Source organism: Lentzea alba (assembly GCF_047445655.1).
In the GTDB taxonomy this organism is placed as follows: Bacteria; Actinomycetota; Actinomycetes; order Mycobacteriales; family Pseudonocardiaceae; genus Lentzea; species Lentzea alba_A.
This window is the reverse complement of sequence record NZ_JAJAEG010000008.1, coordinates 201,109-258,779: the sequence shown is the minus strand read 5'-3', so window position 1 is coordinate 258,779 and position 57,671 is coordinate 201,109. Positions and strand designations below refer to the sequence as shown.

At 68.1% G+C, this 57,671-nt stretch carries 45 protein-coding genes (1 of these 45 running past the window's edge); 20 read left to right on the top strand and 25 right to left on the bottom strand.

Annotation, left to right across the window (positions count from 1 at the left end):
• Positions 1-811: the 5' portion of a maleylacetate reductase gene (locus LFM09_RS15690; RefSeq protein ID WP_414097166.1), read on the bottom strand. The gene continues 128 nt to the left of window position 1, outside the view; the window shows 811 of its 939 coding nt (coding positions 1-811); it begins with the start codon at positions 809-811; the stop codon falls past the left edge of the window.
• A 101-nt stretch (positions 812-912) separates the two neighbouring features.
• Between LFM09_RS15690 and LFM09_RS15685 the strand changes: the two genes are divergently transcribed.
• Both LFM09_RS15685 and recQ read left to right on the top strand, forming a co-directional pair.
• On the top strand, positions 913-2,763 hold the full coding sequence (locus LFM09_RS15685; protein ID WP_414097165.1) for a Xaa-Pro dipeptidyl-peptidase: 1,851 nt from the start codon (positions 913-915) through the stop codon (positions 2,761-2,763).
• A gap of 39 nt (positions 2,764-2,802) precedes the next feature.
• Positions 2,803-4,770, top strand: a complete 1,968-nt coding sequence (recQ, locus tag LFM09_RS15680) for a DNA helicase RecQ (RefSeq protein ID WP_414097164.1) — start codon at positions 2,803-2,805, stop codon at positions 4,768-4,770.
• A 4-nt stretch (positions 4,771-4,774) separates the two neighbouring features.
• Here recQ and LFM09_RS15675 read toward each other — a convergent pair whose 3' ends face one another.
• From LFM09_RS15675 to LFM09_RS15645, 7 genes are all read right to left on the bottom strand, one after another.
• A complete protein-coding gene (locus LFM09_RS15675) occupies positions 4,775-5,464 on the bottom strand; it encodes a hypothetical protein (RefSeq protein ID WP_414097163.1) in 690 nt (229 codons plus the stop codon).
• A 38-nt stretch (positions 5,465-5,502) separates the two neighbouring features.
• Positions 5,503-6,204 carry a hypothetical protein gene (locus tag LFM09_RS15670; protein ID WP_414097162.1) on the bottom strand — a complete coding sequence of 234 codons (702 nt, stop codon included), beginning with the start codon at positions 6,202-6,204 and terminating at the stop codon, positions 5,503-5,505.
• Positions 6,205-6,257: 53 nt separating this feature from the next.
• The gene (locus LFM09_RS15665) at positions 6,258-8,273 is read right to left on the bottom strand and encodes an NACHT domain-containing protein (RefSeq protein WP_414097161.1); all 2,016 of its coding nucleotides are present in this window, start codon (positions 8,271-8,273) and stop codon (positions 6,258-6,260) included.
• A 75-nt stretch (positions 8,274-8,348) separates the two neighbouring features.
• Positions 8,349-9,851, bottom strand: a complete 1,503-nt coding sequence (locus tag LFM09_RS15660) for a discoidin domain-containing protein (protein ID WP_414097160.1) — start codon at positions 9,849-9,851, stop codon at positions 8,349-8,351.
• Between the two features lie 183 nt (positions 9,852-10,034).
• Positions 10,035-10,226 (bottom strand): antitoxin, encoded by a 192-nt coding sequence (locus LFM09_RS15655; RefSeq protein WP_414097159.1) that lies wholly within the window; start codon positions 10,224-10,226, stop codon positions 10,035-10,037.
• A gap of 54 nt (positions 10,227-10,280) precedes the next feature.
• Complete coding sequence (locus tag LFM09_RS15650; RefSeq protein ID WP_414097158.1) at positions 10,281-12,056, bottom strand: FtsX-like permease family protein; 1,776 nt, start codon at positions 12,054-12,056, stop codon at positions 10,281-10,283.
• Positions 12,053-12,736: an ABC transporter ATP-binding protein gene (locus tag LFM09_RS15645; protein WP_414097157.1), complete on the bottom strand. Its 684-nt coding sequence runs from the start codon at positions 12,734-12,736 to the stop codon at positions 12,053-12,055. The genes LFM09_RS15650 and LFM09_RS15645 overlap by 4 nt, the downstream gene beginning before the upstream one ends.
• 109 nt (positions 12,737-12,845) lie before the next feature.
• Here LFM09_RS15645 and LFM09_RS15640 point away from each other — a divergent pair, with 109 nt between their 5' ends.
• Genes LFM09_RS15640 through LFM09_RS15625 form a run of 4 tightly spaced genes read left to right on the top strand, consistent with a single transcriptional unit; the run spans position 12,846 to position 15,694 of the window.
• Positions 12,846-13,922, top strand: a complete 1,077-nt coding sequence (locus tag LFM09_RS15640) for a sensor histidine kinase (RefSeq protein WP_414097156.1) — start codon at positions 12,846-12,848, stop codon at positions 13,920-13,922.
• The gene (locus LFM09_RS15635) at positions 13,919-14,545 is read left to right on the top strand and encodes a response regulator (protein ID WP_414097155.1); all 627 of its coding nucleotides are present in this window, start codon (positions 13,919-13,921) and stop codon (positions 14,543-14,545) included. Before LFM09_RS15640 ends, LFM09_RS15635 begins: the two co-directional genes overlap by 4 nt.
• A gap of 60 nt (positions 14,546-14,605) precedes the next feature.
• Positions 14,606-14,935: a hypothetical protein gene (locus LFM09_RS15630; RefSeq protein ID WP_414097154.1), complete on the top strand. Its 330-nt coding sequence runs from the start codon at positions 14,606-14,608 to the stop codon at positions 14,933-14,935.
• A 51-nt stretch (positions 14,936-14,986) separates the two neighbouring features.
• A complete protein-coding gene (locus LFM09_RS15625; protein WP_414097153.1) occupies positions 14,987-15,694 on the top strand; it encodes a peptidylprolyl isomerase in 708 nt (235 codons plus the stop codon).
• Here the strand turns inward: LFM09_RS15625 and LFM09_RS15620 are convergent.
• Genes LFM09_RS15620 through LFM09_RS15595 form a run of 6 tightly spaced genes read right to left on the bottom strand, consistent with a single transcriptional unit; the run spans position 15,681 to position 22,443 of the window.
• Positions 15,681-16,289, bottom strand: coding sequence for a TetR/AcrR family transcriptional regulator (locus LFM09_RS15620; protein WP_414097152.1), 609 nt, complete (start codon positions 16,287-16,289; stop codon positions 15,681-15,683). The genes LFM09_RS15625 and LFM09_RS15620 overlap by 14 nt on opposite strands.
• A gap of 37 nt (positions 16,290-16,326) precedes the next feature.
• Positions 16,327-17,487: an acyl-CoA dehydrogenase family protein gene (locus LFM09_RS15615; RefSeq protein ID WP_414097151.1), complete on the bottom strand. Its 1,161-nt coding sequence runs from the start codon at positions 17,485-17,487 to the stop codon at positions 16,327-16,329.
• 1 nt (position 17,488) lies between these two features.
• The gene (locus LFM09_RS15610) at positions 17,489-18,694 is read right to left on the bottom strand and encodes a CaiB/BaiF CoA transferase family protein (protein ID WP_414097150.1); all 1,206 of its coding nucleotides are present in this window, start codon (positions 18,692-18,694) and stop codon (positions 17,489-17,491) included.
• Positions 18,691-19,809, bottom strand: coding sequence for a Glu/Leu/Phe/Val family dehydrogenase (locus LFM09_RS15605; protein WP_414097149.1), 1,119 nt, complete (start codon positions 19,807-19,809; stop codon positions 18,691-18,693). The genes LFM09_RS15610 and LFM09_RS15605 overlap by 4 nt, the downstream gene beginning before the upstream one ends.
• Before the next feature lie 8 nt (positions 19,810-19,817).
• Positions 19,818-20,915, bottom strand: coding sequence for an NAD(P)/FAD-dependent oxidoreductase (locus tag LFM09_RS15600; protein WP_414097228.1), 1,098 nt, complete (start codon positions 20,913-20,915; stop codon positions 19,818-19,820).
• A 43-nt stretch (positions 20,916-20,958) separates the two neighbouring features.
• Entirely contained in the window at positions 20,959-22,443 is a 1,485-nt protein-coding gene (locus tag LFM09_RS15595) for an aldehyde dehydrogenase family protein (protein WP_414097148.1), read from the bottom strand.
• 82 nt (positions 22,444-22,525) lie between these two features.
• On the opposite strand from LFM09_RS15595, the gene LFM09_RS15590 reads away from it, so the two are divergent.
• The 3 genes from LFM09_RS15590 to LFM09_RS15580 are packed head-to-tail and all read left to right on the top strand — an operon-like array spanning position 22,526 to position 25,017.
• Positions 22,526-23,443, top strand: coding sequence for a LysR family transcriptional regulator (locus tag LFM09_RS15590; RefSeq protein WP_414097147.1), 918 nt, complete (start codon positions 22,526-22,528; stop codon positions 23,441-23,443).
• A gap of 7 nt (positions 23,444-23,450) precedes the next feature.
• Positions 23,451-24,179: a HEAT repeat domain-containing protein gene (locus LFM09_RS15585; RefSeq protein WP_414097146.1), complete on the top strand. Its 729-nt coding sequence runs from the start codon at positions 23,451-23,453 to the stop codon at positions 24,177-24,179.
• A 43-nt stretch (positions 24,180-24,222) separates the two neighbouring features.
• Positions 24,223-25,017 (top strand): HEAT repeat domain-containing protein, encoded by a 795-nt coding sequence (locus LFM09_RS15580; RefSeq protein ID WP_414097145.1) that lies wholly within the window; start codon positions 24,223-24,225, stop codon positions 25,015-25,017.
• Here the strand turns inward: LFM09_RS15580 and LFM09_RS15575 are convergent, their stop codons facing one another.
• The 7 genes from LFM09_RS15575 to LFM09_RS15545 all read right to left on the bottom strand — a co-directional run bounded on the left by LFM09_RS15575 (position 25,018) and on the right by LFM09_RS15545 (position 40,749).
• The gene (locus LFM09_RS15575; protein ID WP_414097144.1) at positions 25,018-25,506 is read right to left on the bottom strand and encodes a DinB family protein; all 489 of its coding nucleotides are present in this window, start codon (positions 25,504-25,506) and stop codon (positions 25,018-25,020) included.
• 60 nt (positions 25,507-25,566) lie between these two features.
• The gene (locus LFM09_RS15570; protein ID WP_414097143.1) at positions 25,567-26,946 is read right to left on the bottom strand and encodes an ArnT family glycosyltransferase; all 1,380 of its coding nucleotides are present in this window, start codon (positions 26,944-26,946) and stop codon (positions 25,567-25,569) included.
• A 29-nt stretch (positions 26,947-26,975) separates the two neighbouring features.
• Entirely contained in the window at positions 26,976-28,562 is a 1,587-nt protein-coding gene (locus LFM09_RS15565; RefSeq protein ID WP_414097142.1) for a thiamine pyrophosphate-binding protein, read from the bottom strand.
• A gap of 568 nt (positions 28,563-29,130) precedes the next feature.
• A complete protein-coding gene (locus LFM09_RS15560) occupies positions 29,131-29,940 on the bottom strand; it encodes an alpha/beta fold hydrolase (protein WP_414097141.1) in 810 nt (269 codons plus the stop codon).
• On the bottom strand, positions 29,940-30,236 hold the full coding sequence (locus LFM09_RS15555; RefSeq protein WP_414097140.1) for an acyl carrier protein: 297 nt from the start codon (positions 30,234-30,236) through the stop codon (positions 29,940-29,942). The genes LFM09_RS15560 and LFM09_RS15555 overlap by 1 nt, the downstream gene beginning before the upstream one ends.
• On the bottom strand, positions 30,223-34,125 hold the full coding sequence (locus LFM09_RS15550) for a beta-ketoacyl synthase N-terminal-like domain-containing protein (RefSeq protein WP_414097139.1): 3,903 nt from the start codon (positions 34,123-34,125) through the stop codon (positions 30,223-30,225). Before LFM09_RS15550 ends, LFM09_RS15555 begins: the two co-directional genes overlap by 14 nt.
• A 3-nt stretch (positions 34,126-34,128) precedes the next feature.
• The gene (locus LFM09_RS15545) at positions 34,129-40,749 is read right to left on the bottom strand and encodes an SDR family oxidoreductase (RefSeq protein WP_414097138.1); all 6,621 of its coding nucleotides are present in this window, start codon (positions 40,747-40,749) and stop codon (positions 34,129-34,131) included.
• 448 nt (positions 40,750-41,197) lie between these two features.
• Here LFM09_RS15545 and LFM09_RS15540 point away from each other — a divergent pair, with 448 nt between their 5' ends.
• The 4 genes from LFM09_RS15540 to LFM09_RS15525 all read left to right on the top strand — a co-directional run bounded on the left by LFM09_RS15540 (position 41,198) and on the right by LFM09_RS15525 (position 43,806).
• Positions 41,198-41,551, top strand: a complete 354-nt coding sequence (locus LFM09_RS15540; RefSeq protein ID WP_414097227.1) for a PLDc N-terminal domain-containing protein — start codon at positions 41,198-41,200, stop codon at positions 41,549-41,551.
• Positions 41,548-42,150 (top strand): hypothetical protein, encoded by a 603-nt coding sequence (locus tag LFM09_RS15535; protein WP_414097137.1) that lies wholly within the window; start codon positions 41,548-41,550, stop codon positions 42,148-42,150. Before LFM09_RS15540 ends, LFM09_RS15535 begins: the two co-directional genes overlap by 4 nt.
• A gap of 183 nt (positions 42,151-42,333) precedes the next feature.
• Positions 42,334-43,152 (top strand): hypothetical protein, encoded by an 819-nt coding sequence (locus LFM09_RS15530; protein ID WP_414097136.1) that lies wholly within the window; start codon positions 42,334-42,336, stop codon positions 43,150-43,152.
• 42 nt (positions 43,153-43,194) lie between these two features.
• Entirely contained in the window at positions 43,195-43,806 is a 612-nt protein-coding gene (locus LFM09_RS15525) for an ANTAR domain-containing response regulator (protein WP_414097135.1), read from the top strand.
• Here LFM09_RS15525 and LFM09_RS15520 read toward each other — a convergent pair.
• Positions 43,787-45,199, bottom strand: coding sequence for a hypothetical protein (locus LFM09_RS15520; RefSeq protein WP_414097134.1), 1,413 nt, complete (start codon positions 45,197-45,199; stop codon positions 43,787-43,789). The two genes, LFM09_RS15525 and LFM09_RS15520, sit on opposite strands and share 20 nt — an antisense overlap.
• 451 nt (positions 45,200-45,650) lie before the next feature.
• On the opposite strand from LFM09_RS15520, the gene LFM09_RS15515 reads away from it, so the two are divergent.
• The 5 genes from LFM09_RS15515 to LFM09_RS15495 all read left to right on the top strand — a co-directional run bounded on the left by LFM09_RS15515 (position 45,651) and on the right by LFM09_RS15495 (position 51,091).
• Positions 45,651-46,874, top strand: a complete 1,224-nt coding sequence (locus LFM09_RS15515) for a branched-chain amino acid ABC transporter substrate-binding protein (protein WP_414097133.1) — start codon at positions 45,651-45,653, stop codon at positions 46,872-46,874.
• Between the two features lie 74 nt (positions 46,875-46,948).
• Positions 46,949-47,863 carry a branched-chain amino acid ABC transporter permease gene (locus LFM09_RS15510; RefSeq protein WP_414097132.1) on the top strand — a complete coding sequence of 305 codons (915 nt, stop codon included), beginning with the start codon at positions 46,949-46,951 and terminating at the stop codon, positions 47,861-47,863.
• Positions 47,860-49,572, top strand: a complete 1,713-nt coding sequence (locus tag LFM09_RS15505; RefSeq protein WP_414097131.1) for a branched-chain amino acid ABC transporter permease — start codon at positions 47,860-47,862, stop codon at positions 49,570-49,572. The genes LFM09_RS15510 and LFM09_RS15505 overlap by 4 nt, the downstream gene beginning before the upstream one ends.
• The gene (locus tag LFM09_RS15500) at positions 49,569-50,378 is read left to right on the top strand and encodes an ABC transporter ATP-binding protein (RefSeq protein ID WP_414097130.1); all 810 of its coding nucleotides are present in this window, start codon (positions 49,569-49,571) and stop codon (positions 50,376-50,378) included. The genes LFM09_RS15505 and LFM09_RS15500 overlap by 4 nt, the downstream gene beginning before the upstream one ends.
• Entirely contained in the window at positions 50,375-51,091 is a 717-nt protein-coding gene (locus tag LFM09_RS15495; protein WP_414097129.1) for an ABC transporter ATP-binding protein, read from the top strand. The genes LFM09_RS15500 and LFM09_RS15495 overlap by 4 nt, the downstream gene beginning before the upstream one ends.
• A 55-nt stretch (positions 51,092-51,146) precedes the next feature.
• Here the strand turns inward: LFM09_RS15495 and LFM09_RS15490 are convergent, their stop codons facing one another.
• Entirely contained in the window at positions 51,147-52,319 is a 1,173-nt protein-coding gene (locus LFM09_RS15490) for an alpha/beta hydrolase family protein (RefSeq protein ID WP_414097128.1), read from the bottom strand.
• Between the two features lie 78 nt (positions 52,320-52,397).
• Positions 52,398-52,757 carry a hotdog fold thioesterase gene (locus LFM09_RS15485; protein WP_414097127.1) on the bottom strand — a complete coding sequence of 120 codons (360 nt, stop codon included), beginning with the start codon at positions 52,755-52,757 and terminating at the stop codon, positions 52,398-52,400.
• On the opposite strand from LFM09_RS15485, the gene polA reads away from it, so the two are divergent.
• On the top strand, positions 52,756-55,536 hold the full coding sequence (gene polA / locus LFM09_RS15480; RefSeq protein WP_414097226.1) for a DNA polymerase I: 2,781 nt from the start codon (positions 52,756-52,758) through the stop codon (positions 55,534-55,536). The genes LFM09_RS15485 and polA overlap by 2 nt on opposite strands.
• A gap of 193 nt (positions 55,537-55,729) precedes the next feature.
• Here the strand turns inward: polA and LFM09_RS15475 are convergent, their stop codons facing one another.
• Positions 55,730-56,593: a 4a-hydroxytetrahydrobiopterin dehydratase gene (locus tag LFM09_RS15475; RefSeq protein WP_414097126.1), complete on the bottom strand. Its 864-nt coding sequence runs from the start codon at positions 56,591-56,593 to the stop codon at positions 55,730-55,732.
• 145 nt (positions 56,594-56,738) lie between these two features.
• On the opposite strand from LFM09_RS15475, the gene LFM09_RS15470 reads away from it, so the two are divergent.
• Positions 56,739-57,671 (top strand): glycosyltransferase (locus LFM09_RS15470; protein WP_414097125.1); only part of this gene is annotated, 933 nt, incomplete at its 3' end.

The window sequence follows — 57,671 nt, the reverse complement described above, 5'->3', positions numbered from 1 at the left end:
CGAACCGCGTTGCCGTGTCGTGGATGCGTTTGGACAGATCAGCGGGCGCCGTGTGGGAGAGCAACGCCGTGTGTGTGGCGGCGTGCGGTAGTCCGAACGAGCCGCCCAGGACGTGTGCGAGCTTGTGGTGCAGTCCCATCGGGACGGACGCGAGACAGGTGCCCGCGAGCCACGCCGACTGCAGCAGCTCCGTGCGCGCATCCACAGTGGACGGATTTCCGCTCAAAGCGTGCAAAACGCCCTCGATCGCCTTCGTCGCGATGGCGTCGATCAACGGGTTCTCATTGCCTCGTGCGGTCACCGCGTGCGCGAGAGCGTTCAACGCGCTCGTGACCGTGACATCGAGCGGTAAGTCCAACGTGAGGCCGACGTCGTAGATCACCGTGTTCGGCTGGATCGCTGCATCACGCCGTGTCTTCTTCAGCCCTGAAGCCGTCTCGCCGAGTACCGGTGTGACCTCGGAACCCGCATAGGTCGTCGGAAGGATGATCTGCGGGACACCTGCGCGTACCGCGAGAGCCTTCGACAGGCCCGTGCTGGATCCGCCGCCGACCGACACCACGCAGTCCGCGCCGTGCTCGCGCAACAACGCGAGCGCGCGCTCCGTGACCTCGACGGGCGTGTGCATCGTCGCGCCGGTGAACCGTTCCGCGAGCAACGGCCCGAGCTCGTTCGCCACCCGATCGCCACCGTGCCGCGCGATGAGCAGAACTCGTTTCGCGCCAAGACGCTCGGCCTCGGCGCGCACGGAGGCAGCGGTGCCGCGCCCGAAGACGACGCGGGTGCGCGCGGGTTCGAAGGTGAAGCTCACGAAGGTCGAATATTCGCCACCGGGCGTAGTCGACGCAACCGCGGCGGATCAATCCTTTCGGCTCTGACGAGTGATCTCGCCACTCCTTAGTGTGAAAATTCATGAAGCGTGTTCGTGTTGTAGTGGCGTTAGCAGGGGCCCTGACCCTCACGCCAATCCCTGCCACAGCGGCGACACCGGCGTTCACCCTGTCCGGCGGCGTGTCCGCGCCGATCCACTCGCTGGCCGACGCGGTCCGCGAGACCGTCTACGTCGACTCAGGTCTCGACCTCGACGGAGACGGAACGCGAGACCGGGTGACCGCGGACATCATCAGACCCTCCACCACCGGCCGTGTGCCCGTGATCATGGAGGCCAGCCCGTACTACCAGAGCACGGGCCGCGGGAACGAGAGCGAGGTCAAGACCTACGACTCCGCCGGCGTGCCGGTGAAGTTCCCGCTCTTCTACGACAACTACTTCGTGCCGCGCGGCTACGCCGTCGTGCTGGTCGACTTCCTCGGCACGAACCGGTCGCGCGGCTGCGTCGACGTCGGCGGCCAGTCGGAGATCACCTCCGCCACCGCCGTGATCGACTGGCTGAACGGCCGCCGCACCGGTTACTCGACCTTGACCGGCACCACGACGAAGTCCGCGGCGTGGTCGACCGGGGCCGTCGGCATGATCGGCAAGTCGTGGGACGGCTCAGTGGCGAACGGCGCGGCGGCCACCGGGATCGACGGCCTGCGCACCATCGTGCCGATCGCGGGCATCAGCTCCTGGTACGACTGGTTCCGCTCGGACGGCGTCGCCCTCACCGGCTTCGGCACGCCGACCAGCCTCGGCTCGCGGTTCGAGAACTCCAACGCGCGCTCACGATGCGGTGCGGTGCGCACGGCGATGACGAACGGTGCTCCCTCCAACGGCGACTACACAGCGATGTGGCAGGCACGTGACTTCGTGCGCAACGCCTCACGCGTGAAGGCGTCGGTGTTCGCGATCCACGGCCAGAACGATCTCAACGTGAAGACGCTGCAGTACGGCCAGTTCTGGGACGCACTGCCGGCATCGGTCCCGAAGAAGCTCTGGTTCTCGCAGACCGCGCACGTCGACCCGTTCGACTTCCGCCGCGCTGAGTGGGTCTCAACCCTGCACCGGTGGTTCGACCGCTGGCTGCTGGACGTTCCGAATGGCATCGAGAACGAGGCTCAGGTGTCTGCAGAGCGCGCGCCGGACCAGTGGGCGGACGACCAGACGTGGCCACCCGCCGGCACCGTCAGCACCGTGCTGCGTCCTTCTTCTTCGGGCCTCGGCACGGCAGTCGGCACGGGCACGGCCGCGTTCACCGACAACGGCAGCGCGACCCCGTCGAGCTGGCTCTCCGGCTCGAACACCGGCCGGGTGATCTACTCGACGGCACCGCTGACGTCGGAACTGCGCGTCGCGGGCACCTCGTCGTTCACGGTGGGTGTGTCGTCGTCGACGTCGACCGCGCACCTGACGGCGTACCTCGTCGACTTCGGCCCGGCACGGGTGCGGACCGGTGAGGGCATCCGGACCTTGAGCACGGAGTCCTGCTGGGGCGAGAGCCGCGCGGGCGACGACGCCTGTTACCGCAACACGGAAGCCACGGCGGGCAACGTCGACGCACAGGTGATCGCGCGCGGGTGGGCCGATCTCGCGAACTACGCGTCGTTGTCGGCCCCGCGCACCATCACGCCGGGAGCCAAGTACCGCATGACGTTCCGACTGTCCACAACGGACCACGTGATCCCGGCGGGGCACCGGCTGGGCCTGCTGATCGGCGGCACCGACTCCAGCGCGACCACGCGGCCGAGCCAGCTGCCCCGGCTGACCGTCGACCTGGCGGACACGTCGGTGCGTATCCCGTTGCGCGGCTCTGTCCCGTCAGCGTCCAACGACCAACTGACGGCGACCAGTGTTTCCGCTGGTACGAAGACCGCCCTGGGTTAGCTCCCCGGACTGTCGGTGCTGCTCGCTAGCATCGCCCCCATGGGTTCAACCGAGCACGGAGACGCGCTGCAGGTCCTGCAGCGCGTCTTCGGGTACCCCGAGTTCCGCGGCGACCAGGCCGACATCGTCGAGCACGTGATCTCGGGCGGCGACGCGCTCGTGCTGATGCCGACCGGCGGCGGCAAGTCGCTGTGCTACCAGATCCCGGCGCTGGTCCGGCCGGGCACCGGGGTGGTGATCTCCCCGCTCATCGCGCTGATGCAGGACCAGGTCGACGCCCTGCGCGCTCTCGGCGTGCGCGCGGGCTTCCTGAACTCCTCGCTGTCGTGGGACGAGCGCCGCATGGTCGAGGCGGAGTTCGTCCAGGGCGAGCTCGACCTGCTCTACCTGGCTCCCGAGCGGTTGACGTCCGAGGCGACCCTGAAACTGCTCGACCAGGGCGACATCGCGCTGTTCGCGATCGACGAGGCGCACTGCGTCTCCCAGTGGGGCCACGACTTCCGCCCGGACTACCTCTCGCTGGCGCACCTGCACGAGCGCTGGCCGAAGGTCCCGCGCATCGCGCTGACCGCCACGGCGACGGAGGCGACGCGCAAGGAGATCCTGACGCGCCTCGAACTGGGCGACGGCCGCCAGTTCGTCTCCAGCTTCGACCGCCCGAACATCCAGTACCGCATCGTTCCCAAGAAGGAACCGAAGAAGCAGCTGCTCGACCTGTTGCGCGGCGAGCACCAGGGCGACGCCGGCATCGTGTACTGCCTCTCCCGCGCCTCCGTCGAGAAGACCGCGGAGTTCCTGGTGGCCAACGGCATCGAGGCTCTCCCGTACCACGCGGGCCTCGACTCCTCGGTCCGCCAGCGCAACCAGGCCAGGTTCCTGCGCGAGGACGGCCTGGTCATGGTCGCCACCATCGCGTTCGGCATGGGCATCGACAAGCCGGACGTCCGCTTCGTCGCCCACCTCGACCTCCCCAAGTCGGTCGAGGGCTACTACCAGGAGACGGGCCGAGCGGGCCGCGACGGCCTCCCGTCCACGGCGTGGCTCGCCTACGGCCTCAACGACGTCGTCCAGCAGCGCAAGATGATCGACTCGTCCGAGGGCGACCTCGCCTTCCGCCGCCGCTCCCAGACGCACCTGGACGCGATGCTCGCCCTCTGCGAGACGATCACGTGCCGCCGCACCGGCCTCCTCGACTACTTCGGCGAGTCCGGCGTGCCGTGCAACAACTGCGACACCTGCCTGACCCCACCGGAGTCGTGGGACGGCACGGTCGCCGCCCAGAAGGTCCTCTCCACGGTCTGGCGCCTGCGCAACGAACGCGGCCAGAAGTTCGGCGCCGGTCAGACCATCGACATCCTGCTGGGCCGCAAGACCGCCAAGGTCATCCAGTTCGACCACGACCAGCTCAGCACCTTCGGCATCGGCGAGGACCTGAACGAGAGCGAGTGGCGCGGCGTCGTCCGCCAGCTCCTGGCCCAGGGTCTCCTGGCGGTCGAGGGCGAGTACTCCACGCTCGTCCTGACCCCGACGAGCGCCGACGTGCTCGGCCGCAAGCGCGAAGTCCACATGCGCAAGGACCCGACCCCGGCCCGTTCGTCGACCCGGACTGCCTCCTCGGGCGCCGCCAAGGTCAAGGTCGACCTCCCCGCGGAAGCCACCGGGCTCTTCGAGTCCCTGCGCGAATGGCGCGCGCAGCAAGCCCGTGAGCAGGGCATGCCAGCCTATGTGATCTTCCACGACGCGACGCTGAAGTCCATCGCGGCCTCCCGCCCCACGTCGCTCGCCGATCTGGGCAACGTGAGCGGAGTGGGCCAGGCGAAGCTGACGAAGTACGGCGAGCAGATCCTCGAGGTGGTGGCAGGCGGCGGTCCCGCACCGGCAGCGCCTTCGGCCGCGAAGCCGAAGCCGAAGACCACGACCAAGGGCGGCGCGGCGTGGGGTTCAGGCGAGGCGGGCGAGGACGAGTGGCCGGAGCCGGAGGAGCCGGACGAGCCGATGGACTGGTGAGGTGTCAGGCTGCGGCCAGCACTTGAGCCGCGACCGGCGCGATCTTCAGCAGTTGCTGCCAAGCCAGGTACCGGGCGTAGCCCGGATCGTCCGACACGGCGCTGGTGCCGACGGTGACGAGGAGGTCGCCTCTAGCCAGGTAGGCCGAGCAGTAGTCGATGTGCTGTCCCGCGTCCGGAGTGGCCTCACAGACGGCGTACGAGTCGTCGAGGCCCGCCAGCCTGGGCACGACGAGGTCCGGGGTCACGGTCAGCGCCGGCCTGCCCTCTGTCTCCACGTAGGTGGAGCAGGTCTTGGACCTCGACCGGATCTCCGCGACCAGGTCCGTTGCCTTTTGCTCGGACAACGCGTGCACGTGCTGCAGCAGCGCCGTGTATTCCCCGCGCCACTGCCTGGTCCGCGTCACCTTGAACCCAGCGCTGATCTTGGTGTCACCACACACCTCGGAAACCTCCGGCCTCCCGTGCTCGTACCCGCCAGGACCGGACGGGTAGTCCTCCTTCCACGGCGTCTCGGGCTCGAACGCCACCTTGGACACGTAGGCCGACTGGGCTCGGAGCGCCAACTGGTTCCACCGGTCCGGCACCGACACGGTCGAGGACGAGGTCGGCGGCGCGGACGAAGGTGACGGCGCCGCCTCCTGCGCGGAACACCCCGCCAGCAGGACAGCCAAGATCAGAAAACGTCGGAACATGCTCACGCCCCCAGGTCGAGGGGAGGAGCATACGTTCGTCAGGTCACTTTCTCGATTTGAGCGCGCTTGATCACACTCTTCCCCGACTCGCCGACCAACGCGAATGCCGCGCTGTTCAAGACCACGCAGGATGAACCGACCCCGACAATCCGCACGGTGGTCTGCCGGCCGTTGTCCAGGTTGGTCACCCGCACGGACGTCCCGATCGGCAGCTGCGACGAGAACGCACCGGCAGCCCCGCCCACCGCGGACAAACCAACCGTCGCACCGTCGCAGACGACCTGCCCGACCACTCCGGAAGACCGAACCCGCGGCCCGGAAGAACGGGTGGCGGACTGAACGGGCGCCGGCGCGTTCCCGACGATCTCGATCCGAACCCGCCGGAGAACGCTTTCCTCACCGCCCCGTCCCGCATTCGGTGACTGCACCAGGTCGAAAGCCGCCGTGTTCAGCAACGCGCAGGAAGACGCGACTCCGGAAACAGGCAATGTCACCGTTCGCCCGTTGGCCAGGTTGGAGATCCGCAACTCGGTGCCGATGGGGAACTTGTCCGACAACACCCCGGCCGGTCCGGAGGAATTCTGATACGTCAGAGGCTGCCCCGCGCAGACCTCCTTGCCCGCCGGTCCCGACTGCGCCACGGGAGAACCGGATCCGGCAAGGGCGAAGGCCGTACCCCCGATGGCCGCGGCAACCGAGAACACCCCGGCGGCCGCGATCCAGCCCCTCGACCAGCGCATGTGCAACACCCGACCCTTTCTTTCAGGCCGTACGGCCCGCGGATCGGGAAGGTTCAACGACGCGTGGCGCGAACCAGGGCCGTCGGATCGCACGATGCCAAATGATCGCGCAGGGCCACGTGGGCGAAGCGGTACTCGCCGTCGACGCGCGTGAGCAGCAGCCGGTCTTGCGCAAGATGCAGCAAAGCCTTGCGGCGGAACGACAACTCGCCCAGCGACAGTGGCCGGGTCAGGCCCTCGGCAGCCACCTCGGCCAGCGCGTCGAACGGCCAGACGTAGTCGCGGGCGGCGGTCGGTGTGACCAACAACCCCAGCGCCACACCCAAAGCGGTGCCCCAGGATCCCATCGTGCCGAGACCGCCCAGCACACCGACCAAGCCGAGCACCGGAACAGCGGGCTGGATCCACCAGTACCGGCCGAGCCGCATGCGTTGCTGTTGCACCGGGCGCACCGTGCGCCACACGCGTCCCACCGCCGCGGCGAACACACCGCCCGCCACACCGGCGGAAAACCCGACTCCCATACCCGCCAGCACGGAATAGGGACCGACCCAGATCATCGAGACGCCAGGTGCGGCGGCGATCAACACGGACCACGGGATGGGCGCATCACCCGGCACGAATCCCAACGCCAAGAAGAACGACGCCACCACCACGAACACATACGCCACGAAATACGGCCACGGCGTGCCGATACCGCCGAGCCACAATCCGACGAGCCCCACCAACAACCCCATGAGCACGCCGGCCAGGAATCCAAGTCCGGCCGTCAAAATGCCGTGCGCTCGCCCAGGCGGATGGAAAACCCGCGGCAGTCTGTTCACCAACACGAGCAACAGAGAAGCCGCGACCACGAACACCAACGCGGACAACAATCCGAGGCGCAGTCCCGTCATGAACGCCACCGCACACACACCACCGGCATATGCGGCAGGCACCGCGCGAATGAACAGCAACCACAACGGACGCGTCGGCAGTAGCGGAAGCCACGCACGGCGGTGAGGCATGTGCACGGGCGCACCGAGATCCGGCCGGCCCAACCGTGCGAGGAACTTCAACGCGCGGATCGTGGGGCCTGCTGCTCGTTGGGCGGAAAGCCTTTCCACGACGAACGAGCCGACGAAGTCGTTGCCGATCGTGTCGACCTGCTTGTCCAGGTGTGTCAACGCCAAGAGGTTCAGCGCCAACGGAGAGTCGAGCCGTTCCCAGATCGACGGCGTCAGGGCCGACTCCAGCCCGTCGAGCCGAGGGCTGACCGACGCGATGTACTCCAGCACCTGGCCGCGGGACAACGGCTCGACGAACACCGACGGCAGGTTCTCGATCGGCTCGGTCGACGACACGACGGAGGCGAACGGCGCGAGCTCGGACTCGCAGTGCGCGCGGTCGACGCGCGGCACCTCGTCCAAGCCGTCGATGAGCACGGCGACTCGGCCGCGGCGCAGCCAGATCGTGCCCGCGGAGCGGCTGATGCCGTAGCTGCGGTTCAACTCGCGCAGCAGCCACGCGGTGAACTCGGTCGGCTTGCGGGTGCCGTACGCGCGCCACGTCGCCAAGTCCACGACGACAGGAATAGGCGCCTCCGGGTCGTTACGCGCGCGCTCGACCAGTACGAGGCAAAGCTCGCGCAGCAACGTCGAACGCCCGCTGCCGACCGGTCCGACGAGGACCATGGTGTGGCCGAGACGGTCGTAAACGGCTTCCAGGTCCGAGGAGGAGATCGCCTCGCCCTCGGGCCGCACGGCGAGCTTCGGCTGCCGCAGCACGCCGAGTTTGATCTGCGCCTGCGCGGCCAAGGAGGAGGCGAGCAGGGCCTTCACCCTCGACTCGACCCGGTCCAGGGCGGCGGTGCGGTTGCTGGTCTCGTGACCGCGCACACGTTCCCAGATCGCGAGACCGATCGCGACCAGCACCATCGCGCCGACCAAGGGCCACAACCACCGGCCGAAATCGCCGAGGAACTCCGGGGCGGCCCCGCCGGTGCTCACGCTGATCGCTGCCGGGAGCAGTAAAACGACGGTGACCAGGCACAACGCGGCTAGTGCGGTCAGCCGTGCAGCTCTCGTCACCCCGCTCGGATCCACCTTCACCTCCGCGATCCCGGCGAACGACGGTAACCGGACCGCCGGGATCGCGGAAGTGACTCAGAGGCGTTGCCAGAGAGATGCCGCGTTCGGCGGTTCCCAGCTCGCTATCGACGTGTGCCCTTGCAGGCACTGATAGTCCAATCCGGCGTAACTCACACGCGAACCAGTCGCATAAGCAGTCCCAGGCGCCCACGCTGGGTATGCCCCGCCACCCGGAGGTTGCGTCGTTGTGGTGGTCGGTTGGGTGCCACAGGCGCCGAACACCTCGAACTCCCAGAACGAGAACCCGTAGACCGTTCCGCGGTTCATGCCGTTGAACCTCACATATCGCGCGCTACCGGAAACCCCGATGTCCTCCACGCCGCCCGCGCCGGCGAACGTCGTGTACGCGTCCCGCCACGAGCTGCCGTTGTCGGACAGCTGGATCGAGTACGCCCGGCCGTAAGCGGCCTCCCAGTTGATCCGCACGCGACTCAGCGCGCGGACCGACCCGAGGTCGACCTGCCACCAGTGCGGTTCGCTGTGGGCGGACGACCAGCGCGTTCCCGCGTTGCCGTCGACCGCGAACGCCGCCGCCTGGTTCCCGCTCTCCACACTGGACGCCGCCGTCGGCCGGCCCTTCGACAGCAGCGGCCCGCACGTCGGCGGGGGAGTGGTCGTGGTCGTCGGGCCGCCGCCGGATCCGCGAGTCCACACGCCCACGTAGTCCACGATCATCGGAATACCCGGCACGATCCCCGGACCCGGTGTGCGAGTGCCGGAGTAGTTGTCCGGGAACTCGCCGCCGATCGCGATGTTCAGGATGATGAAGTACCCGGCGTGCCCGGTCATCTGGTTCCACGTGTCCGCGGGCAGCTGGTTCTGGTTGACCTGGTGGAACAGCTCACCGTCCACGTACCACCGCAGTTGCTGCGGTGACGTCGAGGCGTCCCACTCGAACCGGTACGTGTGGAAACCGCCCTGACACGAGGTGCCCGGACACGGACGGCTGTTCGCGATGCCGTTCTTCTCGTTGCACGGCCCGCCGGGCGAGACACCGCAGTGCAGCACGCCCCACACGCGGTTGACGCCGTTGACGTTCTCCATGATGTCGAACTCGCCGACACCGGGCCAGTTCCACCAGTTCCCGCGGTACGGCGAGCCCAGCGCCCAGAACGCCGGCCAGTACCCCAGCGCCGCGGCGCCGGAGACGTTCGGCATCTGGAGCCGCGCCTCCATCCGCATCACGCCACCGGCAGGTGCCTTGAAGTTCTGCGCGTTGGTCTCGATGCGTGCGGACGTCCAGTTGCCCGCGCCGTCGCGACGTGGAGTGATCCTCAGGTTTCCGCCACCGTCGAGTGAGACGTTGGCGGGGTTGTTGGTGTGCGCGGCGATCTCGCCGGTGCCCCAGTTCGCCGGTCCACCGGGATAGCTGTGGCCGAGCGAGAACCGCCAGTTGCCGCCGTTGGGCAACGAGTTCGCCGGTCCGGTGAAGTCGTCGCCGAACACCTGCGTCCACCCGGCGGGGGGAGGTGGAAGCGCGGCCTTCGTGTCATGTGCGACCGCGACCAGCGTGCCCACGATGAGCACGGTGGCCGCGGCCAGTACAGAGGATGTTCGTGGTCGAGTGAGCCTCATTGCCAACCCTCCGAACGAGCGCATGAGAGCGCTCCCACGGATGATGGTGGCAGGCCTGTCAACGGTGAGGAGGCATCACTTTCCCCGGTACCGGTTTCGCGCGATCACCAAGGGATCAAAGGAAGATCACTGCTGCTGGTCGCCGAAATTCCGGAGGCCTTCCTTGACCTTGTCCTCGCCCTTGTCGATGTGCTCGCTGTGCTTGCCGCCGGTCTTCTCGTCGGCGAACTGCCCGGCACGTTCAACACCCTGGTCGACCTTGTCCCCGTGCTGGCCGATCAGGTCCTTCGCCTTGTTCTTCAGCTCATCGAAGCCCATGACTGCATCACCTCCCTATGGAGTTCGGGTACCCGGTCTGGTCCTCGGCACACGTCACTGGATGGAGTGAAGTGCGGACACCGGGCTCACCCGCGCCGCGCGACGGGCAGGCAGCAGCCCCGCGCCTGCTGTGAGCGCGGCCAACGCGAGCACCACCAGGCTCACGGCCACCACGGGCACCTGCAACGGCCATTCGATGCCGAGCGAGATGATGGCCAGCCAGGCGTAGGGAATGCCGACGAGGAGCCCGATCGCCGCGCCGACGACCCCGTACAGACCGGCCTCGGTCGTGATCAGGCGGCTGAGCTCATTGCGGGTCAAGCCGATCGCGCGCAGCAGACCGGACTCACGGGTCCGTTCGAGCACCGACAACGCCGTGGTCGAGCCTACCCCCACCACCGCGATCAACATGGTGAGGAACAGCAATCCGACCGCGATGGCGACCAATGTGGTGAACCAGTTCTCCTTGGCCTGGCGACGTTCCGCGAGCGACTCGACCTCGAACCCCGCGGGCACCCGGTCCTTCGCGCCGTTGGCCAACGCACCGGCAACAGGTCCGTCCACATCAGACGAGTGCACCAACGCGCTGCCGAGCGGAACGCCACCGAACACCGTCGCCGCGACCGTCATCCGCACCCCGTTGACGTCGACCTGCGTTCCCGCCGAGACCTGGAGCCTGCTCGCGGTGTAGGTCGACAGGACGATCTTGTGCGGCCCCATGTCGCCGAGGGAACCGGTGTCGACGCGGAAGTCCGAGAGGTCGCGCAGCCCGCGCATGTCGAGATCGGTGGCCTGCATGGTGAGCTGCCCGTTGACCGTGATCTCGGTGCGCCGGTACGGCAGCACGTCCGTGAGCCCGGCGGCCTGCAACGCCCGTGCGTCGACCGGTCCGGTGATCTCCAGGTCGGCCGGGTAGGCGCCGGCCATCTCGGCCTTGCCCAGTCCCTGCAACGTGTTCGCGCCGGTCAGCGTCGCGATGATCAGGCTGACCCCGAGCGCGACGATCGCGGTCACCGACGCGGCACGCCGTGGCGCTCCGCCGACGCCGCTCATCGCCAGCGAGCCGATCGTGCTGCGCCGCAACGGAATGCTGATCAACCGCAGGACCGGTGAGATCAACGCGGGCCCGAGCGTGATCAACGCGCCGAACGCCAGGGTGCCGCTGATCGTGGTGCGCAGCAACAGGTCCTCGGTCATGCCGCTCGGCCGCCGCGTGGAGGCGAGCCCCTCGACAGTGACGTTGACCAGCAGCACACCCGCTCCTGAAGCCATCAGGATTCCGAGCAACCACCGCGCCCCGCCGATGCGGCTCTTGGTGTCCTGGACCGCCGATGTCCGCAAGGCCTCCAGCGGCGAGACCTTGGCAGCGGACCACGCGGGCGCCAGCACGGCCAGCGTCGTCAGCACGAACGACCCGAAGACCACGATCAACGCGGGCGTCACCGGAAAGCCGGGCGCCTCCAGTCCGAAGACGGGCACCAGCCGACCGGCCCCCGCCGCCAGCGCGACGCCGGCGACCGACGCGAGCAGCCCGACGGTCGCGCCCTCGACCACCAGCCCGCGCGCCAGTCGGCCCCGTGTGGCGCCGATGGCCCGCAACAACGCCAGTTCTCGCATCCGTTGGGCGAACACGATCCGGAAGGTGGACGTGGACACCAGCGCGGCCACGATCATCGCGACCGTCACGAACGCGCCGAGCAACGCGAACACCTCGACCAGCTGAGCGGCCTTGACCGCGAGCGAGCGTTCGGTGATGTCCTTCGCCAGCACGGTCGAGTAGGCGAAGAACGCCGCGATCATGATGGAAAGAACGGGCAGGAACTTCCTCATGCCGCGACCGCCTGCACGACACGCCCGTCGGCCATCCTGATGACGGTGTCGGCGTAGGAGGCCGCCCTGTCGTCGTGTGTGACCATCACGATCGTCTGGCCGAACTCGCGCACCGCCTGACGCAACAGGTTCAGCACGTCCACGGACGCGCGCGAGTCGAGGTTGCCCGTCGGTTCGTCGGCGAAGATCACCTCTGGCCGTGTGGCAAGCGCACGCGCCAACGCCACGCGCTGCTGCTGCCCGCCGGACATCTCCGACGGCCGGTGCGTCAGTCGTGACGACAGGCCCAGCACCTCCACGAGTTGGGTGAACCAGGCGCGATCAGGACGCCGGCCGGCCAGGTTCAACGGCAGCAGGATGTTCTGCTCGGCCGTCATCGTCGGCAACAGGTTGAACGCCTGGAAGACGAACCCGATCCGGTCCCGCCGCACGCGGGTCAGCGAGTTGTCCGAGAGTCGCGTCAGGTCCTTCCCGCCCAGCAGCGCGGAGCCGGACGTGGCGGTGTCGAGCCCGGCCAGGCAGTGCATCAGGGTCGACTTGCCGGACCCGGACGGCCCCATGATCGCGCTGAACGCGGCAGGCCGGAACCTGACCGTCACCCCGTCGAGTGCTCGAACCGCGGTGTCGCCGGAGCCGTACACCTTCACGAGGTCGACCGCGGCGGAAGCGAAGTTGTTCACGACACCCAGAAAACGGCAGATGACGAGCCAGAACCTCCCTCCTCAGAACGGCCCGCCTCTGTCTTTCGGCCGATCTGCGCGACGCCCACAAGTGCATAAGGTCATGGGCATGCTCTGGAAGTTCGGCGCGCTCGCGGGTCTCGTCGCGCTGTTGTTCGTGGACGAGTGGTACGGCGTGTTCAAGACACCCGGCCTCTACCCGTGGATCGGCTGGGCCGCCCTGGCCTGCGTCGTCCTGCCCACGCTCGCGTGGCTGCGGCCGCACCGCCTGCCGACCTTCGTCGCCGCGACGGCTTCGCTGACGTTCACCCTGGTCAACCCGGTCGAAGAGGGCAACTGGGGCCTCACGGAGACCGCGTCGCTGCTGATCGTCCTGATCATCACCACGCACCGCGCGAGGACCTGGTGGGACGCACCGCTCGTCGCCTGGGTCGTCGCGGCGGTGATCACCCAGCCGTTGCAGAACGGCACGTCGCAGGGCGACTGGATCCAGCTGATGGGCCTGCTGGTCGTCGCCACCGGTGTGATCGCGGCCGTCGGCTACGTCCGCCTCACCACCAGCGCGCGCGAGAAGCAGGTCGCGGCGGTCAAGGCCGAGCAGAAGGCCGAGTTCGCCAGGGACCTGCACGACTTCGTGGGCCACCACATCACCGGCATGGTCGTGCTGGCCCAGGGTGCGAGCCGGATCGTCGAACGCAACCCCGAGCAGGCGAAACAGGCCCTCGAACGGATCGAGGCAGCCGGTGGCGAGGCCATGACCGCCATGCGCCGCATGGTCGGCATGCTCCGCGACGACGCCCCCGTGGCACCCGTCGCGGGCATCGTCGACCTCGAGCCGTTGATCGAAGCCGAACCACGGGCAACTCTTCAGGTCCACGGTGACACGGGCGACCTGCCGCCCGAAGTCGCCAGCTCGGTCCACCGCGTGGTCATGGAGTCGTTGACCAACATCAGGAAACACGCTCAGGAAGCGACCAGAGTGGACGTTCAGATCCAGGCCACACCGGACTGGGTCACGGTCAAGATCGCCAACGACGGCAGGCCCGCCAGGCAGGGCAACGGCTTCGGCCTCATCGGACTCACCGAACGCGTGCAGGCGCTCGGTGGCAGGATCAAAGCGGGTCCCGGCATCGACGGCGGCTGGGTCGTCGACGCCGCACTCCCGACAGGAAAGGCGACTGCGTGATCAGGGTTCTCATCGCGGACGACCAGGCGATGGTGCGCACCGGGTTCGGCATGATCCTGGGGGCCGAGCCCGACATCGAGGTGGTCGCGGAGGCGCAGGACGGCGTCGAGGCCGTCGCGGAAGCCCGGCGCACCAAGCCGGACGTCGCGTTGATGGACATCCGCATGCCCCGCATGGACGGACTCGAAGCGCTCAAACAGATCGCGAGCGACGTGCACGTGGTGGTGTGCACGACGTTCGACCACGACGAGTACGTACACACAGCGTTGAAGAACGGCGCGTGCGGCTTCCTTCTGAAGGACGCCGGTCCGAACCTGCTCATCGAAGCTGTCCGTGCGGCCGTAACGGGCGATGCGCTCATCAGTCCGTCGATCACCGTCAGGCTGTTGCAGCACATGCACACGCCGACATCGCAACAGCCGCACAACCTCTCCGCGCGTGAACTCGACGTCGTGCGGTTGGCCGCCATCGGCAAGACGAACGCGGAGATAGCACAGGAACTGTTCATCTCCATCGGCACGGTGAAGACGCACCTGGCGAGCGTTCAGGCCAAATTGGACGCTCGGAACCGCGTCGAGATCGCCGCCTGGGCCTGGGAAGCCAGGCTGGTCGGCCAAAAGTAGGACCCGGAACCGGTCTGCGGACAGAAGCTCCCGTCCCGTCGAGTCACCAGAATTCGAGCCATGAAGAAACTCCTCCTGCTCATCCCAGTGCTGGCGCTCGCGGCCTGTGGCCAGAAGAGCTACACCTACGAGGCGTTCTACGACATCGAGGGCAGCGGCAAGGCCGAGATGACGCTCAACGTCCCCGGTGGCAGCTCGCAGACCGAAACGGTCGACCTGCCGGTGAAGAACCGCGCGATGCTGGCGAACGCGCTCGGCAAGGTCACGTTGAAGGTCAAGTCGGACAACCAGGTGACGTGCAAGCTCCGCGTCGAGAAGGAGAAGGAGATCTCGAACGCCGGCAAGGAAGCCACGTGCGAGTACGAGATCACCGAGGACACCGACAACTGAGTGATCCGTTAAACCTTGCCGCGTCACCGTCAGCTCCACTAGGAATCGCGCATGAGGCGAATCGCAGCTGGTCTGGCAGTGGCGGCACTGGCCGTTGGATTCATCACGACTGGAACGGCTTCCGCCCAAGAGGAAGAAGCACAGCCGGAAGTGCAGGCCAAGATCGACTGCGGCATCACGCGGACGCCGGACGAACCTCCCGCTCGTCCGGTACCCGTGCCCAAGGACGCCAAGCGTGCCAAGGGCAAGGTGTTCGTCCAGGTCAGGACGAACCAGGGGAACATCCCGATGATCCTCGACCGCGCCCAGGCGCCGTGCACGGTGCACAGCTTCGTTCACCTGGCGGAGCACCGGTTCTACGACAGGACCGAGTGTCACCGCCTCACCGCGTACCCGACGCTGAAGGTGTTGCAGTGCGGCGACCCGTCCAACACGGGTGAGGGCGGTCCCGGCTACAAGTACAAGGACGAGCTGCCGACCAACCTGCAGCCCGCGCCGAACGACCCGACCGGCCAGCGTCGCATCTACCCGCGCGGCACGCTCGCGATGGCCAACGCCGGCCCGGACACGAACGGCAGCCAGTTCTTCCTGGTGCAGAGCGACTCGATCCTGCGCCCGAACTACACGGTGTTCGGCACGATCCTGCCGGAGGGTCTGAAGACGCTCGACAAGATCGCCGCCGGTGGCATCGCGGGGGAGAACCCGCTGGACGGTCGCCCCAACATCAAGTCGGAGCTCAAGCGCGTCACGGTGTGTTAGCCCACCCGCGCAACGCTCCGTAGAACGCGTCCGAGAGCCGCCGGACCACCTGCTCGTCAGGCAGTCCGGCGGTTTTCGTGAGGTCGATGATCTCTCTCGGGTCGAACATCGCGCTGTGCAGGAACTGCGCCACGGACAACAGCACGTCCGGCAGCGCCAGGTCGATCAGCACCCCGCGCAGCGCCTGGTCCCACGCCTTGCCGGACAACGTTGTCACCGCATCGGCCGACTGCAGCCGCTCCAGGAACCCGCGCTGGGACCAGAACCGCACGATCACCGGACCGTGCACGTTCTGCATCTTCACCCAGCGCGAGACCTGGTGCTCGAACAGTTCCTTGCCGGCCTTGCGCGACCGCTCGCCGTGCTCGGCCAACGAGGTGATGACGTCCTCGTGATAGGCCTTCACGAGCGCTTCCAACGACGGGAAGTGGCGGTACGCCGTCGCCTGCGAGAGCGCGGCCCTGCGTGCGATCGACTGCATGGTCGCCGTTGCTGGTTCAGCCCGCAGCACGTGCGTTGCCGCATCCAGCAGCCGTTTGCGGTTGCGGCGCGCGTCACTGCGGCTGTTCGTCTCTTCCTGCAGAGCATCCTCCAACCCGCGTACGACGGCGAGTGCAGGATAGGGGGAACGATCAGCGGAATGCGGCGATTCCGGTCAACGCGTGGCCGATGGATAGCAGATGGATGTCCGAAGTGCCCTCGTAGGTGAGGACGGATTCCAGATTGTTGGCGTGCCGCAAGGGTGAGTACTCCAGCGAGATGCCATTCGCACCGAGGATCGTCCGGCTTTCCCGTGCGATCGCGATGGCCGCCTCGACGTTGTTGTATTTGCCCATGCTGATCTGCTCGGGCTTCAGGGTGCCGGCCTCCTTGAGCTTCGCGAGGTGTAGCGCGAGCAGCATGGAGTTGCTGACCTGCACGGACATGGTCGCCAGCTTGCGCTGCGTGAGCTGGAACCCGGCGATCGGCCGGTCGAACTGGATGCGCGTGCCGGAGTAGTCCAACGCCGCCTGCAACGAATCGCGCGCGGCACCCACGGCACCGAACACGATCCCGAACCGCGCCTCGTTCAGGCATGAAAGAGGAGCACGCAGGGAAGTGGCGAGGGGTAGTCGGGCGCTTTCCGGGAGCCGCACGTCCTCCAGCACGAGTTCGGAGGTGACCGATGCTCGCATTGACAACTTGTGCTTGATGTCCTGCGTCGAGAATCCGGGCGTACCGCGGGCAACGAGGAATCCTCGAATTCCTTCCTCGGTCTGCGCCCACACCGTCGCCACGTCGGCCAGGCCGCCGTTGGTGATCCACATCTTGGTGCCGTTCAGCACCCAGTCCGAGCCGTCGCGCACGGCCCGCGTGCGCATGCCGGACGGGTTCGAGCCGAAGTCCGGCTCGGTCAGCCCGAAGCAGCCGATCGCCTCACCGGCGGCCAGCCGCGGCAGCCACTCCTGCTTCTGCTCCTCCGACCCGTACTTCCAGATCGAGAACATCGACAGCGAGCCCTGCACGGACACGAAGCTGCGGATGCCGCTGTCCACGGCCTCCAGCTCCAGGCACGCGAGCCCGTACGCCAGCGCCGACGTCCCCGCGCACCCGTAGCCCTCCAGGTGCATGCCGAGCACGCCGAGCTTGCCGAGCTCGCGCGCCAGTTCGCGGGGGAGTACGCCCTCCTCGAACCAGCCCGCGACGTGCGGCCGCACGTGATCGGACAGGTACGCCGCGACGGTGGCCTGGATGTCGCGCTCCTCGTCGCTCAGCAACGACGGGATGTCCAGCAGCTCCAACGGGTCTTGCACGTCACTGCTCCAGCTTCGGCGGGCGCAGCCGGTACGACACCGGCGTGCGCGAAAGGCGGATGGGGTTCGCGACGAGCGTCATGTCGTCGATCGTCGCGGTCGGGTCGAGGTCCAGCGACTCGGCCAACGCGAACGCGTGCGCGATGTCGTTGACCGGACCGCACGGAACGCCAAGGGGCGTCAGGGTCTCGAACCAGTGCTGCGCCGGACGCGTCCGCAGCCGCGCCGAGAGGATCTCGAACAGCTCGTCGACGTGCTCGACCCTGTCGGCGTTCGTGACGAACCGCTCGTCCGTGGCCAGCTCCGGCACGTCGAGCACCGAGCACAGCCGGCGGAACTGCCGGTCGTTGCCCACCGCGAGCACGATCGGCTGGTCGATCGTCGGGAACACCTCGTACGGCGCGATCGACGGATGCCGGTTGCCCATCGGCTTCGGCACCGAGCCTGCCAGCGTGAAGCCCGCGCTCTGGTTCACCATGCTGGACAACAACACCGTCAACAGGTCCAGCTCGACCAGTTGACCCTGCCCGGTCGCCTCCCGGTGCCGCAGCGCCGCCAGGATCCCGACGCACGCGTGCAACCCGGTGAGCACGTCCACCAGTGCCACACCGGTCTTCACGGGCTCGTACGGACCGGGCCCGGTCACGCTCATCAACCCGCCCACGGCCTGCACCAGCAGGTCGTAGCCGGGCAGGTCGGCGCCCTTGCCCGAGCCGAAGCCGGAGATCGAGCAGTAGACGAGGTCGTCACGCCCCAACGACTCGTAGTCCAGCCCGAACTTCTTCATGGTGCCCGGTTTGAAGTTCTCGACCACGACGTCGGCGCGCGCGATCAGCTCGCGTGCCTTTTCACGGCCGGCGTTCGTGGACAGGTCGATCTGCACGGACGTCTTGTTCCGGTTGACGGACAAGAAGTACGTGGCTTCGCCCTCGTGGTGCGGCGGACCCCACGTGCGGGTCTCGTCGCCCCGGCCTGGTTGTTCGACCTTGATGATCTCGGCACCCAGGTCGCCCAGCATCATCGTCGCGTACGGGGCCGCCAGCACCCGGCTGAAGTCCGCGATCACGACGCCATCGAGCGAGCCCGTGCGACCCGGCTCCTGCGCGGTCGCCTGGTTCGCCTCGGTACGCGGTTCGTCGGGTGCTGCGTCGGTGTCGTTCGCCGCGGCGTTCACAGCGTCGTTCAGAGCATCGTCGCGCGCGCTCATGCGACCCGCCCCCGCAGCTTCATCGCGGCCAGCACCCGTTCCTGTGCAAGCTCGCGCGCGGCGACATGTGTTGTGGTGCCCCGATTCCGCGCCTCGACGACGATGTTCGCCGCGTTGGCCCTCAGCTTCGAGGACACGGCGTCCAGCACCGTCGCGGGGTTCACCGGGAACGGCGAGTACCGCGCGTCCATCCCGAACGCCGCCGCGACCACGCCGCCCGCGTTCGCGATGAAGTCCGGCACGACCGTGATCCCGCGCGCCGCGAGAACCTCCTGCGCCGCAACGGAAGTCGGCAGGTTCGCGCCCTCGACCACCAGGGTGGTGTCGAGCACGCCCGCGAGGTCCGCGTCGATCACGTCCTGCAGTGCGGCCGGCACCAGCACGTCGCACGGCACCCGGAGTTCGGCACCCAGCTCCCGCACGGTCCCGTACTCCTTGACCGCGAGATCACCGGAGGAGTCCCGCAGTTTCAACAACCGCGCGACATCCAGACCGTCGGGATCCACCAACGCGCCGTGCACCGACGACACGGCAACGACCACCGCACCCAGCTCGGTGAAACGCCGAGCTGCCGCGGCACCAACCGCACCGAAACCCTGAATGGCGACCCGCTTGCCTTGCAGGGCCATCAGTTCGTCCGCCACCTCGGCCACGCCGAACCCGGTGACTCCCAGCTCGTCGTACGGAAGACCGCCGAGTTGAGCCGGTGCGCCCATCATAGCGCCGCGGTCCGACAGTTCATCCTGGACGATCGCGGCGTCCCGTTCGGTGAGCCCCATGTCGAGCCCGAGCACGTACTCGCGCGGCACCTCGTTCGAGAGCTTGCGCGCGAACGCCCGCAGCGCCGCTTCCTTGTCGGGAGAAGCAGGATCGAACACGATCCCTGCCTTCGCACCGCCGAAGAACAGATCGACCCCGGCCCACTTCCACGTCATCACGCGCGCGAGACGGGCGATCTCGGCGACGGTCACGTGCGGACTCATCCGCGTGCCGCCCTTGCCCATGCCGCGCGCGGTGTTGTCGATGACGAGCACACCCTTCATCCCGGTGCGCCGGTCGGACACGCAGACGACCTTCTCAGGCCCCCACTCGTCCATGAGCTGGAGAACGTCCATCGCATTCCTCACACGCAGTTGAGTTCCGGCCGCGCCTGGTCGGCGGCGAACCGGGAGGCGTCCAAACTGGACACGTCGACGAAGGGCTCGCGGTCCAGCACGAGATCGCGCACGACCTCACCGACCGCGGGACCCTGCAGGAAGCCGTGCCCGGAGAAACCGGTGGCGTAAAAGAAGCGCCCGGCCGAGCCGATCAACGCGTTGTGGTCCGGCGTCACCTCGTACAGTCCGGCCCACCCGTTGCGCACACCCACGTCCAACAACTTCGGCGCGCGCCTTCCGATCGCTTCGGTGAGGCGCGGCAGCCAGGCGTCGGACATGTCCATCTTGAACCCCGGCGTCTCCTCCGGGTCGGACATGCCGAACAGCAGCCCGCGGCCCTCGCGGTGGAAGTAGAAGGTGCTGCCGAAGTCGATGGTGAAGGGCACCACCCGATCGTGTAGTTCGGGCATGGGCTCGGTGAACATGATCTGCCGTCGCAACGGGGAAACCGGCAGGTCAACGCCCACCATCTCGCCGATCGACCGCGACCACGCGCCGGCCGCGCAGACCACATTGCCCGCTGAAACCTCCCCGCGGTCGGTCTGCACGCGAAAAGTGTCAGACCCCGTCCCTACGATCGATGTCACGGTGGTTCTGGTGTGGAAACGGACCCCGAATCGGCGGGCTCCGGTGGCATAGCCGAGGACCACGGACTCTGGAGTGCAGTGTCCGTCGTCCGGCGAAAAGGTCGCCGCGAGCAGGCCGTCCGTTTCGATCAACGGCGACATCCGGTGCGCTTCCTCGACAGTCAGCATGCGACTGCGTACGCCGAGGGAGTTCTGGAGTTCGACGTTGCGCTCGAACGCCGTGACGTGTTCCCGAGAAGAAAGGAGGAACAGGTAGCCGACCTGGTGCAGATCGATCTCCTGCCCGGGCCGCTGCGGAAAGCGCTTGAACGCTTCGAGCGATCGGGCTCCGAGCCTGATGTTCAGCTCGTCGGAGAACTGGGCGCGCACTCCACCCGCTGCCTTGCAGGTGGAGCCGGAGCCCAGCTCGTCCTTCTCGACGACCACGACATCCCGGACGCCTGCCTCGGCGAGGTGAAAGGCGATGGACGTCCCCATCACCCCGCCGCCGATGACGACGACCTCGGCCTGGCTGGGCAGCTCAGGCGAGGCGGAAGTCAAGGTTCGCCTCGATCGCGAGAGTGTCCATCTGCGCTTTCTGCAGCTTCCCGGAGTAGTCCCAGTTCATGGACTGCCAGCGGGTGAACTGGTCGAGCACCCACACGCCCGACTGCCGGGAGCCGTTGCCGCTCTTGCCGTTTCCGCCGAACGGCAGGTGCGCTTCGGCCCCGGACGTCGAGTTGTTGACGCTCACCATGCCGGCGGAGATGCCGGCGCGGAACCGGAAGGCCTTGTTCGGGTCCGTGGTGTAGATCGAGCACGACAGGCCGTAGCCCGGCTTGTTGCCCAGCTCGATCGCCTCGTCCAGGTCCGAGTACTTCATGACGCCGACGATCGGGCCGAAGGTCTCCTGCAGGAACAGCTCGTCGTCGGCACGCACACCGGAAACGATTGCGGGGTGGTAGAAGAAGCCGTTCTCACCAGCGAAACCGGCACGCGGGTTGGTGGCCGTGATGCGGCCGGTCGGGCCGTGCACCGTGTGGTGTTCGCCGATCCAACCGAGGTACTTCTCGTACGCCAGCGCGAACTTCTCGTCCAGCAACGGTCCGTAGAGGACGTCGCCGGTCGGGTCGCCGACTCCTGCGCCGGCGACGGCGTCGACGAACCGGGACAGGAACTCGTCGTACACCGACTCGTGCACGATCGCCGTGCCGAGCGAGGTGCACCGCTGGCCGGCGGAACCGAAGCCGGCGAACAGGGCGCCCTGCACGGCCAGGTCCAGATCGGCGTCCTCGGTGACGACCATCGGGTTCTTGCCGCCCAGCTCCAGGCACGGCGTCTGGAGGTGGCGCCCGCACAGTTCGCCGATCCGCACGCCGACCTCGCTGGAGCCGGTGAAGCCGACCTTGTCGACCAGACCGTTCTGCAGCGCCTGCTCCAGGCCGTTGAACGTCTCCGACCCCTCGGCGAAGACGATCTCGAACACACCGTCCGGGATGCCGGCGGCCTGGAACACGTCGTAGAAGGCCTGGGCCGACGCGGCGGAGTACTCGGCGGGCTTCCAGACGACGGAGTTGCCGCACAGCAGCGCCGGGATGATGTACCAGGACGGCACCGCGACGGGGAAGTTGCCGGCGGTGATGATCGCCGCGACGCCGACCGGGTTGCGGAAGGTGAAGAGCTGCTTGTCGGCCATCTCCGACGGCACGGTCTGCCCGTAGAGGCGCCTGCCCTCGCCGACGAAGAAGTTGGCGGTGTCGACGATCTCCTGGACCTCGCCGCGGGCCTCCGCGATCGGCTTGCCGATCTCGCGGGTCACCAGCTGGGCGAGCGGCTCGAAGTTCGCCTCGACGAGGCGGCCGATGTTGCCGATGACCTGTCCTCGCACGGGCGCGGGCACGCGGGCCCATGCGCGCTGTGCCGCTTTCGCCCGCTGTGCGGCGTCGACGAAGGTGCGGCTGGTCCCGAGCTCGATCTCGGCGACCACGTCGGAGGTGTTCGACGGGTTCGTGGAGACATAGGGCATGCATCTCACCCTGGTAGTTACCCGGTGGTTCCGCCAGGGGTTGCAGAATGAAACCTCACGACGTCGAGCATAAGCTGTCCTGATGCTCAACCCAGTGCATCTCCGCACGCTCGTCGAGGTCGTGAAGACAGGTTCGTTCGCCGAGGCGGCCCGCCGGCTCGGCTACACGTCGTCCGCGGTCTCGCAGCAGATCTCGGCGTTCGAACGCGCGGTCGGCGTGACGCTGTTCGAACGTGAGGCGCACTCGATCAGGCCGGCCTCGGCGGCGTTGCTCATCGCCGACCGCGGGGGTGAGCTGCTCGCCGCGTTCGACGGGTTCGAGCACGAGGTGAAGGCGATGGTGCAGGGGCTGCGGGGCCGCCTGCGGATCGGCACGTTCCCGACGGCGAGCTCGCGGGTCGTGCCCAGGGCGTTGGCGAAGCTGTCGGCGGACCTGCCGGACGCCGAGATCCGCCTGGACGAGGCGGAGCCGGAGGACGTGCTGCCGCTCGTGCTGACCGGGGCGCTGGACCTGGCGCTGGTCTACGCGTACGACCTCGTTCCGCAGACGTGGCCCGAAGAGCTGACCGTGCTGCCGCTGCTGGACGAAGCCCTGCTGCTCATGGTGCCGATTGATCACCCGGCCGCGAAAACGTCCGGGAAACTCGAAGACCTCAAAGATGAACGCTGGATCGCGTCGCGCGACGGCACGTCCGGTGCGACATGTCTGACGCGTCTCTGTGCTGCGGCGGGTTTCGCGCCAAAAATTGCTTTCCGAAGCAACGACTATGAGGTCGTGCAGTCACTCGTGGCGGCCGGTGTGGGTGTCGCACTCGTGCCCGCGCTCGGCTACAAAGCGCTGCCCGGAACGCACGCGATGCCGTTGCGCAGCAAGCCTTTGCGCAGGCACGTGCACGTGGTCCACCGCACCGCGAACACGAACCCTTTGCTGCGTGATGCGGTAAACGCTCTCCGTCATGTCTGCGAAACCGCTGTGGGTGAGTACATAAATCCGTCATGATGGCGAAATGGGGGAACTCAGCAGCGATGGGGCGCTGGCTGGGATCCGGGACTGGGGCTCACCGGATCTGCGCGCGCACATCAGATATTTGATCGACAGCACCGAGCCGGGTGTCGAGGAAATCATCCTCGACAACGTTGACGACGCGGGCCCGGTGCGTCCGCTCCTGTGCCGCGTGCTCGCGGAACGCGATCCGTACCGCGACCCGGCGTTCGCGTTGCACCACTTCTACGAGGAGACCGACGGTCCGGTCCGCAGGTGGCTCGGCCAGGAGGTCTACCGCAGCCCGTGGGTGTGGTTGTACGGGATCACCAGGCTGCGCAACGCGAATCCGGTCGAGCGCGTCATGCCCGATGCCACGCACTGGCTCGCCACCCGCCGCCAGATCGCGGTGATGGCGCTCGGTGACACCGCCGACCCGGCCGCACTGCCGCCGATCATCGGCAGGCTGCGCGACTCGAAGTGGTGGGTGCGCAGCCAGGCAGCGGCCGCGGTGCGCCGGCTCGCCCGCAACGGCGTCGACGTGAGCGACGCGGCCGAGGCGTTGGCCAGGTGTCTGCAGCACGAGCGCCAGGAGGTGATCGAGCAGGCCGCCGCGGCGTTGACGCTCCCCGGACTGCGCGACCGCCTGCTGTGGGCGCGGGCGACGCTGATGCCGCTTGCCGGAGCCGTCGTCGACAACGCTCTCGACGGCGTGGTCGCGTCGCTCACACCGCTGTGGCCGGGTGAGGATTGAGTCGTATTGTCCCTTTTGAGGTAACGGGTCTGGGGGACAACGCATGATCACCGACGAGGAACGGCAGGCGCTGGAACAACTCCGCTCCGGCACGAAGGAGGAGCGCGCCGCGGCCGCCGCCGAGCTGGCGCGGGGCTCCGGCCACGACGTGGACATCGCGTTGCTGAAGATGTTCCGCGCGAGTGCGGATGAAGTCCTCGCGATGGGGACGCCGGTCCGGCAAAGGATGAGATCGGGGGGCCACGCCGAGCTGATCAGCCGGGTCCTGGCCGAGCGCGACCCCGATCGCGATCCCGCCTACATCGAGCGGATGTTCCTGTACGGCTTCGACGAGGAGCAGAAGGACGGCGGGCTGGTGGGCGCCGAGGAGTGGGGTTTCACGCGCCTGCGCCGGCTGGAACCCGTGCAGTGGTACGCGAAGCAGCTGCAGTACGAGGGTTTCGCGCGCTGGATGATGCGGGCGGCCGCCGTCGTCGCGCTGGGCGACACATCAGACCCTGCCGCGTTCGACGTGCTGCTGCCGGTCCTGTCGCACGAGAGCAAACGCGTACGAGGCGCCGCCGTGCAGGCGGTGTTGCGGCTCGCGCGGTCGGGTTTGGACGACGAGTACCGCGCCCATCCCGTCCACCAGCGGCTCGCCGAGATGCTGTCGGACCACCCCAAGGTTCGGGTGGAGGCCGCACGAGCGTTGTGCCGGCTGGGCGACGAGGCCCTGGTCGCCGAGGCGTTGAGCAAAGCCCCGTGGTGGCAGCGGAAGTGGAGGCGCGAGCTCGAAACGTGCCTGCGCGGCGAGATCCCACCCCTGCCGAAGATGTGGCCCGGCGACCAGAACGTCTAGCTACTCGCCGGTCTCCCCGTCCGCGAGCTCGCGGAGCAGATCCAGGTGGCCCACGTGCCGCGCGGTCTCCTGCGCCACATGCGCCAGGATCCAGCGCACGGTGAACCTGTCGTTCGCCGCGCTGTCATCGGGATCGCGCTGCTTGAGTGCTTCCGAGTTCGCCCACTCCTCCTGGTACGCCTGGATGAGCGACTCAGGGGTGTCGTCGTCGGTGAGATCCCACGACGGGTCAGGGCTGCCCTCCCACAACGACGGCAGGTCCACGCCCGCGCCCGTGATGCACAGCCAGTACCGCTCCACCGCGACGAGGTGCTTGAGCACGCCGAGCGCGGTCAGCTTCGGCGAGGTCGCGATCGGGGCCGCCGCGGCCAGGTCTCGGCTCAGCCCCTCGACCTTGATGACGGCGGTCCTGCGCAGGAAGTCCAGGAACTCCCAGGCGAGGACGCCTTCGTCCTTCGCGTTGTTGTTCGGCCAGTGGCGTTCGATCATGGCTGGATTCTGGCTCATCCGGCATCGCTGCGGGCTGGAACCCGGCGGCGCGTTCCGCTCTCAGTAGAAGCGGCGCAGCTGGGGCCAGATCTCCTCCCACGGCTGGTCCGGTGCCGTGCACGACCAGATCTCGGTGCCGTCCTCGTCGTTCTCGATGACGTTGCGGTGCTGCGCAACGCGGTTGCACCCCGTGAACGGCGGTGCGTTGAACCCGACGAGCAACACCTTCTTGTTCAACGTCGCGGGCGGTCCCCAGTCGTAGTACGACATGTGGCCCGAGTACACGGCAATCGGTGTGAAGGTCTCGATCGCGCCGGCCTGGCCGTAGTTGCGGGTGATCACGACCGGCCGGTCGTTCGCCCAGTAAGCCTTCTCGACGGTGTTCGCGAACTCGTTCCACCCGACCTGCTCGCCGGGTTCCTGGTTGATCGCCAGGATCGGCCCGATCGCGTTCTGCGGCAACACCGGCAGCGACGCGATCGCCGCCGGCACGACGCTAGCGACCACGAGCACGGCGCCGATCACCTTGCGGCGCAGCAACCATTCCTGGACCTGACGCGCCCCCGCCGCCAGCAGCACGAGCAACAGCGACACCGCGTAGTACGGCTTCCCGCCCGTGATCAACGTCAGCGCGCACAGCACCGGATACGCCAACGCGATCGCGCGCAAAGTCTTGTCACGCCACAGGTTCCGGAACCCGATGATCCACACCGGCACCAGGAACGGTGACAGCAAAAGGATCTGCATCGGCACGAACATGACGCGGTTCTCGAAGCCGTCGTCCTCGCTGATGCCGCGCGCGACCGTGAGCAACGGGAAGTCGTGCATCACCTGCCACGCCACCACCGGCGCCACGATCACCAGACCCACCGCGATGCCCGCCGGCAGCCACCACGTCCGGAACACGTCCCGCGGCCCGGTGATGAGCAACGCGATCGCCAGCGCCGCCACCAGCAACAGCAGCAGCCACTTGTTGCCCAGCCCGACTCCGATCGTCGCCCCGATCGCGAGCCACCACCGCCCGTCCCGCGACTTGAGCAGCCTGATCGTGAAGTAGCCGATCAACGTCCAGATCAGGAGGTCGAGCGTCGCGGTCGACAACATGTGGTCCACCGCGAGCACGTACGAGCCCGTCGCCGACGCGGCCGCGGCGAACACCGCGCCGCCACCGAGTTCCTTGGCGATGAGCGCGACCACGACCGTCGTGCCGAGCGCGATGAGCGTTGCGACGACACGCAGTCCCATCGGCGTCGTGCCGAAGAGCCCCGTGGACAGGTGGGCGAGGAACGGCGTGATCGGCGGCTGGTCCACGTACCCCCACGCGAGCCGGTCGCCGGCCGCCATGAAGTAGAGCTCGTCCCGGTGGAACCCGTACCGCCCTGACAACGCGGTCAGCACCACTGCCTGCACAGCGAGCACGATCCCCAGCCCACGTCTCATGGGCGGGACGGTATCCGGCAGGCGTCTGATCAAGTGGTGTTTTTGCGGTACCAGCGCGGCGAGGTGTTGATCGGCGGCTTGAGGCCAGCGTTGACCACGATCATGTTGGGCCCGTTCACATCGCTCAACGCGTCCGCGAGCCCGTCGAAGCCCTCGATCGTGACCGCCGGGATGCCGAAGCTCTCCGCGAGCTTCGCGAAGTCCGGCCGCGTCAGGTCCACCCCGCTGATGGTGTGGTTCGCGACCTGCTGGTCGTACCGGAGCATGCCGTACCCGCCGTCGTCGACGAGCACGATCGTCAACGGCAGGTTCTCCTGCTTCAACGTCGCCAGATCCCCGCAGGCGAACAGGAACCCGCCGTCGCCGACAACCGCGATCGTCCTCTGCGCAACAGCCGCCCCGATCGCCGCCGGGAACCCGAAGCCGAGCGTGCCCCACCCGACGGGATAGGCCAGCCCGCGCGGCTTGGAGACGTGGTGGAAGCCCCCGATCCAGTAACCGGGGATGCACATGTCCGCAACGATCGCGGCTGTCTCACCTTCCAGAGCCTCCAGCAGCTTCGCGGCTTCCTGGGAGTCCTCGCGGACCAACGCCCGCACGGCGGCGTTGACCTGCTCGACGTCCGTGTGGGCTTCCTTGTCCGCGACCTTCGGCAGGAGCGCGGCCGTGAGGTGCCTGGCGTCGCCTTCGAGGGTGACGTCACTCGGGTAGTTCTTCGAGAGCTCGGCCTTGTCGATGTTGATCGACAGCAGCTTCTTCGGCCTGGGCTGCAACCAGTTCTGCGTCATCATGCCGTCGAAGTCGGTCCCGATCGCGATCACCAGGTCCGCCTCGTCCCACAGCCTGCCGACCGGGGGCGCGTGCACCGGCCCGCGCACGACGAGCTCGTGGTCGGTGAGGCCCCGCGAGCCGTAAGTGGTGACGATCGGGGCGTTCAACGTCTCGGCCAACGCACCGATGACGACCCCCGCGTCCGCCCTGGCCGCTCCACCGCCGGCCCAGATCAACACCTTCTCGGCGCCGTCGATCAGCGCGATCGCCTCGGTGAGATCCGGAATCTCGACGCGCTCGTTGTAGGTGACCGTCGCGTGGTAGTTCGGAACGTCCGCGACGAGGAAGTCCGTGGGCACACCGAGGTAAACCGGCCCCTGCGCGCCCTCGATGGCAGTCATGACCGCACGATCCGTGTACTCAGGCAGTGCAGCAGCAGTCGGCACGTCGAACGCCGCCTTGGTGACCGGCACGAACATGGCGCGCTGGTCACGCGTCTCATGCAGCACGCCCCGGAACACACCACGCTGCCGCAACGTGCTCGGGATGTCCGTGGCGATCACCAGCACCGGACTGCCAGACGCCATGGCCTCACCGGTGGCGCCGAGCGTGTTCGCCGCACCAGGCCCGGTCGTCACGACGGCAACGCCGAGCTTGCCGGTCGTGCGCGCGTACCCGTCCGCCGCGTAGACAGCTGTCTGCTCGTGCCGGACGCCGATCATCCGGATGCCGGACTTCTCCAGCGCTTCCCACACGGCGAGGTTGTGCACGCCGGGCAGGCCGAACACCACCTCGACACCGTGCTCGGCCAACATCGTCAGGAGGCTCTCGGCACCCTTGGGCATGCGCTCGACGCTAAGGCCTGCTTATCCCGCGAGCAACGGGAGCGCAGCAGTTCTGGTGCTCAGCGTCAGGCGCACGACGGCTCGCTTCGTTGTTCGCCGACCAGTGACCGAGCGACTCGTGTTTCGTCTGTGGCGCGGCACCGACCGGCGCGAAGACGAACGTGAGCGATGTCGGGTTCTGCACGACAACAGTCATGTCGTAGTGCGTCGCTGTGAAAATGCCTGAATCGCGGCCGAGGACAGCCTGTGCAGCGAGGCGCCGACGCAACTCAGAATGCGGGCGTTGCTTTCCGGCAGCAGATAGATCTCCGTTGTCGGTGTGGTCCGTCCACCGAGCACGCCCTTGGTTCCCACCTGGTGGGCAGCGGTGCAGCCTCGCCTTCGAGAACCCGCAGTTGCAGGTTGAGCTGCGTGATGAAGTCGTTCGCTGACACGTCGAACAACTTCTCGGACGCCTTGGTCGTCGGGGTCGCTGTACCTGGATGAGTGCGCCGTTACCCGGCTCGGATGGACCAAGCCGGGATTGACACCTTCGACTGATTGTTTCGACGCGACCTCGAAGATGGCGTCAGGCGTACGACGGCTCGAACACCCACTCCTTCACGAGCCCGACCACGTCCTTCGTGGCCTCGGCCAGGATGAAGTGGCCCAGGCCCTCGATCACCTCGATGCGCGCGTGTGGCTGGACGTCGCGCAGCACCGGGGCGAGCGGCACCATCCACGAGCGGCTGCCGAAGATGCCGAGGACCGGGCACGAGACGCCGCGGATCTCGTCCTCGGTGTTCGGGGCGGACCACGGCAGTTCGGTGGCGATGCCGGTGCGGCGCAGGGTTTGGCCGGACAGCTTCATCATGTGGTCGACGCGGGCACCGTCCGGGACGTTCGACTGGCTGAGGATCTCCTCGCGGACCGCGCGGCGGTGCTTCTCGACGTCCTCGTGGTCGCCGTCGATCTCGCCGGTGAACAGGTAGGCGATGCCGGCCGACCAGTTCTCGCCGAACGCGGGCATCGACTCGACCAGGGTGATCGACGCAACCCGTGAGGGCTGGGCCGCGGCGACGCCGAACGCGATGCAGCCGCCGTAGGAGTTGCCCACGAGGTGCACCGGCTCGTCGATGTCCATGGCGTCGAGCAGCGCGAGGAGGTCGTCGACCGTGTCGCGGAAGCGGTAGCCGGTGGGCGGTTTGTCGCTGCGGCCGTGGCCGCGCAGGTCGTAGGTGATCACGCGGGCGCCGGCCTCGGACAGGGGCGCGGCGAGCGTGAAGTAGAACGACGCCAGCGTGTCCATGCCCAGGCCGTGGATGCACACGACGACGGGTGAGCCCTCGCCCAGTTCCTGGACGTGCAGGCGGACGCCGTTGGCTTCGTAGTGCGCCATCAGCCGACCTGCCGGATCACGTAGTCGACGAGCTGGCCGACGGTGAGGCTCAGGATCTGCTCGGCGTTCAGCTCGGCCGCGAACGCCGCGAGCTTCACGGACGGGCCGTAGGTCTCCTCGAGCATCCCGGCCAGCACGACCAGGTCGATGCTCTGCAGTTCGAGGTCGGCGTGGAAGACGGTCGCGCGGGTGATCTCGTCCTCGGGCTCGCCCAGACCGGCCTCGTCGAGGATCTGCTCGATCATCGCGGCGATCTCGCGGAGCACGGTCTCGTTGCGAACTTCAGTGCTGGTCATGAGATTCCTCCTGATCCACCTTCACGAGCACCCGAGCGCTGCCGTAGCCGGGCGTCTCGGTCTCGATCGACAACTCCAGTTCCGGCAGGGTCAAGCCGTGCAGCCCGCTCACGACGGGGCCCGTGCCGGAGTCCCGCACGAGGATTTCCGCCGGGAACAGCGGTCCCCAGCCCTCCTCCCACAGCCAGGCGCGCACCGCGTCCTTCGCGGCGATGCGGCCCAGCAGCCATTGGCGTTGCTGCCGCGGGGAGCAACGCTCGTAGTCCGCGCGTTCCAGCGCGCTCAGGTACTTGCGCACGTAGAGGCCGCGCGAGGCGACCGTCGGCCATTGCTCGCGCACCTGCCACCAGCCGTTGTCCTGCAGGCGGGACAACGTGTTCATCTCCGGGAAGTAGTACGCCTGCTGGTGTTCCGGAGCGCAGTGGAACCGGCGGTCACGCCAACCGCTGATCTCGCACCACACCCGGCCGCGCACCGTCAGCTGTGCGTCGAACGTCGCCTCGTCGGTCATGAGGTCGCGCACGCGCAGCACGCACTCCACGTCCTCGCCGGGAGCAGGCTCCACGTCGAAGAAGCGAACGCGTTGCACGTCCATCGGGAACACGATTCGCTTGTCCCGCTGGCGTTCCACCATCCAGTGCGCGAGCAGTTGCCCCACGGCGTCGAGCAGGCTGCCTGGTGCGGCTGTCGCCTGCAGCGTTGCGCGGATGCTCGCGTCACTGATGCCGTGCACCGTCCGCACGCCCTGGAACAACGGGCCGTGGAACAGCCACCGCTTGTCGTACACCTGCGCGGCGGTCAGCTTCGGCGGTTCTTCCGCCTGGCCGAACCACCTCGCCGGGAGCTGGGCGGGGAAACGCGGCGCCGTCGTCACGACCGCGGACGCGAAGCCTTCCACCACCACGTCGCACTGGTTGTCCTGCAGCGGGGTCACCACCACGTCGACGTCCAGCGCCGGCGCGGCGACCAGCCAGTCGAGCAACCGGATCTGCTCGACCGAGACGACCTTCTGCCCGGTCGCCCGTTCGGCCGCGGTCACGATGAAGTGCAGAGTCGTGGTCGCGGGCACGACCGGCCGCCGGTCCGTCATGTCGGGCCAGCCCTCGCGCTGCCTCACGAGGGTGTGGTCCACCAGGTACGGCATCGACTCCACGGACACCCGGACGCTGCTCCGGGTCGCTGACGGCCGCCTTGTCGCCGCCAGCACGTCCGCGGTGGCCATCGAGGTCTCGCGCAGCAACGCGTCGAGCTCCGCGGCGACCGCCGGGTTCAGTCCATCTGCGACGGTAGCAGGGGTCACCGACAGTTTCGGCGCGCGATCTCCCATGCGCACCAGAGCGGACCCCAGGTCGAGCCGCATTCCCTTCGGCCTGGCGGAAAAACCCTGCAGAACCTCGAACTTCGGCGTGCCACCCTCGACCCACAACGCGGTCGCGACGCGCCGGAGCTGGTCGAGGCCGCTGCGGTGCGGGCCGTTCGCGGCCACCGCCATGTGCGGGCGGCCGCGCAGCGTGTCGTCGATCAGCGACGTCAGCTGGCCGACACCGACCTGGACGAACACCCGCGCGCCGTCCGCGTACATGGCGTCGACGGTCTGCCGGAACCGCACGGGCTCCAGCAGGTGCCGGATGAACAGCTCGCGGATCGCCCGCTCGGCCACCGGGTAGGGCGAAGCCGTTGTGGCAGACCAGATCGGGATCTCGGCCGGGCGCATCGGGGTCCGCCCGGCTTTTTGTGTCAGACCCCCGAGGTATGGTTCGAGCATCGGCGTGTGGAAACCAGATCGGAACGGGAGCACCTGACCGAAGACGTTGCGGTCGCGCAGCTCTCTTACAACTTCATCCACTTCGGCCGGCGGTCCGCAGATGATCGTCTGGTTCGGCGAGTTCTCGTGGGAGACCACGATCTCCGGGTAGTCCGGCAGCACGTCCGCGAGCCGTTCGGTGCCACAACCGAGTGCCGCGAACGCCACGTCCGGCGCCCGGAACGGCTCGCCCTGCCAGAAGGCGTCGGCTGTCGCCTCGGACAACACACCCGCGGCCAGCATGGCGTTCCACTCACCGACGCTGTTGCCCGCGACCAGGTCCGGGCGGATGCCGAGGTGCTGCAGTGCCGTGTGAAGCAGTCTGCCGACGGCGAACACCGAGCCACCGTGCTGGGTGATGTCGGCGTGCGAGGTCTGCGGTGCCGTGAACCCGAAGTGCGCGGCCACGTCCTCCACGCGTGGGGCGAAGTCTGCCTCGAGCCCGGTGAACGTGAAGGCGAGTTTTCCTTCTCGTAGCAAAGGTTCTGGGCTGAACCAGACATCGCCACGACCGTGCCAGGGGAGAGCTTTGGCGACGGCCTTGCGGGCCATCCTGAGGTTCTTCGCGGTCGGCTCGACCACGCCCAGGCGGCAACCGTCGGAGTCGGTGACCACGTCACGCAGCTCGGCGTCGTCGCGCTCCAGCAGCTCGGCGAGGTCGGCCGGGGTGCGGGCGCTGAGCAGCAGCACGCGTTCCGGCTCGCGGACGGTGATCGGCGGGGCGATGGACGGACCCTGCTCGATGACGACGTGCGCGTTGATGCCACCGAACCCGAACGCGTTGATCGCGGCCCGGCGGTGCCCTTCCCAGAGCTCGGCGGTGTCCGTGACGCGGAACCGGGTGCGGTGCAGCGCGGGGTGCGGGTCGTCGCAGTGCAGCGTCGGCGGCAGCACGCCGTGATAGACCGCGAGTGCGGTCTTGACGAGTGACGCGACGCCGGCGGCCGGCATGGTGTGGCCGATCATCGACTTCACCGAGCCGAGCACCGGGCGTCGGGTGCCGGCCGGCCCGAACACCCTGGCGATGGTGACCAGTTCGGCGAGGTCACCGGTCGGGGTGGCGGTGCCGTGCGCCTCCAGGTAGCCGAGCGAGTCGGCGTCCGCGGGGTCGAGGCCGGCCATCTCCCAGGCGCGGCGGACCGCGAGCTCCTGGCCGTCCGGCTCGGGGTTCACGACGCTGCCCGCCTTGCCATCGCTCGCCACGCCCGTGCCGCGGATGACGGCGTACACGCGGTCGCCGTCGCGTTCGGCGTCCTGGAGTCGTTTCAGCACAACGATTCCGGTGCCCTCGCCGATCAGGATTCCGTCCGCGTCGCGGTGGAACGGCCGGATCCGGCCGCTCCCGCTCAGCGCCTTGAGCCGGGAGAAGCCGTTCCACAGCGAGATGTCGTGGCAGTGGTGCGTGCCGCCGGCGAGCATCACGTCGCTGCGGCCGCTGACCAGCTCGGTGACGGCCTGGTCGACGGCGAGCAACGACGAGGCGCAGGCGGCGTCCACGACGTAGGCAGGTCCGCCGAGGTCGAGCCTGTTGGCGATGCGTGACGCCGACAGGTTGGGCACCATGCCGAACGCCGACTCGTTCTGCAGCGGTCCGGTCGTGGCCCGGAACGCCTCCTTGACCTGCCTGAGCTGGTCCTCGGTGACGTTCGGGACGATCTCTCTGATCGTCTGGAGGACCTGCTCGGCGCCGCGGAGTTGACTGTCCACTTTGGCCATTCCGGACGTCAGGTAGCCGCCGCGCCCGATGATGACGCCGACCCGTTCGCGGTTCGGCAGCCGGTCCGCGCCGCCCGCGTCGTCGATCGCCTGTGCCGCCACGTGCAGGGCGATCAGCTGGTCGGGCTCGTTCGCCTTCGCCGAGGCGGGCATCATGCCGAACTGCGCCACGTCGACGTGCGGTGAGACGAACCCACCGCGCCTTGTGTGAACGCGGTCGTCACCGACCCCGAAGAACACCGGGTCGAGGCGGTCCTCCGGCGCGTCGCTGATCGCGTCGACGCCGGTGCGCAGGTTGTGCCAGTAGGTGGCGAGGTCCGGTGCTCCCGGCAGGAGCACCGACATCCCCACGATCGCGATGGCGACCACGGCTCACCACCCGGACGCGGTGTAGACCACGGACCGCAGCTTCTCGTCGCCCCACGCGAGCTCACGCAGCAGGCTGAGCGCGCCTTCCTCCGGGTCCATCAACGAGATCCCGCGCCGTGCGTACTCGGCGCTGAGCTGTTCGGTGACCATGCCGCCGTGGCTCGCAGTCGGAGCCCACGGTCCCCAGTGGACGGTCAACGCCCGGCTGCCTGTCTTGTCGGCCCACTGCCCGCCCAGTGTTTCGAGCGCGTCGTTCGCCGCCGCGTAGTCGACCTGGCCGCGGTTGCCGAACGTGCTCGCGATGCTTCCGAACAGCACCGCGAACCGCGGTCCGTTCGGCAGGTCCGCCGTCGCGTCGAGCAGCGTCCTCGCGCCGTCGACCTTCGTGCGGAACACCCGGCGGAACGACTCGGGGTCCTTGTCCGCCACCAGCTTGTCCTCGATGACGCCCGCCGCGTGCACCACGCCGTCGATCCGGCCGTGCTCGGTGTGGATCTCCTTGACCAGCTCGCGGACCGCGCTCTCGTCGAGCACGTCCGTTGCGTGGTAACGAACTTCGCTGCCGAGCCTGCTGAGCTCGCCGATGGTGGCTTCGAGCTCGCGCTGGGCCAGGATCAGCTTGACCTGCTTCTCGATCTCCGCGGGTTTGCGGATGGTTCGCGCGAGGACGTTGCGCAACGCCTTGGCATCCACGGCCGCCGCGATCTCCGGACTCTCGGGTGTCGTCGCGCGGGGTGTGCGGCCGACCAGCTCGATCCGGCACCGGCTCGCCGCCGCCATGACCTTCGCGCAGTGCACCGTGACGCCACGGGCGCCACCGATCAGCAGCAGCACCGAGTCCTGCGTGAGTCCCAGCGCTTCCGCCTCGGCCACACCGTCACCCGCCGGGCCTGCTCCCGTATCCGCCAGCGCGCCGAGGGTCTTCTCGACCGGCTGCGGCGCGTACCGCTGTCCGTCGCGGAGCACCACGACCGGCTCGTTGTCCTTGATCAGCAGTTCTTTGACGACGTCCGCGGGCGCACCGTTCTCGACGAGCCGGACCTGGCTGTCGGTGTACTCGCGGGCGAGCGTCCGGAACAGGCCGCGCATGCCGAGCGCGCTGCCGCCACCGATCACCCACCTCGGCTGGCGCGCGAGCTGTGCCTTGAGCGCCGGGAACACTTCGCACATGTCGGTTTCCGCGCACCCGATGAAGATCAGGCCGTCCGCCGGGCCGTCGTCGGTGCGGACGTTGACGCCCAACGTTTCGAGCTGAGCCGTGACTGCTTCGAGGTGCTCGCCGTCGATGCCGAGGACGCAGAACGTGGTGCCCTTCAGCTCTTCGGGGTCGCGTTCCTCGACTTCCGTGATGAGGCCGTCCAGCATCAGGAGGCGCTTCGGCGGAAGGGCTTTCGCGGCTTCCTGCTTCTCAACGGGTGCTTCCTGCGGGGTCGTGCCCTGGAGCTGGTCGGCGAGCGCTTTGGCCGTGCGAGCGTTCGAGAGTTCGTCCAGCAGGTCGTCGCTGAGACCGAGCCGTTGGATCAGCTCGCCCGCGATCTCGGTGCGCTTGATGCTGTCGATGGACAGGTCGGCTTCGAGGTCGAGGTCTGGTTCGATCATGTCGACCGGGTAGCCGGTGCGGTCCGCGATCACTTCGAGCACGGTCGTCGTGGCGTCCTGGACGGGCGGTTCGCTGGTCACGTGGGCTTCGAGCCAGGACGCAATCGCTTGCGCGGTGCGTTGCTTGGAGAGCTCGTCGAGCTGGTCGTCCGGCACGCCGAGACGTTGGGTGAGCTCGCCGGCGATCTCGGTGCGCTTGATGGAGTCGATGGACAGGTCGGCTTCGAGGTCGAGATCGGGCTCGATCATGTCGACCGGGTAGCCCGTCCGGTCCGCGATGACTTCGAGGACTGTGGTCGTGATGTTCTTGGGCCGCGGTTCGGGCTGCTGTTCGGGTTGGGGTGCGGGAAGCGCGGGCACGGTGAGCGGTGCCTGGACGGGAGCGGGTGGGTTGCCGAGGTGGGCCAGCAGGACGTCGCGCTGGGCGGCGACGATCTCCCGGTTGGCGCGCAGGAACTCGGCGATCAGGGCGTCCTGGTTGACGATCTGCTGTGGCACGTCGATCTCCACGAGCTCGGCCGGGGCGAGGCCACCGGGCAGGTAGTTGCCGTCCGCGGTGCGCACGAACTGGCCGTCGACGGTCCAGCCGGGCTTGGCGGTCTTGGCGGGTTCCTGGGCGCGGCCGGCGAACAGCCAGCCGGTGCGAACGTCCACTCCGGACACGGCGAGATTGGCGATGGCGCCGAGGAAACCCTTCAGCCCGCCGTCGGTCTGCACGACGGTGTGCGGGCGCTCGCCGAGGATCTTGGCCGTGAGCCTGCCGAGCACCGTGCCGGGCCCGACCTCCACGAACGTCCGTGCGCCCGCCGCGTACATGTCCTCGATCTGGTCCACGAACCGGACCGGGGCGCCGACCTGCAGGGCCAGCTCCTCGCGCGGGGGTGCGTGGTACTGGCCGGCGGTCCGGTTCGACCACACCGGCAGCTTCGGTTCGCTGATCTTCGCTTCGGCCAGGGTTTCCGCGAACAACGTGCCGGCGCCGGCGATCACCGGGCTGTGGAACGCGCACGCCACCTCGATCGGCTTGACCGTGAGACCGGCGTTGCGGAGTGCTTTGACGGCTTCGTTCACCGCCTCGGTCACGCCGGAGATCACGACCTGGTCGGGGGAGTTGTGGTTCGCGATCACCACGCCCTCGGTCAGGTGCGGCTCGACTTCCGCGGCGGTGGCGGTGACCGCGGCCATCGTGCCGGGGTCGCCCTTGGCGGACTTGAGGATGGCTTCGGCGCGGGCGCGGCTGAGCTTCAGGAGCGTTGGGGCGTCGAAGGATCCGGCCGCGGCGAGGGCCGTGAGCTCGCCGTAGCTGTGGCCGGCGACCAGGTCCGGGGTGATGCCGAGGCGGGTCAGGAGGTGGTGGACGGCGAGGCCGGCGACGCCGAGGGCGGGTTGGGCGACTCGGGTGTCCTTGAGGGCGGCGGCCTGGGCTTCGGCGCCTGCTTCGTCGAACGCGGTGCCGGGGAAGATGGCTTCGGCCGGGGCGTCCGGGAGGTGCAGCAGGTGCTGGACTTCCGGGAAGTGCACGAACAGATCGGCCAGCATGCCGACGCGTTGCGAACCCTGGCCGGGGAACAGGAACGCGAGCCGGCCCGGGGTGGCGTCCGCGACCGGGCCGGGTGTGGCGTCCGCGGCCTGGATCGATCCCGATTGGCTGGCCCCCTGGGGGGAGAAACCCCCCATCCCAATCGTCTCAAGGGGGTCTGACGGTTTTGGCGGGTTGGGGCGGCGCAGGAAGAGGTTGCGGGCCGGTTCACCCGAAAGTGCGGTGGCGAGGAGGGTGCGGAGTTCGTCCACGGTGGAGGCGACGAGGGCGATCTCGATCGGGGTCGTGCGGCTGTCGGAGCGTTGGGAGGCGGCGAAGGCCAAGTCTCGCAACGGGATGTCGTTCGACAACCCCGCGAGGAAGTCGGTGGCGTCGGCGTGGCTGCGGAAGGTGAAGAGTTCGGCGGACCACTCGGACAGGCCGTGGCGCAGCGGGGCGTTGGTGTGGGCGCCGAGCACGGCGTGGAAGTTCGTGCCGCCGAAACCGAAGGCCGAGACGCCGGCGTAGCGGGGGCCGGTCCAGGGCTTGGCGGAGGTGGCGAACTGGAACGGGGACGACGTGGCGTCCCACGCGGACTGAGGCGACGACAGCTGCAGGGTTGGCGGGGCGATGCCGGTGTAGACGGCCAGGGAGGCCTTGATCAGGCCCGCCAGGCCCGCGGCGCACTTCGTGTGGCCGATTTGGGATTTCACGGAGCCCAGGACGGCTTGGCTCGCAGCGGCGCCGTGCTCCAAGAACACTTCGGTGAGGGTGGTGAGTTCGGTGCGGTCGCCGACCACTGTGCCCGTGCCGTGGGCTTCGACCAGGCCGACGGAGGCGGGGGAGACGCCGGCTCGGGTGTAGGCGCGTTCGAGGGCGCGGCGTTGGCCGGCCGGGCGGGGAGCGGTGAGGCCCAGGGACTTGCCGTCGCTGGAGGAGCCCATGCCCTTGATCACGGCGTAGACGCGGTCGCCGTCGCGTTCGGCGTCGGCCAGGCGCTTCAGCACCACGACCGCCACGCCTTCACCCAGTGCGATGCCGTCTGCAGCAGAGTCGAACGGGCGGGAGCGGCCGGTGCGCGACAGGGCACCGACGCTGGTGAACAGGAGGTAGTCGTGGGCGGTGTTGTGGAGGTCGGCTCCGCCGCACAGCACCAGGTCGCTGGTGCCGGCCACCAGTTCCTTCACGGCCACGTCCAGGGCTGCCAGTGAGGAGCCGCAGGCGGCGTCGACGGTGTAGTTGGTGCCGCCGAGGTCCAGACGGTTGGCGATGCGGCCGGAGATGACGTTCGCCAGGACGCCGGGGAACGTGTCCTCGGTCAGGTCCGGGAGTTGCCGGGCCAGAGCGGGAGGGATCGACCCCACATACGAAGGCAAGGTGGACTTGACGATGGCGGCGTTCGAGAGGTCGCTGCCGGATTCGGCACCGAACACGACTGAAGCTCGTGAGCGGTCGAAGGAGGTCGCGGCGTCGTTCAAGGCGCGTTGGGCTACTTCGAGAGCCAGCAGCTGCGTGGGTTCGATGCTGGGCAGGGCCGAGGGCGGGATGCCGTAGGCCAACGGGTCGAACGGGATCTCCGGGAGGAAGCCGCCCCACTTCGACGCGGACTTGCCGGTGTCGTAGTAGATCGCGGGGTCCCAGCGGTGCGGCGGGACCTCGGTGACCGAGTCGACGCCGTGGACCACGTTGGACCAGAACGACTCCAGCGAGGGCGCACCGGGGAAGACGCACGCCATGCCGATGATCGCGATGTCCGCGGGGACGATCGGATCCGCGGCAGCAACGGGAGAAGTGCGGCCGAGAAGCTCGGACGCGCCTGTCGTCACGGCCGCGTGCAGGTCGGCCACGGAGGTGACCGAGTCGCGGAGAACGGCTACCTGACCGGCCATGAAGAGACCGCTGCGGAGCTGTTCCTCCGCGGAGACGGAGACCAGCGAGGAGCCTTGCCGTTCGACGCCCTTCGAAGCGATGCGCAGGCGGCCGACGTTGAACTGCTCCAGCGCCTCCCAGATCTCGCGGTCCGGCACACCAGAGGAACGCAGACGTTCTTCTGTCTCCTGGAAGTCAGAGGTGATCGGGCTGCTGACACACCGGGTGGCGTGGCCGGGCGCGGAGACCAGGAGCTCGGTGCCCGAAGCAGCGACGACCTGGTCCTGGAACGTCGGCTGGATGGCGCCGCACGCCACGGCTTCCTGCGTGAACAGGTAGGCGGTGCCCATCAGGACGCCGACACCACAGCCGCGGGCCTGCAGCGAGGCGGACAGCACGTCGACCATCGCGGCGGAGCGGGCGTCGTGGATGCCGCCGGCGAACAGGACGTCGACCGAGGCGTCGGGCTGAGCGTCGAGGAAGTCCTCGAGAACCGCGATCTGGTCTTCCCACAACGGGAAGCTGGTGCGCGGGCCGACGTGACCACCGCACTCGGAGCCCTCGAACACGAAGCGGCGCGCACCACTGCTCAAGAACTGCTGCAGCAGACCCGGCGACGGCACGTGCAGGAACGTCGTGATGCCCAGCTCTTCCAGCTCGCGGGCCTGGGCGGGGCGGCCACCGGCGATGATCGCGGCAGCGGGGCGCAACGAGCGGATGACCTCCAGCTGCGCGTTGCGGATCTCCTCGTTCGCGAACCCGAGCACGCCGACGCCCCACGGCAGTGAGCCGAGCCGTGCCGCGGTCTCCTCCATCAGCGAACGAGTGCGCTGAGCGTCCGCCAGTGCGAGAGCCAGGAACGGCAGACCACCGGCGGAGGCGACCTCGAAGGCGAACCCCGGCTCGTCGGAGACACGGGTCATCGGGCCCTGCGCGATCGGCAGCGGTGTGCCCAGCGACGGGCAGCTCAGGCCGGTTCCGACAACGGTGACAGCCTCACCGATGGCCGCGACCGCGCGGCGAACCGTGCCGTGTCGAGACGCGAACCGGGCCGCGGCCTCGTCGGAACGCCGCAGCTGTTCCCGGGCGGCGGAGTCCAGATCGGACTCGTCCAGGAGCGCGAGCTGACTGTCCAGAACGACCCCGGCAGCGCCAACGGCCCGCGCGGCCGCAGCCACGCGAGGCCCACCGCGCACCCACACCGGCAGCCCGAGATCGAGCGCGAGAACGGCCTGGAGCAGCACGAACGACGAGAGCTCGGACGAAGAGACCTCGCTGCCCGACACGATCAAGCCGTGCGCGTTGGACAGCCGCGCCAAGCGGGCCTCGTCGGCGGAGGTGACCTCGACCAACGTGCGGTAGCGGGCGACGTCGGCGATCTTCCAGGCGCTGTCCGGTCCGAGCAGGACGGTGTGCACGCCGGGCGGCAGGTCGGCCGGTGTGAACGTTCCGGTACCCGGCGCGCGGACGCCGTAGCCCGAAGACGTCCATTGTTCGGACAGGGCGAGTGCGGACGAGGCGTCGGCAGACGAGAGATCGAGAATTCCGCACGCCCCGGCTTTGCTCAGCGCGGACACCACGCGGGCGCACGGAGAGACACCGATAACGAGGTCGCGGAGTGGTGCAAGCGAAGCCATGAAACCTCATACGGAATCGAGGGAAACGGAATCCGAGCAGACGCTGCGGCGTGCGCGAAATTCGACCTCGTCGTCGAGCCATTTCACCCTGGAGAGTGAATTGGTTGCTCAGGTCGGACCATAGCGGTGGACCTGTCAGCCGAGCAAGACGTGATACACCTGATGTTCGGTGTGGTATGGCACACGAACCACGTTCTGGTAATTCCACGCCCATCTGCGGCTGGGCAAATGAGCCGGTGCGTCTCACTCCGACCAGCTGAGACGGCGTGGACCACGCCATTCTCAAATAGTGGAAAGAAACAAGCGTGTTAACGCGAAGTGGCGACTTTTGTTTCACGGTCGTTCACAACTTCGTGAATTGACGCCCCAGTTGATTGACGAGTGAACCATGTTCACGACCTGGCCCCTTGTGCCACGATGTGCGCGACCGCACGACCTGGGGGTGGAGATGCTGTACTTCGGTGGGCTGTTCGGAGTGGTGACACTGTGCTTGTGGATCTTCGCGATCGTCGACGTCATCACGACCGACGAGGGCTCGGTTCGCAATCTGCCGAAGATCGGATGGCTTCTCCTGGTCTTGCTGTTCCCGTTGGTGGGTTCGATCGCGTGGCTCGTGGCGGGCCGTCCGGTGGGGGCCGGACGCGCGCGTTCAGGTGTGTACGAGCGCACGGCGCCGACCTACCCCGAGTACGACCGGCCGGGACGCTTTGCGGCCACCACACCTGAGGACGATGAGGAGTTCCTGCGCCGCTGCCGTGAGCGCGCGGAGGAACAACGACGTAAGGGACGCGAGAATCAGTGAGGAAAGCCCTGCTGTTCTTAGTTGTTCTGCTCGCCGGCTGCGGTGGCAACGTCCAGATGGGCGCGCCACCCCCGGCGCCCCAGACGTCCACTTCGGACAAGCTGGCGCCCGCCGAGTTCCAGTCGCGCTGGTGGACCTGGGCCTCCCAGCCCACCGTGACGAACCCGGTGTCCGACACCTCCGGCCGGTTCTGCATGAGGGACCAGCCCGTCGAGGTCTGGTTGCTCGCCGGGTCCCTCGGCAACGGCGCGGTCGAGCGCCAGTGCCGGGTTCCGGCCGACAAGCCGCTGCTCGCACCGGTGGTGAACCTCGCCAGCGACGTCGCCGGCTGCGAGAGGTTCATGAAGAACGCCCAGGGCGAGGTGCTCATGGACGGCTCGACGCAGGCGTTGACCAGGGTGTCCGCCACGCCGTTCACCTACGAGGCGCGTGCGGGCAACCCGTTCGGCAACCAGGTCGGCCGGATCAACTCCGTCGGCTGCGGGCTCTACGCGTGGATCAACGCGCCCGCGTCCGGTGAGCACGAACTGGTCATCCGCGGCTCGGCCGACGGCAAGGAAGTCGACGTGAAGTACAAATTGATCGTCGGAGCCGACTAGTCCGGGTAACGTGGTCGTCGGCGTCCGAGCAGACGTGAGGCTGGAGCCGCTCCCCGGCAGCGAGCGGCGCACTCCGCCGCAGTGTTCAGGAACTCCTGCTCACCGAAGCGAACCGACCACGTAGACGCGTGCACATGCGTCCTTGTCGTGCCGAGCCGGGCGGCGGAAACGAGGACTGCTGTCATGGCACGTCTGTCCATCACGGATCAGCTGGCCGACCTGCGGCGCACCTACACGGGCGAGAACCTCTCCCAGGCGGTGCCGGCCGTGCGCGACGGGGAGTTGTTGCCCGGCGCGACCACCGAGGCCCAGCAGCAACTGGAAGCCAAAGTGCTGATGGCGGGTTGCAGCGCGGCCTCGATGCTGCAGCTGATGCCGCCGGCGAGCATCGTCCGGCCCGCCCACGCGTTCCGCACGGTGGAACCGGGGGAGACCCTCAAGGTCCACCTGGGCGAACGCGCGCTGGGCCCGTTGCTGTTCGAGCTCCTGCCGCGCACCGAGGCCGGCTACGGCATGGGCGTCGCTGGCCTCACCCACCGGCAGTACCGGCGTTCGGCCGAGCTGACCACCGGTGACGCGGGGGTCGTCCTCGTCGGAGTCGACGAAAGGGCCTGGGACCTGGGCATTCGGTATGTCCACTGGATGCACGAGCACCGCGGCGTCGAGTACACCGACGGTGGCGGCAACGACGACGAGATCGCAGAAGCGGCCACTGGGAGCGCTCTTCTGCGCCGGGTACACCTGTGGCATGACGCGAGCTGGCTCCGAGCACTTCCCATGGGCACCGGGTGGTTCGTCGAGTGGCCCGGTGGCCCCGCTGAGGACGACATCAGGGAGAAGCTGGCCCATCCCGAGTTCGGGACGAGCAGGGAGATCACGCTCCGCCGGTCCGAGGCGCCCACCCAGGACGTCGAGGAGGGCATGCGGACCTACCCGTGGCCTGAGGAGTTCGTGTCTGCCGTCACGGCCGGCGAGCCTGATCAGCGGCCTCACCGCCGGTAGACTGCGCTTTCGCCCGCAGGAACGATCGTCAGGAGGACCCCGGTGACCCAGCAGGCTGCCGAGGCCCAAACCGAAGCCACGCGCAAGGCTCCCCGCGTGCTCGTCGCCGAGGACGAGGCGTTGATCCGTCTCGACCTCGTGGAGATGTTGCGCGAAGAGGGCTACGACGTGGCGGGGGAGGCCGCTGATGGTGAAGAGGCCATCAAACTCGCGACCGAGCTCAACCCCGACCTGGTGATCCTGGACGTCAAGATGCCCAAGGTCGACGGGATCGAGGCGGCGCAGCACATCGCGGGCAACCGGATCGCGCCGGTCGTGATCCTCACCGCGTTCAGCCAGCGAGACCTGGTCGAACGCGCCCGTGACGCGGGTGCGATGGCGTACCTGGTCAAGCCGTTCGCCAAGCGGGACCTGGTGCCCGCGATCGAACTGGCGATGAGCCGGTTCAGTGAGCTCGCGGCTCTCGAACAGGAGGTCGCCGGGCTCACCGAACGCCTGGAGACCCGCAAGGTCGTGGAACGCGCCAAGGGCATCCTCATGACCAAGCAGGGTCTGAGCGAGCCGGAGGCGTTCCGGTGGGTGCAGCGCACCGCCATGGACCGCCGCACGACGATGAAGGCCGTCGCAGAGGCCGTCATCGAGAACTTCGGCTGAGTTCGAGCCACACGGAGTCCGTCTGCCGCCTCGGATCCTCGGGGCGCAGGCGGACTTCGACGTTGTGGCTGCCCTTCAACGACAGCAGCAGCTCGTGCCGGCCCGCGATCCCGCCGGGCATCGGCAGCGTCGCCACGTGACCGCTGTCCAGGTACACCTCGAAGCCCGCTATCGGCGCCACTGATCGCGCGGCGGCCGCGTCGAGGGTGACCACCAGCGTCGCCTCGTTCGGGGTCACAGACGTGAACTCAGCGGTCATCACGGGCAAAACGGGCGCGGGCTCGTCCGGTGCGATCTCCAGCTTCACCGGCGACAGCCCCGGCACCTCCAGGTAGCTCTCCAGCACCTGGGCCTGCGAGGCGCCCGGCATCCGCAGCACGAACGGCGTCAGCGCGTCGCTTCCGTCGGAGCCGAGCAGTTCGGCCGGCACGTCTCCGGCCACGGTCAGCTCGCTGTCCGGCGTGCCGGACCAGCCGCTCACGACCGGTCGCAACGGGAACCGGGTCTGCCCCAGCTGCGCGACCAGGCCGTTCAGGTCCCCACCGTCGCCGATCCGGATCGTCGCCCGCAGTCGTGCAGAAGGAGCCCCACGCAACGGCGCGCGCGCCACGCCGATGCCTGGCGCCTCCTCGTCCGGCTCCAGCACACGCAGCGTCCCCGCCACGATCGGCGTTTCGGTCACCTCGGGCGGCGACGGGAGCGTTCCGGCGATGCCGACCGCGTCGATCTCCACCCGTCCGGGATAGCCGGAGAGCGCCGAGACACCGATCAGCACAGTTGCCTCACGCCATGCCGGCACAACGGGCGAAGAGGCAATCTGCGCACCGTCTTGCAGAACGCGCATTCCGGATCGTGTCAGTACTACTTCGAATCGATGCAGAACGCCCGCACCGCGCGTTCCTGGTGAAACGGAGTCGTCCACCACCACGCGAATCGCATCAGCCGGAGGAATGGGTCCGACGCGATCCGGTGAGCCCGGAACCAGGTCCAGCGTCAGGTTCCCGCGCGGCCCGGCCGCGTCCGTCACCACGACCACCCGGCCGAGCTCATCCGAGTCGTTGAGCTGCAACTGCGCGCGTGGGCGCAACACCGCCGTGTCGCCGCCGCACGGCATGTCGATCACCAGCCGGCCGCCGGAGCCCGAACCGGGGTTCACGCAGCCGGGGCGGCCGCTGAGGTGGTAGCGCCGTTGCAGGAACGTGTCGTCGAAGTCGTCCAGCGAGCCTGCGACCGCCCGCCGCCACGAATCGTCGCTGGGGCGCTCCTTCGCTCTGACCGGCAGCGATCGCCGCCCGAACGCGTCCACCGCGCGCACGTCGGCCCGGCCGGAACCCGCGATCTCAGGGGATGCGACGAGTTTGCCGAACACCTCATAGCCCGACGCGCCGCTCACGGGCGCCCATTGGACACGCCCGTCGCTGCTCCAGACGGAGGACGGCGCCTCAGGAACACCCGATCGGGTGGGCAAAGTGATGAACCCTGCCGCGTACTCCGTCAGCCGAACGGGTTCTGAACTGGGCCTATCCGGCGTGTCGTCGGGTTGGCGCAACACGACCACGGCCGCGATGAGAACTCCGGCGGCACCCAAAACTGCGATCACCCGACGACGGGGAGTCATACGCACACGTTATGGCAGGGGTCCAAAGAGTGAACGAAGGTTACGGTATGTGACATTGCTTAAGCCAAACATAACGCCGCGTTGCGTTATGGTCACGAGCCCATTGGCATTGATGACTGCGGTCACAGTCACAGCCTAGGGTCCGGCCATCCCTCAGCAGAGGGTCAAGGAGCGGTGCGCGGAGAACTCGCGCCCGCCGGGAGCAGGGATAGAGGAGGGACATCACGTGCGTAAGCACTCTGTGAAGTCCGCTGCGATTGTCGGCGCCACGCTGCTTGTCGTCGCAGCCTGTGGCACGAACAAGGGTGAAGATTCCGCCGCGGGGGGCAGCTGCGACACGTCGAAGGGCACTCTGACGATCGGTGTCGTCGCCCCGCTGTCCGGCAACCTGTCCGCTCTCGGCATCGGCATCAAGCAGTCCGCCGAACTCGCCGTCGAAGAAGCGAACAAGAAGTGCACGGTGAAGGGCTACAAGCTGGCCGTTTCCGCGCAGGACGACGAAGCCAACCCCGCCAAGGGTGCCCAGGCCGCCACGAAGCTGGCGACCGACCCGAACGTCGTCGGTGTCGTCGGCACGCTCAACTCGTCGGTCGCCCAGACCGTGCAGCCGATCCTGCGGGACAAGAAGATCGCCATGGTCTCGCCCGCGAACACGAACCCGTCGCTGACCAGGGGCAACGACTTCCTGACCGCGCCGAAGCGCCAGTTCGACAACTACTTCCGCGTCTGCGCCACCGACGACCTGCAGGGGCCGTACGCGGCCAACTACCTGGTCGAGAAGGCCGGCAAGAAGAAGATCGCGATCGTCACCGACGGCAAGACCTACGGTGCGGGCCTCGCCGCCGAGCTGCAGAAGCAGGTCACCAAGAAGGGCGGCGAGATCGTCGGCCAGGAGACCGTGGGTGAGAAGGACACCGACTTCTCCGGCGTCATCGCCAAGATCAAGGGACTCAACCCGGAGGCCGTCTACTACGGCGGTGAGTACCCGGCCGCGGGTCCGCTGTCCAAGCAGATGAAGGACAACGGCCTGAACGTTCCGCTGATGGGCGGCGACGGCATCTACGACCAGAAGTTCATCGACCTCGGTGGTAAGGAGGGCGACCTCGCCACCTCCGTCGGTGCGCCGGTCGAGTCGCTGGCCACCGCGAAGGCGTTCGTCGACGCCTACAAGGCGAAGTTCGGCAAGGAGGACTACGCCGCCTACGGTGCGTTCTCCTACGACTCCACCAACGCGATCATCGGCGGTCTGGCCAGCACGCTCGGCGGCGGTGACTGGGCCGAGTCGAAGCGCGACGACATGCTGTCCAACGTCGGCAAGTACAGCGGCTCCGGTGCCACCGGCGAGATCAAGTTCGACCAGTACGGCGACAGCACGAACAAGGTGCTGACCGTCTACCAGGTCACCGGGACCGCGTGGAAGGACGTTCAGACCGGCGAGTTCACCGGCTGACCGACTGATCACTGATTGAAGCTACGGCGGGGGCGGGCGTTGTTTGCTCGCCCCCGCCGTCTACGGAGGTAGTCGTGTCAGTCCTGCTCCAACAGCTGGCGAACGGGATCGTGCAGGGGTCGTTGATCGCCCTGATCGCTCTCGGGTACACCATGGTGTACGGCATCATCCAGCTGATCAACTTCGCCCACGGCGAAGTCTTCATGGTGGCCTCGTACGGAGGCCTCGCCACGTTCACGCTTCTTCCTGAAGACCTCAAGAAGTCGCCTGCCGTGGCCCTGCCGCTCATGTTCGTCGGCGGCATCCTCGTGGCGGTCGTCGTCGCCGTGATCATGGAACGGTTCGCCTACCGGCCACTGCGCAACGCGCCCCGGCTGGCACCGCTGATCACCGCACTCGGCGTGTCCGTGTTCCTGCAGGAGGCCGTGCGCGTCTGGTACCCCAACGCGACGTCCAATCTGCCCTACCCGAAGGTCTTCCCGGAAGGCAACCTGTCACTCGGCGCGATCAGCGTGCCGTGGACCGGCGTGCTGCTGGTCGTGCTGGCGGTCGGTCTGTCCGTCCTTCTGCAGACCTACATCAACCGATCGCGGATGGGCCGGGCGATGCGCGCGACCGCGCAGGACCCCGACACCGCGAAGCTGATGGGCGTCAACCCGGACCGCGTGATCGTCCTGACGTTCATCTTCGGTGCCGTGCTCGCCGGCGTCGCGGGCGTCATGTTCGGCGGGTACCTGAGCAACATCAACATCGACATGGGCTTCCAGAACGGCATCTTCGCCTTCACGGCGGCCGTCCTGGGCGGCGTCGGCAGCATCCGCGGTGCGGTCATCGGCGCGTTCATCATCGGTCTGATCAAGACCCTGGCCGGTCAGTACATGCCGGGTGGCACCCAGTACGACTACGTGTGGATCTTCGTCGTGCTGATCCTGGTGCTCGTGTTCCGCCCGCAGGGTCTGTTCGGTGAGCCGGAAAGGGTGCGCGCATGAGCGACCAAAAGCGTTCCGCACTCGCGCCCTTCGGCAAGCCGTTCGCGGTTGCCGGCGGTGTGCTGGCTCTCGTGGCGGCCATGCTGCCGTGGGTCACGTTCAGCCTCAACGACGGCAACTGGCCGGACAAGTCGACGCTGCAGTTCTTCGACGCGCCGTTCGGTCTCACCGGCTTCCGCTGGCACATGCTGCTGCTCGGCATCTTCATCCTGGTCGCGGCGTTCGCGCCGATCCCGTCCAGGGGCCGGGTCATCCGCGCGCTCGGCTGGGGCACCGTCTCGGTGTCGTTCATCAACGGCGCGTACATCACCAGCAAGGGTGGTGGCCTCGGTGCCATCACAGCCGTCGACGGTGCGTTCGCGTTCGGCAGCATCGTCGGTCTGGTCGCCGGTGTGCTGGCGATCCTGGCGGGCTACGGCATCGGCCTCGAGCCGGTGGGCGAGTGGAAGTTCAAGATCTCCACGCCGGTCGCGTACCTGGTGCTGCTGGTGTCGTTCGCGGGCGTGCTGTACGCCGTCGCCGCGATGCTCACCACCGGTGGTGTCGGCACGTCGAACCCGTACGCGGGCGCGATCTTCCTGTCGTTCCTCGGCTTCGCCGGCGGTGTGCTCGGCGCGCTGAGCGGTGTCGGGTACATCCGCTGGCTTTCGAAGCTCTCGGAAGACCACCGGGTGTTCAGCGTGATCGTGCTGGCGGCGTGCGCGCTGCTGCTGCCGTTCACCGACGCCGGCAACGAGTACTGGATGACGGTCGCGGCGAACATCGGCATCTACGCCGCCACCGCGATCGGCCTGAACATCGTCGTCGGTCTCGCAGGTCTGCTCGACCTCGGATACGTGGCGTTCATGGGCATCGGTGCGTTGGTGGCCGCGAACTTCTCCGGTGCGGCAGCCGCGTACTTCGACTTCACCCTGCCGTTCCCGGTGGCCGCCGTGATCGCCGCGATCGTCGCCGGCATCTTCGGCGCGGTGGTCGGTTCGCCGACGCTGCGGGTCCGCGGTGACTACCTGGCGATCGTGACGCTGGCGTTCGGTGAGATCTTCACCCGCTCCGCCCAGAACAACATCGCCGGCTTCACCAACGGCTCCAACGCCATCCCGGGCATCCCGCCGCTCTCGCTGTTCGGCGCGGAGTTCAACAAGCAGTTCTCGATCGGCGCGGTGAAGCTGCCCGCCGGTGTCCTCTACTACGTCCTGATCGTGCTCCTCGTGGCCGCGACCATGGCCGTGTTCGCGAACCTCAAGTTCAGCCGCATCGGCCGTGCCTGGATCGCGATCCGCGAGGACGAGGACGCGGCCCGCGCGATGGGCATCAAGACCGGCCAGGCGAAGATCCTGGCGTTCCTCATCGGCGCCATGCTCGCGGGTCTCGCGGGTGCGGTGTTCGCGCACAAGAACGGCACCGTGTCCTACGAGTCGTTCAAGTTCCTCGAGTCGGTCACGCTGCTCGCGGCGGTCATCCTCGGCGGCATGGGCTCGATCCCGGGCGCCGTTCTCGGTGCCGCGCTGCTGTTCGTGCTGCCCGAGAAGCTGCGCGACTTCGAGGAGTACCGCCTCATGATCTTCGGCCTCGCGCTGATCCTGATCATGCGGTTCCGTCCGCAGGGCCTGATCCCGGACCGGCACCGCCGGGCCGAGCTGGCCGACGAGGACGTCGGTGGCGCCGCGGTCGACGAGGTCCACGCGTCATCGAAGGAGGCGAAGGCGTGAGCACGCCGGTTTTGGAAGCGCGCGACGTCTCGATGGTCTTCGGTGGCCTCAAGGCGTTGAAGGGCGTCACCCTGACGCTCGAGGAAGGCAAGATCGTCGGCCTCATCGGCCCCAACGGCGCGGGGAAGACGACGTTCTTCAACTGCCTCACGGGTCTCTACACGCCGACCACCGGCGAGGTGTTGCTCAAGGGCAACGTCCTGCCCGGTGACCCGGCGAAGGTGACGGACGCGGGTGTGGCCCGCACGTTCCAGAACATCCGCCTCTTCCCCAGCATGACCGTGCTGGAGAACGTGCTGGTGGGTCGGCACGTGCGGATGAAGCAGGGCCCGCTGGCCTCGCTTTTCCACGGCCCGGCCTACCACCGCGGCGAGAAGGCGGCCCGCGAGCGTTCGCGTGAGCTGCTGGAGTTCGTCGGCCTGCGCGGCCCGGACGACGAGCTCGCGCGCAACCTCCCGTACGGCGACCAGCGCCGTCTGGAGATCGCGCGTGCGCTGGCGACCGACCCGGCGGTGCTGCTGCTGGACGAGCCCACGGCGGGTATGAACCCGCAGGAGACGGAAGCGACGCAGCAGCTGATCTTCCGCATCCGCGAGACGGGCGTGTCGGTCGTCGTGATCGAGCACGACATCAAGTTCATCTTCGGGCTGTGCGACTCGGTTTCCGTGCTCGTGCAGGGCGAGCTGCTCGTCGAGGGCAGCCCCGAGGTCGTGCGGGCGGACCCGCGGGTGGTCGAGGCCTACCTCGGCAAGCCGCCGGAGGAAGTCGAGCACGACATCGAGGCAGCGAAGGGGGAGCAGGCATGACCGCGCTGCTCGAAGTCCGCAACCTCTCGGTCGCCTACGGCGCGATCGAGGCCGTCCGGGACATCTCGTTCACGGTCGAGGCCGGCCAGATCGTGTCGTTGATCGGCTCGAACGGTGCCGGCAAGACCACGACGCTGCGGACCATCTCCGGTCTGCTGCGCCCGGCGTCCGGCGAGATCCTCTTCCAGGGCAAGCCGATCCACAACGACCCGGCGCACGCCATCCTGGGTGAGGGCATCGCGCACTGCCCCGAAGGCCGCCGGCTCTTCCCGCGGATGACCGTGGAGGAGAACCTGCAGCTCGGCGCCTACGTCCGCAAGGACGACGGGGTCGAGGCCGACATGCAGCGCGTGTACGACCTCTTCCCCGTGCTGGGGGAGCGGCGGCACAACAAGGCAGGCCTCTTCTCCGGTGGTGAGCAGCAGATGCTCGCGATCGGCCGCGCGATGATGTCCAAGCCCCGCCTGCTGATGCTCGACGAGCCCTCGATGGGTCTCTCGCCGATCATGACGCAGCGGATCTTCGACACCATCAAGGAGCTGCAGTCGTTGGGCACCACCATCTTGCTGGTGGAGCAGAACGCCCTTGCCGCTCTGGCGTTGTCGGACCACGGTTACGTGATCGACCTCGGCAAGACCACTTTGGACGGTCCGGGGCAGTCGCTCCTGGCCGACCAGCGGGTGCGCGACGCGTACCTGGGTGAGGCTCACTGAGGTTTGCTCTTTTGGAAGCGGGGCGGAGGACTTTCCTCCGCCCCGCTTTCGTTTGTCAGTTCCTGTCGAACGCGGTGAGGATGCGCGGCAGGGCCAGCTTGGCGGCCTTGCCGTGGTTCACGTCGGCGCCGAGATCGACGAGAGTGCTCCGGGCGTGGTGCTTCTTCAGGCGTTGGTCGCAGTAGGCGGAGGTTTCGAGCAGGGTGTCGCGGTCGCCGGCGGACGAGTAGATCGTCACCGGGACCGTGGGGCGCCAGTCGCAGTAGCCGTCGGCCTCGCGCAGTTTCGCGCCCAGCACGCCGGTCGGGTGCTTCAGGCGTTCGAAGTAGGCCGGGGTCAGGAGTTCGCGCATGGTCTTCGGCAGGTGCCGGAAGATCTCCTCGTTGCGGTGTTCGCCGTCGAAGAGGGCCTCGATCGACGGGTCGTTGAACGCGTCGGCCGGGTCGTCGTACAGGTGGTGGAGGCGGTTCCACGCCACCGTCCAGTACGCCATGTACGCGACGCCGTTGGCGATCTCGTCGTTCAGGGCCTTGGTGACGAGCGCGCTCGGCTTGAAGGGGCCGGAGATCGGGGCCAGGGCTCCCACCTTCAACCTGGGGTCGACACCTCGTTGCAGTGCTTGGCCCAGTGCCATGGTGGCGTGACCGCCCTGGGAGTGGCCGGTGATCATCACGCGCGGATCGGGCCGGACGCCTTGGCGTGCGGCGTACTGCTTGGCCGCGCGTAAAGCGTCCACCGAGGCCGTGACCGTGGACGGGGCGTCGACGTACGGGTGGTAGCCGGGACCCGTGCCCAGGCCCAGGTAGTCCGGGGCTGTGGTGAGGTAGCCGGCCGAGGCGAACAGCAGGGCTGCTGCGCGGTCGTTGCCGTCGGCCACAGAAGCTGTAGAGCCGCGGTAGCCGGTGGTGCCGTGCAGCCAGGCCACCTGGCGTGGTGACCTGTTGTTGTTGCGCGGTAAGGCGACCAGGGCGCTGGCCGTGGTCGGTTTACCGCGTGGGTCGATGGTGCGGTAGACGATCCGCTTCGCGTGCACGGCGAAGCGGACGCGCGAGGTGTCCAGGTCGTAGTCCCCCAGGTAACTGACCAACTGGGTGGTGTCCATCGTGGACACCGGGACGACGTCCAGGAGCTCGCCGCGGGCGGAGTGGGCGGAGGCGGTCGCGGGGACCGCCGCCGTGACCACGACGCCGCACAGGACGGCTGCTGTCAATCGAGTCGAGAAGGTCATGGCACCACGATGTCGTGGTGATCTTGGTGGGACATTGGTGCAAACCGCAGTGTTGGGGTGGGGTTCACCCCAGTGCGCTTACGCGGCGGGCGGCTTCGGGCGCAGCAGGCACGTGAGGCGGGCGGTGCAGGTGCGCTTGCCCTCCTCGTCGGTCACGACGATCTCGTACGTCGTCGTGCTGCGGCCGAGGTGGATGGGACGGGCCACGCCGGTGACGAGGCCGTCTTTGGCAGCCCGGTGGTGGGTGCAGGACAGTTCGAGTCCGAGCGCGATCGAGCCGAACTGCGCAGCGTGCATGGCGGAGGCGATGGAGCCAAGCTGCTCGGCGAGCACCGCGTTCGCGCCGCCGTGCAGCAGGCCGAACGGCTGGCGGTTGCCCTTGACCGGCATCGTGCCGATCAGCTCGTTTACATCCCATTGGGTGATCTCGATGCCCATGCGGGAGGCCAGCTGTTCGGCTTCGAGGTCTGTGGGCAGGTCGGGGATCACGCGCGCTCCAAGGGCTCAAGCGAAACTGTCAGACCCCCACCCTAGACTCGGGCTCGTGACTAACTCAGACGTGAAGAGGCTCCTGCTCATCGACGGTCACTCGATGGCCTACCGAGCGTTCTACGCCCTGCCCGCCGAGAACTTCGTGACGAAGACGGGCCAGGTCACGAACGCCGTGTACGGCTTCACGTCCATGTTGATCAACATCCTGCGGGACGAGAAGCCCACGCACGTCGCGGTGGCGTTCGACGTGTCGCGGAAGACCTTCCGGTCCGAGCAGTACCCGGAGTACAAGGCCGGTCGCTCCAAGACGCCGGACGAGTTCCGCAGCCAGGTCTCCCTGATCCAGGACGTGCTGGCCACGCTCCGGATCCCCACGATGGAGAAGGAGAACTACGAGGCGGACGACATCATCGCGACCCTGACCACGCAGGCCGTGGCCCAGGGCATCGAGGTGGAGATCGTCACCGGCGACCGCGACGCGTTCCAGCTGGTCAACGACCAGGTCACGGTGCTGTACCCGGTCAAGGGCGTCTCGGAGATGGGCCGGTTCACCCCGGCGTACGTCGAGGAGAAGCACGGCGTGCGGCCCGACCAGTACGCGGACTACGCGGCGGTGCGCGGCGACTCGTCGGACAACCTGCCGAACACGCCCGGCGTGGGCCCGAAGACGATCATCAAGCTGCTCAACCAGTTCGGCGGGCTCAACGAGCTGGTCGACCACATCGACGAGGTGCCGGGCAAGGTCGGCGAGGCGCTGCGCGGCAACCTGGCGAACATCATCATGAACCGCCAGCTCACCGAGCTGATCAAGGACGTCGAGCTGCCGTACACGATCGACGGCCTCGAGGTGCAGCAGTGGGACCGCGACGCGGTGCACCGCCTGTTCGACGAGCTGGAGTTCCGCGTCCTGCGCGACCGCCTGTTCCAGACCCTGACGACCGCGGAGCCCGAGGCCGAGGAGGGCTTCGAGGTCTCCGGTGGCGCGATCCCGGCCGGGACGCTGGCGAAGTGGCTGGACAAGCACGCGCGCAAGACCCGTGTCGGCGTCGCGCTGCGCATCACGAACGACCTGGAGGGCGTCGCGCTGTGCACGGCGACCGGTGAGGGCGGCTACGTCGACGTCTCCGAGCTGAACGAGGCGGACGAGCAGGCGCTGGCCGCGTGGCTGGCCGACGAGAGCGTCGCCAAGGCGGGCCACGACCTGAAGCTGCCGTTGCGCCGCGTCCGCGCCCGCGGGTGGAAGCTGCGCGGCCTGTCCTCGGACACCGCGCTCGCCGCGTACCTGGTGCGTCCCGGCCAGCGCTCGTTCGCTCTCGACGACCTGGCGCTGCGTTACCTGAAGCGCGAGCTGCGCGCCGAGGAGTCCGGCGACGGTCAGCTGTCGCTGCTGTCGGACGAGTCCGAGGAAGCCCAGAAGGTCGCGACCAGCACGATCCTGCGCGCCCGCGCGGTGGCAGAGCTCGCCGACCGGCTCGACCAGGAGCTCGTGACGATCGGCGGCGCGGAGCTGCTGTCGAACCTCGAGCTGCCGCTGATGAACGTCCTCGACGAGGTGGAGGCCGTCGGCATCGCGATCGACGTCGAGCACCTGTCGTCACTGGAGGCGCACTTCGCGGCCGGCGTGAAGGACGCGGCGCAGGAGGCGTACGCGGTCATCGGCAAGGAGATCAACCTCGGCAGCCCGAAGCAGCTGCAGGCGGTCCTCTTCGAAGAGCTGAACATGCCGAAGACGAAGAAGACCAAGACCGGCTACACCACGGACGCCGACGCGCTGCAGAACCTCTACGAGCAGACCGAGCACCCGTTCCTGCAGCACCTGCTCACCCACCGCGACGTCACCCGCCTCAAGTCCACTGTGGACGGACTGCTGAAGTCCGTCGCCGACGACGGCCGCATCCACACGACGTTCCACCAGACCATCGCCGCCACGGGCCGCCTCTCCTCGACCGACCCGAACCTGCAGAACATCCCGATCCGCACGGACGAGGGACGCCGCATCCGCCAGGCGTTCGTCGTCGGCGACGGCTACGCGGAACTGATGACCGCGGACTACAGCCAGATCGAGATGCGCATCATGGCCACGCTGTCCGGCGACGAGGGCCTGATCGCGGCGTTCAACAGCGGCGAGGACCTCCACACCTACGTGGCCTCGCAGGCGTTCTCGATCCCCACCTCCGAGGTGACGGGCGAGATGCGCCGCCGCATCAAGGCCATGTCCTACGGCCTCGCCTACGGCCTGTCCGTCTTCGGCCTCTCCCAGCAGCTCCGCATCCCGACCGAAGAGGCCCGCGAACAGATGGAGGCCTACTTCGCCCGCTTCGGCGGCGTCCGCGACTACCTCAACGAGGTGGTCAAAAAGGCCGGCAAGGACGGCTACACCGAAACCGTCCTGGGCCGCCGCCGCTACCTGCCCGACCTCACCTCGGACAACCGCCAGCGCCGCGAGATGGCCGAACGCATGGCCCTCAACGCCCCCATCCAGGGCAGCGCAGCGGACATCATCAAGGTGGCCATGCTCGGCGTCTACCGCGCCCTCGAATCCTCGGGCCTGCGCTCCCGCATGCTCCTGCAGGTCCACGACGAACTGGTCCTGGAGATCGCAGACGGCGAACGCGAGGCCGTCGAAGCCCTGGTCCGCGACCAGATGGGCAACGCCTACCCGCTCCAGGTCCCGCTTGAGGTCTCGGTGGGCGTGGGCCGCTCGTGGGACGACGCAGCGCACTGACTCAGCCCGGCCCGCCGCTGGTGTTCTCTGGCGGCGGGCAGTCCGGTCTTGGAGCTCACGCGCGGTGAACGCGGGCCGTGGCCCCCGTGGTCCGCGGTCAGATGGGAAAGCCTCCCGGTCCCGCTGGAGGTCTTGGTGGTGTGGGCCGCTCGTGGGACGAGGCCGCGCACCAAGGCAACGCGAGGCGCGCCGGTCAGCGGTCCGCGCCTGCGAACTTCAGGTAGGCCGCGTCGAAGTACTTCGCGAGCTGGATGTCGCGGTCGGACACCCGGTGGCCGATGTCCCAGGTGGTGAGGTAGACCCGCACCGTGCGCCAGATGTTCTCCCAGCGCGGGTGATGGTTCGCGATGTCGCACCCCGGCGCGACCTCCTGCATGAATGCGATCGCGTCGCGAAACCGGCGGAAGCGGTACTCCCGGAACAGCTCGACCCGAATGTCGGAGGGATCCTCCGGCAGCGGGCTCTCCATCACGGTCCACTCGCTGAGCGCGCCGCGCAGCGCGATGTCGAGCTTCTCCGAGCTGATCGGATCCGGTGTCTCCAACGGCGGCACCGGGTACGGCCCCGAGGGGAACGGCCCGATCGCACCGGGCGCGGCGGCCATCAATGACCGCATCTGGCTCACCACGAGTTCGACGTCGTGATCGAAGTACGCTTCGCGGAGCTCGACGGCCTGCCTGTCACCCAGCGCGGCGACCGCCCCGGGCAGTTTGTCGCGTGGCGCCATCCGCGCACCCCCGACCAGCACCGGGATCACGGGCTTTTCCAGTGCCAGAGCCAATTCCAGCTCACGGCGCACCCAGTCCGCCGGCTGGTCGATCAGTCGTTCGCCCCACTCGTTGGCCGCCCGCAGCCAGTTCGGGCCGATCACCACCAGGACGACGTCTGCTGCGGTGACCGCCACTTCGAGCTCATCGGGCCAGACCGTGCCCGGCTGGATCGAGGAGGTGTCGAGGAACACCGACTCGTGCCCGAAAGTCTCCCTGAGCACCGCGTGCAGGCGTCCGGACACCGGTGCGGTGTCGCTGCGTCGGTAGGAGATGAAGACCTGGCCCATGCGTGCCAGCGTAGTGAGCGTGAACAGCTCGACGGGAGTGATTCTTCCTCCCATTGGAATTTATAACGCACAGGGGGACTTGCCGCAAGACCCGGGGTCTTCTCCACAATTCGTGGCCTGAACAGGGGATTGAGGGGATTTCGCCATGCGATTTCTGGTGTCCACGATCGGTTCACGGGGAGAGGCGCAGCCGGTCACCGCGCTCGCAGTGCAGCTGAAAGCGCTGGGCAACGACGTGAAAGTCGTCGCGCCGCCCGACTTCGAAGACCTCGTGACCGGCAACGGCCTCGACTTCACGCCAGTCGGGCCGAACCTGCGCAACGCCGCCATGCCCAAGCTCACGCCTGATGAGCTGCGCAAACTGGGTGAGGAGTCGGTCAGGGAACAGTTCCGCGTCGTCAGCAGAACCGCCGAGAAAGCGGACGTCCTGGTAGCGGGTGGCGCGCTGCAGCACGCCACCCGTTCGGTGGCGGAAAGCATCAATGCGCACTACGTGTACGCGAGCTTCTGTGCGAACACGCTGCCTTCGCCGTTTCACGCGCCTCCCGCTTTGCTGGGAAATGTTCCGATGAACGGAACGCCTGAGGAAAACGAAGCGCAATGGGATCAACACCGCCGACTCTTCGGGCTCGCCCGCGACGTCCTCAACGAGGAACGGGCGAAACTCGGCCTGGACAAGATCGACGACGTCCGCGACCACATCTTCGGCGACGCGCCGTGGCTCGCCGCGGATCCGGTTCTCGGGCCGTGGCCGGGGCCCGGCGAGCTCGTGCAGACAGGCGCCTGGCTCATCGACGACCAACGGCCGCTCACGCCGGAGCTCGAAGCATTCCTGGACAGCGGTGAGCCGCCGATCTACTACGGCATCGGCAGCATGCGAGGCGGGCAGGACGCGGCGCACGAAGCTGTCGAGGCAGCGCGCAAGCTCAAGAAACGCGTTGTCCTGCAACAGGGATGGGCCCGCCTGCAGCTCCCGGACGACGGCCAGGACTGCATCGCGATCGGGGAGGTGAACCAGCAGGCGCTGTTCCGACGAGTCGCCGCGATCGTGCATCACGGTGGTGCCGGCACCACCACG

Excerpts from the sequence above, each read along its gene's own strand:
- LFM09_RS15685 (WP_414097165.1), top strand. The coding sequence starts at position 913 with ATGAAGCGTGTTCGTGTTGTAGTGGCGTTAGCAGGGGCCCTGACCCTC.
- recQ (WP_414097164.1), top strand. The coding sequence starts at position 2,803 with ATGGGTTCAACCGAGCACGGAGACGCGCTGCAGGTCCTGCAGCGCGTC.
- LFM09_RS15675 (WP_414097163.1), bottom strand. The coding sequence starts at position 5,464 with ATGTTCCGACGTTTTCTGATCTTGGCTGTCCTGCTGGCGGGGTGTTCC.
- LFM09_RS15670 (WP_414097162.1), bottom strand. The coding sequence starts at position 6,204 with ATGCGCTGGTCGAGGGGCTGGATCGCGGCCGCCGGGGTGTTCTCGGTT.
- LFM09_RS15655 (WP_414097159.1), bottom strand. The coding sequence starts at position 10,226 with ATGGGCTTCGATGAGCTGAAGAACAAGGCGAAGGACCTGATCGGCCAG.
- LFM09_RS15650 (WP_414097158.1), bottom strand. The coding sequence starts at position 12,056 with ATGAGGAAGTTCCTGCCCGTTCTTTCCATCATGATCGCGGCGTTCTTC.
- LFM09_RS15640 (WP_414097156.1), top strand. The coding sequence starts at position 12,846 with ATGCTCTGGAAGTTCGGCGCGCTCGCGGGTCTCGTCGCGCTGTTGTTC.
- LFM09_RS15630 (WP_414097154.1), top strand. The coding sequence starts at position 14,606 with ATGAAGAAACTCCTCCTGCTCATCCCAGTGCTGGCGCTCGCGGCCTGT.
- LFM09_RS15625 (WP_414097153.1), top strand. The coding sequence starts at position 14,987 with ATGAGGCGAATCGCAGCTGGTCTGGCAGTGGCGGCACTGGCCGTTGGA.
- LFM09_RS15610 (WP_414097150.1), bottom strand. The coding sequence starts at position 18,694 with ATGAGCGCGCGCGACGATGCTCTGAACGACGCTGTGAACGCCGCGGCG.
- LFM09_RS15605 (WP_414097149.1), bottom strand. The coding sequence starts at position 19,809 with ATGGACGTTCTCCAGCTCATGGACGAGTGGGGGCCTGAGAAGGTCGTC.
- LFM09_RS15600 (WP_414097228.1), bottom strand. The coding sequence starts at position 20,915 with ATGGGGACGTCCATCGCCTTTCACCTCGCCGAGGCAGGCGTCCGGGAT.
- LFM09_RS15595 (WP_414097148.1), bottom strand. The coding sequence starts at position 22,443 with ATGCCCTATGTCTCCACGAACCCGTCGAACACCTCCGACGTGGTCGCC.
- LFM09_RS15590 (WP_414097147.1), top strand. The coding sequence starts at position 22,526 with ATGCTCAACCCAGTGCATCTCCGCACGCTCGTCGAGGTCGTGAAGACA.
- LFM09_RS15585 (WP_414097146.1), top strand. The coding sequence starts at position 23,451 with ATGGGGGAACTCAGCAGCGATGGGGCGCTGGCTGGGATCCGGGACTGG.
- LFM09_RS15580 (WP_414097145.1), top strand. The coding sequence starts at position 24,223 with ATGATCACCGACGAGGAACGGCAGGCGCTGGAACAACTCCGCTCCGGC.
- LFM09_RS15575 (WP_414097144.1), bottom strand. The coding sequence starts at position 25,506 with ATGATCGAACGCCACTGGCCGAACAACAACGCGAAGGACGAAGGCGTC.
- LFM09_RS15570 (WP_414097143.1), bottom strand. The coding sequence starts at position 26,946 with ATGAGACGTGGGCTGGGGATCGTGCTCGCTGTGCAGGCAGTGGTGCTG.
- LFM09_RS15565 (WP_414097142.1), bottom strand. The coding sequence starts at position 28,562 with ATGCCCAAGGGTGCCGAGAGCCTCCTGACGATGTTGGCCGAGCACGGT.
- LFM09_RS15560 (WP_414097141.1), bottom strand. The coding sequence starts at position 29,940 with ATGGCGCACTACGAAGCCAACGGCGTCCGCCTGCACGTCCAGGAACTG.
- LFM09_RS15555 (WP_414097140.1), bottom strand. The coding sequence starts at position 30,236 with ATGACCAGCACTGAAGTTCGCAACGAGACCGTGCTCCGCGAGATCGCC.
- LFM09_RS15545 (WP_414097138.1), bottom strand. The coding sequence starts at position 40,749 with ATGGCTTCGCTTGCACCACTCCGCGACCTCGTTATCGGTGTCTCTCCG.
- LFM09_RS15540 (WP_414097227.1), top strand. The coding sequence starts at position 41,198 with ATGCTGTACTTCGGTGGGCTGTTCGGAGTGGTGACACTGTGCTTGTGG.
- LFM09_RS15530 (WP_414097136.1), top strand. The coding sequence starts at position 42,334 with ATGGCACGTCTGTCCATCACGGATCAGCTGGCCGACCTGCGGCGCACC.
- LFM09_RS15505 (WP_414097131.1), top strand. The coding sequence starts at position 47,860 with ATGAGCGACCAAAAGCGTTCCGCACTCGCGCCCTTCGGCAAGCCGTTC.
- LFM09_RS15495 (WP_414097129.1), top strand. The coding sequence starts at position 50,375 with ATGACCGCGCTGCTCGAAGTCCGCAACCTCTCGGTCGCCTACGGCGCG.
- LFM09_RS15490 (WP_414097128.1), bottom strand. The coding sequence starts at position 52,319 with ATGACCTTCTCGACTCGATTGACAGCAGCCGTCCTGTGCGGCGTCGTG.
- polA (WP_414097226.1), top strand. The coding sequence starts at position 52,756 with ATGCGGGAGGCCAGCTGTTCGGCTTCGAGGTCTGTGGGCAGGTCGGGG.
- LFM09_RS15485 (WP_414097127.1), bottom strand. The coding sequence starts at position 52,757 with ATGGGCATCGAGATCACCCAATGGGATGTAAACGAGCTGATCGGCACG.
- LFM09_RS15475 (WP_414097126.1), bottom strand. The coding sequence starts at position 56,593 with ATGGGCCAGGTCTTCATCTCCTACCGACGCAGCGACACCGCACCGGTG.